Source organism: Pirellulaceae bacterium (assembly GCA_019636385.1).
Lineage (GTDB): Bacteria > Planctomycetota > Planctomycetia > Pirellulales > Pirellulaceae > Aureliella.
On sequence record JAHBXT010000001.1, the window covers coordinates 288,358 to 346,028 of the forward strand.

35 protein-coding genes (2 of these 35 only partly in view) are annotated in these 57,671 nt (G+C 55.1%); 19 read left to right on the forward strand and 16 right to left on the reverse strand.

Annotated elements, in window-relative coordinates:
- From KF752_01095 to KF752_01105, 3 genes are all read left to right on the forward strand, one after another.
- On the forward strand, positions 1-651 hold the 3' portion of the coding sequence (locus KF752_01095; protein MBX3420129.1) for a Tm-1-like ATP-binding domain-containing protein. The gene continues 573 nt to the left of window position 1, outside the view; 651 of the gene's 1,224 nt are visible here — the last part of the coding sequence; its start codon lies beyond the left edge, outside the window; it ends in the stop codon at positions 649-651.
- Between the two features lie 83 nt (positions 652-734).
- Entirely contained in the window at positions 735-1,568 is an 834-nt protein-coding gene (locus KF752_01100; protein MBX3420130.1) for a phosphoenolpyruvate hydrolase family protein, read from the forward strand.
- 119 nt (positions 1,569-1,687) lie between these two features.
- Positions 1,688-3,520, forward strand: coding sequence for a CehA/McbA family metallohydrolase (locus KF752_01105; protein ID MBX3420131.1), 1,833 nt, complete (start codon positions 1,688-1,690; stop codon positions 3,518-3,520).
- A 155-nt stretch (positions 3,521-3,675) separates the two neighbouring features.
- Here the strand turns inward: KF752_01105 and KF752_01110 are convergent, their stop codons facing one another.
- Both KF752_01110 and KF752_01115 read right to left on the reverse strand, forming a co-directional pair.
- Positions 3,676-5,124, reverse strand: coding sequence for a sulfatase (locus tag KF752_01110; GenBank protein MBX3420132.1), 1,449 nt, complete (start codon positions 5,122-5,124; stop codon positions 3,676-3,678).
- Between the two features lie 319 nt (positions 5,125-5,443).
- Positions 5,444-5,656, reverse strand: a complete 213-nt coding sequence (locus KF752_01115; GenBank protein ID MBX3420133.1) for a hypothetical protein — start codon at positions 5,654-5,656, stop codon at positions 5,444-5,446.
- Positions 5,657-6,004: 348 nt separating this feature from the next.
- Between KF752_01115 and KF752_01120 the strand changes: the two genes are divergently transcribed.
- Positions 6,005-9,478 carry a S1 RNA-binding domain-containing protein gene (locus KF752_01120; GenBank protein MBX3420134.1) on the forward strand — a complete coding sequence of 1,158 codons (3,474 nt, stop codon included), beginning with the start codon at positions 6,005-6,007 and terminating at the stop codon, positions 9,476-9,478.
- A gap of 33 nt (positions 9,479-9,511) precedes the next feature.
- Here KF752_01120 and KF752_01125 read toward each other — a convergent pair whose 3' ends face one another.
- Positions 9,512-10,540 (reverse strand): threonylcarbamoyl-AMP synthase, encoded by a 1,029-nt coding sequence (locus tag KF752_01125; GenBank protein MBX3420135.1) that lies wholly within the window; start codon positions 10,538-10,540, stop codon positions 9,512-9,514.
- 165 nt (positions 10,541-10,705) lie between these two features.
- Here KF752_01125 and coaE point away from each other — a divergent pair, with 165 nt between their 5' ends.
- The gene (coaE, locus tag KF752_01130; protein ID MBX3420136.1) at positions 10,706-11,353 is read left to right on the forward strand and encodes a dephospho-CoA kinase; all 648 of its coding nucleotides are present in this window, start codon (positions 10,706-10,708) and stop codon (positions 11,351-11,353) included.
- Positions 11,354-11,446: 93 nt separating this feature from the next.
- Here coaE and KF752_01135 read toward each other — a convergent pair whose 3' ends face one another.
- Positions 11,447-12,871 carry a class II fumarate hydratase gene (locus tag KF752_01135; protein ID MBX3420137.1) on the reverse strand — a complete coding sequence of 475 codons (1,425 nt, stop codon included), beginning with the start codon at positions 12,869-12,871 and terminating at the stop codon, positions 11,447-11,449.
- Positions 12,872-13,219: 348 nt separating this feature from the next.
- On the opposite strand from KF752_01135, the gene KF752_01140 reads away from it, so the two are divergent.
- Together KF752_01140 and KF752_01145 are read left to right on the forward strand one after the other, a co-directional pair.
- Positions 13,220-13,498, forward strand: coding sequence for a hypothetical protein (locus tag KF752_01140; GenBank protein MBX3420138.1), 279 nt, complete (start codon positions 13,220-13,222; stop codon positions 13,496-13,498).
- A gap of 458 nt (positions 13,499-13,956) precedes the next feature.
- Positions 13,957-14,289, forward strand: a complete 333-nt coding sequence (locus KF752_01145) for a hypothetical protein (protein ID MBX3420139.1) — start codon at positions 13,957-13,959, stop codon at positions 14,287-14,289.
- 632 nt (positions 14,290-14,921) lie between these two features.
- Here KF752_01145 and KF752_01150 read toward each other — a convergent pair.
- Entirely contained in the window at positions 14,922-16,394 is a 1,473-nt protein-coding gene (locus KF752_01150) for a hypothetical protein (GenBank protein MBX3420140.1), read from the reverse strand.
- A 767-nt stretch (positions 16,395-17,161) separates the two neighbouring features.
- Here KF752_01150 and ychF point away from each other — a divergent pair.
- The 4 genes from ychF to KF752_01170 all read left to right on the forward strand — a co-directional run bounded on the left by ychF (position 17,162) and on the right by KF752_01170 (position 22,553).
- Positions 17,162-18,253: a redox-regulated ATPase YchF gene (gene ychF, locus KF752_01155; protein ID MBX3420141.1), complete on the forward strand. Its 1,092-nt coding sequence runs from the start codon at positions 17,162-17,164 to the stop codon at positions 18,251-18,253.
- A gap of 159 nt (positions 18,254-18,412) precedes the next feature.
- Positions 18,413-19,252 (forward strand): metal-dependent hydrolase, encoded by an 840-nt coding sequence (locus tag KF752_01160; protein ID MBX3420142.1) that lies wholly within the window; start codon positions 18,413-18,415, stop codon positions 19,250-19,252.
- Between the two features lie 94 nt (positions 19,253-19,346).
- Entirely contained in the window at positions 19,347-21,329 is a 1,983-nt protein-coding gene (locus KF752_01165; protein ID MBX3420143.1) for a hypothetical protein, read from the forward strand.
- Between the two features lie 6 nt (positions 21,330-21,335).
- Positions 21,336-22,553: a 2-oxo acid dehydrogenase subunit E2 gene (locus tag KF752_01170; protein ID MBX3420144.1), complete on the forward strand. Its 1,218-nt coding sequence runs from the start codon at positions 21,336-21,338 to the stop codon at positions 22,551-22,553.
- A gap of 127 nt (positions 22,554-22,680) precedes the next feature.
- On the opposite strand, the gene KF752_01175 is transcribed toward KF752_01170, so the two are convergent.
- Positions 22,681-24,624 carry a hypothetical protein gene (locus tag KF752_01175; protein ID MBX3420145.1) on the reverse strand — a complete coding sequence of 648 codons (1,944 nt, stop codon included), beginning with the start codon at positions 24,622-24,624 and terminating at the stop codon, positions 22,681-22,683.
- A gap of 10 nt (positions 24,625-24,634) precedes the next feature.
- Complete coding sequence (locus KF752_01180; GenBank protein ID MBX3420146.1) at positions 24,635-26,098, reverse strand: SPASM domain-containing protein; 1,464 nt, start codon at positions 26,096-26,098, stop codon at positions 24,635-24,637.
- Positions 26,099-26,582: 484 nt separating this feature from the next.
- On the opposite strand from KF752_01180, the gene rpoB reads away from it, so the two are divergent.
- Together rpoB and rpoC are read left to right on the forward strand one after the other, a co-directional pair.
- The gene (gene rpoB / locus KF752_01185; GenBank protein MBX3420147.1) at positions 26,583-30,302 is read left to right on the forward strand and encodes a DNA-directed RNA polymerase subunit beta; all 3,720 of its coding nucleotides are present in this window, start codon (positions 26,583-26,585) and stop codon (positions 30,300-30,302) included.
- Positions 30,303-30,415: 113 nt separating this feature from the next.
- Positions 30,416-34,792 (forward strand): DNA-directed RNA polymerase subunit beta', encoded by a 4,377-nt coding sequence (rpoC, locus tag KF752_01190; GenBank protein MBX3420148.1) that lies wholly within the window; start codon positions 30,416-30,418, stop codon positions 34,790-34,792.
- Positions 34,793-34,890: 98 nt separating this feature from the next.
- Here the strand turns inward: rpoC and KF752_01195 are convergent, their stop codons facing one another.
- From KF752_01195 to KF752_01210, 4 genes are all read right to left on the reverse strand, one after another.
- Complete coding sequence (locus tag KF752_01195; GenBank protein ID MBX3420149.1) at positions 34,891-36,819, reverse strand: CocE/NonD family hydrolase; 1,929 nt, start codon at positions 36,817-36,819, stop codon at positions 34,891-34,893.
- Between the two features lies 1 nt (position 36,820).
- The gene (locus tag KF752_01200; protein ID MBX3420150.1) at positions 36,821-38,170 is read right to left on the reverse strand and encodes a TldD/PmbA family protein; all 1,350 of its coding nucleotides are present in this window, start codon (positions 38,168-38,170) and stop codon (positions 36,821-36,823) included.
- A gap of 11 nt (positions 38,171-38,181) precedes the next feature.
- A complete protein-coding gene (locus KF752_01205; GenBank protein MBX3420151.1) occupies positions 38,182-39,618 on the reverse strand; it encodes a hypothetical protein in 1,437 nt (478 codons plus the stop codon).
- Positions 39,619-39,917: 299 nt separating this feature from the next.
- The gene (locus KF752_01210; protein MBX3420152.1) at positions 39,918-41,933 is read right to left on the reverse strand and encodes a UvrD-helicase domain-containing protein; all 2,016 of its coding nucleotides are present in this window, start codon (positions 41,931-41,933) and stop codon (positions 39,918-39,920) included.
- A 200-nt stretch (positions 41,934-42,133) separates the two neighbouring features.
- Between KF752_01210 and ykgO the strand changes: the two genes are divergently transcribed.
- On the forward strand, positions 42,134-42,286 hold the full coding sequence (gene ykgO / locus KF752_01215) for a type B 50S ribosomal protein L36 (GenBank protein MBX3420153.1): 153 nt from the start codon (positions 42,134-42,136) through the stop codon (positions 42,284-42,286).
- Positions 42,287-42,518: 232 nt separating this feature from the next.
- Here the strand turns inward: ykgO and chrA are convergent, their stop codons facing one another.
- On the reverse strand, positions 42,519-43,835 hold the full coding sequence (gene chrA, locus KF752_01220) for a chromate efflux transporter (GenBank protein MBX3420154.1): 1,317 nt from the start codon (positions 43,833-43,835) through the stop codon (positions 42,519-42,521).
- A 393-nt stretch (positions 43,836-44,228) separates the two neighbouring features.
- On the opposite strand from chrA, the gene KF752_01225 reads away from it, so the two are divergent.
- Positions 44,229-46,223, forward strand: a complete 1,995-nt coding sequence (locus KF752_01225; GenBank protein ID MBX3420155.1) for a hypothetical protein — start codon at positions 44,229-44,231, stop codon at positions 46,221-46,223.
- A 26-nt stretch (positions 46,224-46,249) separates the two neighbouring features.
- On the opposite strand, the gene KF752_01230 is transcribed toward KF752_01225, so the two are convergent.
- Positions 46,250-46,627, reverse strand: a complete 378-nt coding sequence (locus tag KF752_01230) for a hypothetical protein (GenBank protein ID MBX3420156.1) — start codon at positions 46,625-46,627, stop codon at positions 46,250-46,252.
- Positions 46,628-46,738: 111 nt separating this feature from the next.
- Between KF752_01230 and KF752_01235 the strand changes: the two genes are divergently transcribed.
- The 3 genes from KF752_01235 to KF752_01245 all read left to right on the forward strand — a co-directional run bounded on the left by KF752_01235 (position 46,739) and on the right by KF752_01245 (position 51,957).
- The gene (locus tag KF752_01235; GenBank protein ID MBX3420157.1) at positions 46,739-47,263 is read left to right on the forward strand and encodes a GNAT family N-acetyltransferase; all 525 of its coding nucleotides are present in this window, start codon (positions 46,739-46,741) and stop codon (positions 47,261-47,263) included.
- 415 nt (positions 47,264-47,678) lie between these two features.
- Entirely contained in the window at positions 47,679-49,616 is a 1,938-nt protein-coding gene (locus KF752_01240) for a hypothetical protein (GenBank protein ID MBX3420158.1), read from the forward strand.
- A gap of 175 nt (positions 49,617-49,791) precedes the next feature.
- Positions 49,792-51,957, forward strand: a complete 2,166-nt coding sequence (locus KF752_01245; GenBank protein MBX3420159.1) for a S9 family peptidase — start codon at positions 49,792-49,794, stop codon at positions 51,955-51,957.
- A 96-nt stretch (positions 51,958-52,053) separates the two neighbouring features.
- On the opposite strand, the gene KF752_01250 is transcribed toward KF752_01245, so the two are convergent.
- The gene (locus KF752_01250) at positions 52,054-52,548 is read right to left on the reverse strand and encodes a peptidyl-prolyl cis-trans isomerase (protein ID MBX3420160.1); all 495 of its coding nucleotides are present in this window, start codon (positions 52,546-52,548) and stop codon (positions 52,054-52,056) included.
- 115 nt (positions 52,549-52,663) lie between these two features.
- Positions 52,664-53,314, reverse strand: a complete 651-nt coding sequence (locus tag KF752_01255) for a peptidylprolyl isomerase (protein MBX3420161.1) — start codon at positions 53,312-53,314, stop codon at positions 52,664-52,666.
- A gap of 236 nt (positions 53,315-53,550) precedes the next feature.
- Here KF752_01255 and KF752_01260 point away from each other — a divergent pair, with 236 nt between their 5' ends.
- Entirely contained in the window at positions 53,551-55,428 is a 1,878-nt protein-coding gene (locus tag KF752_01260; protein MBX3420162.1) for a sulfatase, read from the forward strand.
- 40 nt (positions 55,429-55,468) lie between these two features.
- Here KF752_01260 and KF752_01265 read toward each other — a convergent pair whose 3' ends face one another.
- Positions 55,469-57,671, reverse strand: the 3' portion of a protein-coding gene (locus KF752_01265; GenBank protein MBX3420163.1) for a DNA translocase FtsK. Its footprint extends 788 nt past the window's final position; the window shows 2,203 of its 2,991 coding nt (coding positions 789-2,991); the start codon falls outside the window, past its right edge; the stop codon is at positions 55,469-55,471.

A 57,671-nucleotide genomic window follows, 5' to 3' on the forward strand; every position in this document is an offset into this window, starting at 1 on the left:
ATGACCATGTTTGGGGTAACGACCCCTTGCGTCGATCAAGTGCGGCGACGGCTGGAAGTCGAGGGCTTCGATTGCTTGGTCTTCCATGCGACCGGTGCGGGAGGGCGAGCCATGGAGCAACTGGTTGCGTCGGGGCTGATCTCGGGTGTGCTGGACATTACCACCACCGAAGTAGCCGACGAAATCGTTGGTGGAGTCTTCGCCAGCGGACCGCATCGATTTGAGAAACTACTCGCAGCCGAGATTCCTCTGGTACTCAGCGTGGGAGCCGTGGATATGGTCAACTTTGGTGGGCTGGAAACCGTACCAGTGCCGTTTCGCAATAGGAATCTCCACGTGCATAACGCCCAGGTCACCTTGATGAGAACCTCTGTCGAGGAGAATCGGAAAATCGCGGCGTTCATCGCGGACAAGCTGAATCGAGCCGCAGGACCCTGGCGTCTCCTAATACCCGAAGGAGGCGTATCGCTGCTGGACGCTCCCGGTCAACCCTTCTTTGATCCCCAAGCCGACTCGGCCCTGTTTGAAGAACTCGAGCGGCAATTACGTTGCTCCAGTCAACGGCAACTCATTCGACTCCCCTTGCACATCAATGCCCCCGAGTTTTCACGAGCCTTGGCCGAACATTTTCTGGACCTCAGTAGTGGCTAAGCGCTCCGTCGGCAAAATTGAGAATTGAAAGAAAGCGGAACGGCGTAGCAATCCGCGGCACTTGCTAACTAGGAATTTTCAGTATGCGTCATTCTCGCGAATCTATCCTTAAGCACCTACGTTCGAAGATTGCTCGTCGAGAGCCAATTGTGGGTGGAGGAGCGGGAACCGGAATAAGTGCAAAATGCGAAGAGGCAGGTGGTATCGACCTGATCGTAATATACAACTCAGGTCGCTACCGCATGGCCGGACGGGGATCGCTGTCGGGTCTCCTGCCGTTTGGCAACGCTAACGAAATCGTCAAAGAGATGGCTCGCGAGGTCCTGACAACCGTGGCCCAAACACCAGTCATCGCTGGAGTCTGCGGAGTCGATCCGTTTATGCTCCGCGATTATTTCCTGAAAGAACTAATCGCATTGGGATTTTCCGGGATCCAGAATTTCCCGACCGTCGGGTTAATCGATGGCAAGTTTCGAGCCAATCTGGAAGAAACCGGTATGGGCTATGCACTGGAAGTAGAGTGTATTGCGGCCGCGCACCGCCTGGATCTGCTGACGACGCCCTATGTTTTTGACGAAAATCAAGCCGTGGCTATGACCCAAGCAGGCGCCGACATTTTGGTTGCCCACATGGGACTGACTACTGGCGGTGCCATCGGCGCAGAATCGGCGCTGAAGTTGGAGGACTGCGTCGAGCGGGTCAATGCAATTGCCACTGCCGGTCGCAGCGTTCGTTCTGATGTTCTAATACTGTGTCATGGTGGCCCGATCGCCATGCCGCCGGACGCTCAGTTCATCTTGGATCACTGTGACATCCACGGCTTTTATGGTGCTAGTTCTATGGAACGACTGCCGACGGAGCTGGCTATCAAGGGTCAGGTGGCTGATTTTATGAAGCTGAAGCTGTCGAAATCGTGACCCCGATGTCGGGGGCGGTGGCGACCGAGTGTCGCTGACAGCTCTGTCGGTCAAAAGAAATATTTACCAGTGGGCGAAGCGATTCGAGACAATCCCCACCATTCACTTAAGCTCGAGTCATGACAATCAAGTTTTCGACAACAATACTTCTCTTCGCCATCTTGGACTTAGCCGTCGCCTTGGTGGCTCGCGCGGAATCGCAGGTTGCACCCGTGCGACTGCACAGTCAGGTCCTGTTTGTTGGATCGATCGTAGATGCAGACACCAACCAACCAATCGCAGCCAGAGTCTATCTGCAGGACTCTCAAGGCAACTGGCTATTTGTTCGTCCCGCCAGCGAACAAGGCACCGCCTGGCCCTACTCGGAAGAGTGGGTGCCCATGCCCCAATCGGTAGAACGGCACACCAGCGTGTCGGCTCATCCCTTCCAGATCGAACTGGCACCCGGAGAGTACTTGATTCAAATAGAACGCGGCAAGGAGTATCTGCCGCTTAGCCACAAGCTGGTGGTCCCCTGCGTTGAAGCAGCGCAACACGATCATGAGCCGAGGCAACGAACGATCGAGGAGACGTTTTCCTTGCAACGCTGGAGCCGAATTGCAACTCAAGGCTGGTACTCTGGAGAGACGCACGTCCATCGCCGTATCGCAGAGTTGCCAATTGTCATGTCAGCCGAAGAGTTGAATGTGGCCTTCCCGGTGACCTTTTGGACAACCTCTGCGGACAAAGTCCCGGACCTGGAACCATCCAGCCTGCGTTCCCAAGGGCCTTCACCGTTTGGAGCCCGTGAAGATGTCGGCTACGACCCGATTTGGATCAATAATCATCAAGTGATCCTGCCTCGCAACACCGAGTATGAAATATTTTCGATTGGGCCACGACGACATACGCTCGGTGCATTATTCATTCTCAACCACCGCTCGCCTTTTGTACAGACCGCGCCGCCAGTGGCACCCATTGTCCAACAGGCGCGGCGCGAGGGCGCATTATTAGACTTAGACAAACACAATTGGCCGTGGTCGTTGATGCTCGTTCCGGTGGCCCAAGTCGATCTGTTTGAACTATCAAACAATAGTGTCTGGCGAACCAACTTTGGCTTCAAGCAGGCTGGTCAGGCATTGCCACCATGGCAGGAATTCGAGCAAGAGTCGCCTGGTGTTTTGACCGAGTGGGGCTGGCTGCAATTTGGCTTCGAGATGTACTATGCGCTGCTGAATTGCGGTTTTCGCATGAGCCCCTCGGCGGGTACGGCGTCGGGGGTGCATCCGGTGCCACTGGGGCACAGTCGCGTTTATGTACATACGGGCGAAGCGTTCAAGTTGGAGGCTTGGCTAGAAGGCCTGCGGTGTGGTCGCTCGTTTGTGACTACCGGACCGATGCTGACAGCTCGAATCGACGATGAGCTTCCAGGTCACGTATTTCAAGTCGGTGAAGATCAGTCCGGCGAGTTCGCCTGGGAGGCCGAGATAGCCAGCCCCGATCCGATCTCGCGCGTCCAGTGGATCGTCAATGGCCAAGTCGTGTCTACGATTATTCCCGAAGAGATGCCAACGGACCACGGAGCTTGGAAATGGTCCGGAAAGGGGATGTTGCCTATCCATAACTCCAGTAGTCGCCGCTGGCCCTCAGAACCGGATCGGGCTCGCGGAGCCCCCCTAGATCAGGGAGCAGTACACAGCCGTCGATCAGCTTGGGCTGCACTGCGCGCCTGGTCTGACCAGCCTGACGGCAGAAAACGATTTGCCCACACCGGAGTATGGTATTTTGATGTGGACCAACAACCGGTGCGTCCGCCTCAGCGGCAGATCGACTATCTGGTTGAGCAGCTGGAGAGTTCTCTAAAACAGCAACAGGGGATACTCTCGCCCGAAGCCTTCGCCGAATTTGAACAGGCTCGGGACACCTATCGTGAGATTCAGGCCAGGGGCATCGCGGATCCATCTTCTCAATGACGGCCTACTACTGCGGCCATCGACAGAGGCTTGTGTCTGGGGAAGCAAATGATTTTGGTTTCGGGGGACTGCTTACACCCCGCTTCCGGCAACCGCCAGGTTGCCGGGCAAGCACTACAAGACATCCAATTGAAAGTCATGCGCAATCTGTTCGACTACTTTCGACTCGCGGGCGGCGGCGTATTGGCTCGCGGCGATTGGTAGTTGTCGAAAATATTACCGCTGCCCAGGACCCGCGGATCGGACTGTCGCGTCAGTTCTGCAAACAGCTGTTCGCGCAGCGATGCGACTTGAGAGCTGTGCGCCGCGTCGGCTGCCAGATTGACGATGCAGTCAGGATCATGGGTCAGATGGTAGAGTTCCTCTTGCGGACGCTTGCCAAACGCCAGTTGCCAAAATTGATCGTGCTCGCCAAAGTCGCGAATGAGACGCTTAGTGGGACTATTGTCGGTGTCCAGCAAGCCTAGCTCGATGTCGCCGCAGGGCCAGCGATCAGGGGCAAAGTTGTGAATGTAAAACCAGTCGCCACTTCGCATCGCTCTTATCGGATATCCTAGCCCTGATGGCGTGCCGGGACGCGCCTGAACATCGTTTCGCTCCCGACCCAGAATTACGAAATCGCGAGTTGGATCGGCATGCCCCTGAAGCAGACTCACCAGGCTGCGACCGGTAATGGGGGACATGCCTGACTGCAGCCCGTCCACGCCCATCAGCTCAAGAAAAGTCGGAGCAAAATCGGTGAAGCTGACAAATTCGACCAAGCGACGGCCAGGGCGGACGATGCCCTCGGGCCAATACATTACCAAGGGCTCGCGGTTGGAAATATCATAGTTATGCCCTTTGGCACGAGGAAACGGCATGCCGTTATCGGAGGTAACAATCACGAGAGTGTTGTCGGCCCGATCGCTGGCCAGCAGCATGTCCAGCAGCTGGCCTACCTCGTCGTCAAAGGCTTCGACCTCCAAAGCATAATCCAGCATGTCGCCACGTACCGTTTGATTGTCAGGCCAGATGCGTGGAACACGGTCGATATCAGACAGTTGCTTACCGGCCGCCGTTCCAGAATCCTTGTCGTAAGGCCGATGTGGGTTCTTGCTGCCATACCAGTAAAAGAACGGTTTGTCGCTGGGCTGAGATTTGAGAAAGCTGGCAAAGTTCTCTTGTGGCTTGACATTAAATCCGAATGAACGCGGCTGGCCATCTGCAGTCAGCGCGGAACCAGGCCCCCAGATTTTCCCCTGCCCACCGACGCGGATACCGGCTGCACTCAGCGCCTCGCTAAAGGCTACGAATTTGACGGGGAACTGCGATTGGTGATTGGCCGCATCTTCTAACTGCCACGGATTGCGTCCGGTCAGGATGGCTGATCGCGACGGTGCGCATTTGGCGGTCGGAGTGTACGCGTTGTCGAATACTAGTCCATTGCGGGCTAGGCGGTCGATGTTAGGAGTTCTGACCCAATCGCAGTCATAGGCTTGCCCAAAATGAAGCGAAGCGTCGTCGGCGATTATGAACAAGATGTTGGTCTGCGCGGCAGAGAGTCCAGCCAGGGAAAGAACCCAGGCGATGACGAAAGCCGCTAGAACAAGTGAGGCACGATTCATGGTTCGGTGATCCGCTTGAGATGAGCACGGGCAGCGCTGTTGGTCCTACTGTCTATGCACAAGCATAACACATCCTGCAGCCTGAACAGACTAGAAGGCTGCGGTAGCAGCGTTGGTCCTGCGTGGAAGTCAAAAGTTATCCGAGAACTTCGGCAAACCAAGCAATCGCCGTTTTCAACGGTTCGAATGCTGAGGGCGGCAAGGCCACCACTGCCACCAAGAATTGACGGACCAAGTTTTGCACGGATTTAACGCGGATTCAGGCTGTGCATTACCTCAGCTCACCAAGTCATCAGGTCGGCCCAGGCACCCAACAGATTTAGGCTGCGCGATGGCTGACCAGCGATCGATAGGCGACCAGGACTTCATATAGGTCGCGAGGAATTTCAACCACATCGTCCGCGAAATCGCTGAGCCAGGCTTTGTTGGCATTAGCGGCGTGGACCAGCAACGGCGCCATCTCTGCCAAGCAGACGGAGATCGTATCAGAGACTGAAGGGGCAGCTTGCCATTGAGTTGGGGAGGCATTCATATTGGAGATTCCGTGAATTGCGATTCGATCACGAGACAGTTACCACTCAAGTCCCGACACGCAGGACTACTCCCCTGTCACTTGGTATCGGCAGTCGCGATTTTATCGTTTAGAGAAAGTGTGCAGTTTCCTTGTTTGCTAGCAATTAGGCTGTTGGCAACTTGACAATCCGTGAATGCTTTCTTAGATTCGCGGCTTTCAGCGCCTGCCATCGACTTGGATTCCAGGGATGGACGGTCGATTCCAAGGGAGGATGAGCCTTGCCCAGGCGCAAAGTAATAATGCTCGGCCAGTGGTGCCTCACGGTAGTGAACTGCTGGGCGAGCAAACGTGAAGAGCCCAATTCGCATGACTGACCTTAGCGGTATCGCCCGCCATCTTCGCCTGTCTGTTGATCAAATTCGTTTGGCAGTTGATCTGTTGGAGCAGGGGTATTCACCGGCCTTTATTCATCGCTACCGTGCCGACGAAACCGGCCAGCTAGCGCGCTCTGTTTTGTGGCGACTGAAATCAGAGGTCGATCGACAGCGGCGGTTGGATGCCATTCGTAGTCGAGCGCTGCAACACTTGCCTAAAGATGCAGTCCTGGATGCCGAAGCAGAAAAAGCCGTGCACGACGCTCGAACGGCTGCTGCGGTTGATGTAGCTCTGCGTTGCTTTCGCGCTCGCCGCAATTTGCTTCAGATCAGCGAGCCAACGAGTGTCGCGGGAAAATTGCTTGAATCGATGATCAAGTACAGTGGGCCTGCGATTGCAGATGTGACTGCGTGGGTAGCGGAAAGCCAATCGCTGGATAGCCAAGCCGCGCAACAATTGTTGAATCAGACCGAGCGATTGATCGGCTCATTGATAGGCGGCGATTCGCTGCTGCACGCCAGACTGCGTCAAGCAGTAATTCGCAAGGCACAAGTAACGGTGCAGTCGATCGAGGAATCCAACAGTGCTGCGCCCACCAGTTCCTCCGACCGATCGCAACCATCTTCCTCAACCGACAGCTCCAGCGACGCACACGATGATGGCCTGGAAGATCACCACCAGGGCGATCTGGCGGATGAACATGACGATGAAAGTGTTGGGGAACACGTCGATGATACTGCGCTGGCTACTGAGTCTGAACTGAGTAGCAAAGCTGACAGCCTTGTAGCCGACAATACGGATGCACCGCCTGCTGACGGTACTAGCACCGCGCAGACCGCAGTGGCAGCAACGGATCCTGCCGCTTCGAAGCCAGCATCAAGAGCGTCTGCCAAGCTGACTCCGCGCCAACGACGTCGCAAATGGCTGATCTCGGCCCTCAGTCCGTTGCGAACGCTAAACAAGCCACTCGGCAAGTTATCCGCGTATCAGCAATTGATTCTGGGACGCGGCATGCGCTCCCAGCTCGTAAGACTGGTATTGAACTATGAGCCTGCTGTATTAACGGAATTAGCTCGAGACTCATTTGTCAGCCACAAGCATCCGCTGGCCGGATGGTTCACTGGTGCGGTAGCCAATGCGCTAGATAGCGGGTTGCGATCCAGAATCGAAACCGACGCGCTGATGGAATTGGAAGAGCAGGCTGGAGAACAATTGCTGGAACATGCCACCGACGATTTGCGGCGACATTTGCTGCGTCGCCCCGTTCGCGGGCATACGATTGCAGTAATCGACACCGTCGGACCAAGGACGGTGGTAGTAGCCATTGTAGATTCAGCTGGACAAGTGCTGTGTTGTGACGAACTTCCGTGCTCTGTCCAACCGGATGTCGTATCGCAAAATGTTGTTCGGTTAGGAGAATTGATCCATCAATACCGGGTGACATTAGTCGGATTAACCAATGGTCCGGCGCGTCGGTTTATGGTGGTTACCGTGCGCGAGCTGATGCAACAGAGCAAAGATAGTGGCCTGCGATGGACGATGGTTGATCGTAGTGGCGCCGAGGCATACGCTGGTAGTCGCATCGGACTCAAAGAACTGGCTACGCATAACCGTCGCCAGCGAGCGGCAATTTGGGCGGCGCGCAGTCTGCAAGACCCGCTATTCGAGCTACTAAAAGTCGATGTGGGCCGATTGCGACTGGGTAGCTATCAACGCGAGTTGCAGCAAGATTCGTTGCGACAATTGGTGCTGGATACCATCTCTGAGTGCGTCTGCTTGCGCGGTTTGGATACGCAGCATGCTAATCTTCGCGAACTGCAGTACATCCCCGGAGTGGGTCCCGATCAGGCCCAACAAATACATCAACTTGCCAGCAGCGGTCAATTGGTTAGCCGTCAGCAATTGCAATCGCAAATTACAGGTTGGTCAGACGTGGACAAGCGTCAAGCCATTGGATGGCTGCGCGTTTTTGGAAGTACGTGTACTTTGGACGCGACGCTGATTCATCCCGACGATTACCGACTGGCAGAGCGACTGATTGAAAACAGCGAATTATCCGCGCCCCCCGCAGCACCTGCCGGCTGGAAAAAGCGAACCGTCGAACTGGCAGCTTCAGCGATTTTGGCAGATTCCACCAGCTCAGCCGACAGCGGCGCAGTAGTCAGCGGTACTGCGGCTGAGGCTGGCGATAATTTGTCCGCTCCTATCACCGATGCTCACGGCACCAACTCTGATTCAGAGCCGATTGCCAGCGCAGATTTGGATGCAGAATCTCCTGACGGCGGCCAGCATAGCAATTCAGCAGCCATCATTGAAGTTTCCTCCGATAGCAATGAAAACGCAAGCGTTTCGGCAAGTACTGAGGATCAGTTGAGCCGTTCGGAGTCAGCTCAACCCGCCTCCCCGCCAGCAATGGTGCCCGAGTATCCCGAACAATTGCCGCCTGCAAGTACTTCCCCCGAACCGACTGTCGATATTGAGAAGCTGGCCAAGCAATGGCAGGTGGGACGAGCCAAATTGAAGTCGATTGCTCAAGCACTGCTGGACCCGCTGGGAGATGCGCGCTTGCAGGGTACTCCGGTACCCCTGCTGAGCGACATGCCAACTCAAGACAGCCTGCAGCCCGATACGTGCCTGTGGGCAGTGGTCGTTGGAGTCGCCGAGTTTGGTGCGTTCGTCGAGATTGGTCCGAATTGCAATGGACTAGTACATATCAGCCGCTTGTCGCCCCATTTTGTTGAGGACCCGCATCAATGGGTTCAAGTCGGCGATCTGCTGCTGACTTGGGTGGTAAATGTCGATCAAAAACGCAATCGTGTCGCATTGACTTGCCTGTCACCCGCTCAGCGCGCTGCAGCGCAGGCTGAAGCTCAGCAGCGCGAAGCCGATGAGCGGTCTAGTCATGCGCGTGGCCGTCACCCGCAGTCTGGCGAGGGCAGACCCGAACGTGGTCCACGTCACGGTGTTGCACCGCGTGGCCAAACTAGCGGAGGACAGCCACCTGGTGCTGGGCAGCGGACAGGTGGTGGTGCACCTCACTCGGCCGTCCAAGGTGATACCACACACTTAGCTTCAAACGATCGGCGGCCTCGCAGTGACCAAGGTTACCGAGGTCGCGGCCAACAGGGCTCCGGTGGCGGGCGTGGCGCTGGAGGGCAGCGAGGCGGCCCGCGCGGTCGCGGGCGCGGACATGATGATTCCCGTCCTGCCAAGTCGGTGGTGGTGACTAGCAAACAACCCAAGGCACCGATAACACAAGCCATGAAGCAGGGTGATGAACCGCTGCGATCTTTTTCTGACTTGATGCAGTTCTACCAAGCTCAACCACACGTTGAAGCCAGCGACGTCCCTGCGCCTGAAGCACCTCAAACTTCGACGGTACAGAATGTGCCCGAAACAGCTCCGGTAACAGCCAGCGGTTCTGCCGAGGCTTCAAGCAACCAGCAAGTTGATGGCCAGACCTAGCGAGCAAATGTAATCGTTTGCTCTCCAGCTCAATTACTCTCGATATCCTGCGGCCCGTTTTTGCCGATCGCGGAGCGCCGCACTTTTGTCATTGTGTGGCGGAACATGCACGTAGATCAGCGCGGCTCCCAAGCGGTCTGATTCGCGTAAGAATTCATAAAATCCCTGCATATACTCGCTGATACTGGCGAACCTCCGATGCAACAAAAAACACTTGTCGCCAACTACGCCAAGCGTCTGGTCACCTGCCTGTGCTGGCCATCTCGATTTGACGCTTGCACTATCTATCAACTCGGCCAGAGTACAATCTCGCAGCGCGGCCGGTGGCAACTCACACAACTCTGACATGCTTTCTAATAGTTTGACTGGCGCAGACGGTTGATAGTGCGCGTGTCGTCTACCAGGACTAGTGGGGGGCTGGTCGCTGGTTTGTGGCTGGCAGGCTCGAAGATTCGCTACCACACCGCGCAGTTGATCAAACGTAATTGCGCCGCTACGCAGTTCCCTGGGCACTGGACCAGTACAATCCACAACCGTGGATTCAATCCCAATCGCGCAGTCCGGTCCCTTCAAAATGTAGTCCACGCGGCCATCCAGGTCTTCCAGGACAGATTGCCACGTTGTGCAGCTTGGTCGCCCGGACCGATTTGCTGACGGAGCTGCGATGGGGTGACCGGCGAGCCGCAACAGTTGTATCGCTTGGGAATGATTGGGGATTCTGAGCCCAACGGTGTTTAAGCCCGCAGTCACCGCATCGACGATTGCCGGCTGTTTGCGAACAACGACCGTCAGAGGCCCTGGAGCAAACGCCGTCAACAGCCGCTGAGCAACTTCGTTGAGTTCTGCCGCTGCCAGCGACCACTGATCCAGCCCTCCCAGATGCACGATCAGCGGGTTATCTGTGGGTCGTCCTTTGGCCTCGAACAGTCGCCGCACTGCTTGAGCATTGGTGGCATCGACGCCTAGTCCGTAGACCGTCTCGGTAGCAAACGCTACCAGCCCACCGTCGCGCAGCGCCCTTGCGGCCAAGCCGATGTCGTCAGTTACATGTGTGATTGTCAATCTTGGTAGCTCGCTGCGGGATGCGAATGGGTCTTGAAAAATTGGGTACACTATTGTGATTGGAGCGCCGCCAGCTTGGCAGGCCAAACATGGTCTGCATTGGAACTAGCGACATATAAAGTTTACAGCCGGGCTCGAATTCACTGGACTTCAAACGATCACCCCATGGCAGATATTCCACCAGTCGCGTCTATGCGTCGAGTGCCCGTAATCGGGCTTATCGGCGGCATCGCTTCGGGCAAGAGTTTTGTCGGCCGCACTTTGCAGGAACTGGGAGCGGTGCGAATCGATGCCGATCGCCTTGGCCACGAGCTATTGGACAATATTCTGATCAGACAGCAGTTGGTACGCGAACTGGGCCCGGAGATTTTGACCACAGACGGACACATTGACCGCGCCCGCGTCTCTGCCTTGGTATTTGGCAACGATGAGCAATCACTCCGGCGGCGACGACGCTTGGAAAGCGTTCTCCACCCAGCAATTCACGAGGCCGCTATCCAACAAGTTCAAACTCTCTCGCACTCATCGCCGCCACCTACCGCCGTTGTTATCGACGCTCCACTGCTGGTCGAGGCCGGTTGGGATCGCATGTGTGACTGGGTCTTCTTCGTCGACACGCCGGAGTACGTTCGTCGCCAACGCGCAAGCCAGCGCGGCTGGTCGGAAAGTCATTGGCGGGATCGCGAACATACCCAGCTCGACCTAAACCGTAAACGCCAAGCCGCCACCCACTTGATTCCCGGTGATCTACCAGCACCGGAACTCAAACAGCGACTGGTGCAACTCCTGAATGAGATGCACGCCGGTGAATGAAGCCTCTTGCAACGGCTCAATATGCGTGCGTACTAACGCGACATGGGAGCATGTGGTCCATGGATTATTCGCGACGGTCAAATGCAACCTCACTTAGGCTTGCGGTTCGGTCATGCGGTACGGGTCCAAAGCTTCTCGGAGCGTGGCTTCGGGCAGCAGTTTTTGTTCTTCACACAATTGGCGAATGGTCTTGCCGGTCGCAAAGGCCTCTTTAGTCAACTTGGCAGCTTTTTCGTATCCGATCAGCGGATTCAAACTAGTGGACATTGACAGACTCTGTTCGACGGCGGCTTCGCAAGTCTGAGGATTGGCCTCCAACCCCTGTAAGCAGAATTCCAGAAACGCCTTCACTCCGCAGCTCATGAGAGCGATGCTCTCGAGTACGCAGTGTCCCATAACGGGCATCATGATGTTGAGCTGAAAATTGCCGCCAGTGGCACCGCAGATGGTGATGGTTTGGTCGTTGCCCATGACGCGCGCGGCCACTTGCATCAAGCTCTCACACATCACTGGATTTACTTTACCAGGCATAATTGAACTGCCGGGGGCGCGTTCGGGCAGGATGACTTCGAAGAATCCGCAGCGTGGCCCACTACCTAGCCAACGTATGTTATTGGCGACGTTAAACAAAGTATTGGCAATGGTCTTCAACTCCGCATGACACTGCACCAATCCGTCGCGCTGTGCGTTCGCTTCGAAGTGATTGACGGCTTCAACGAACGATATTCCGGTGTCTTCCGCCAGCGCAGCCGCCACGCGACTGCCAAATTCTGGGTGAGTATTGATACCACTGCCAACGGCCGTTCCGCCGACAGGCAATTCCTGCACCGCTTGTAGTGCGAGTTCGGCCCGGGCCACCGACAGCTCGAGCTGTCGAGCAAACCCCCCGAACTCTTGTCCCAATCGCAGTGGAGTTGCATCCATCAAGTGCGTGCGACCAATCTTGATGATGGAGTCCCAGGCGCTGGCCTTGTCGGCCAACATGCACTGGAACTCTTGCAAGGCAGGCAGCAAACGTTGGCGAATTTCAATCGCTACCGCCACGTGAATTGCCGTGGGAAACGTGTCGTTGGTACTCTGGCCCATGTTCACGTGATCGTTGGGATGTATCACCTTCTCCTTGGCAAACCGATCACCGCCGGTTAATTCGATAGCACGATTGGCAATCACTTCGTTGACATTCATGTTGCTAGAAGTCCCGGAGCCAGTCTGATAGATGTCGATGGGGAATTGATCAGACAACTGGCCATTAGCTACTTCTCGCGCAGCTTGTAAGAGCGCAGTAACCTGAGTATCGTTCAGCGTGTTCTTTCCACTGCCAGTCAGCTTGCCAAGGTCGCGATTGGCAATGGCGCAGGCGTATTTGACAAGCGCCATGGCTTTTAGCAACGCAGGCGGCAATGGCATACCGGAGACAGGAAAATTCTCTACGGCGCGTTGGGTCTGAGCTGAATAATAGGCGTTGGCGGGCACTTGCACGTCGCCCATCGAGTCGCGTTCGATGCGGTACTGAGTCATGCTGGTGGTTTTCTTTTGGATGCGGGAAAGCCGAAGGAAGGTGAACGAGCGTTCATCCTAACTTGACATCCCGAAATGCCAACCGCACCTAACGCACTAGCTGAAGAAGTGGCAGCTTGAAAGCTTGCTCATACTGCTGGAAATGGAACTATCCACGGGAAGAACTGGCAGCATAGAATCCGGCTGACCTGCCCACGCCTTACACCACAGCCACCAGGCACTGCTAACCTTAAGTTCTAGCTGTTTGAGAATGTAACTTTTACAATCCTGGGAAGGTATGTTAATTGCCGCTCAGCTTCTCCGGAAGACATACAGGTAAGATGCTTTTTTCAACAGTAGCAGTCAGCCATGTCCGATCAGGCACCTCGCGATTGTACCGTTTTTAGGTTGAATCCTCTGGTTCCTTCGGATGCTCACGCCCAGACCGGCCCAGTTCAGAAACAGTCGCCAGGTGGGGTAGGCGAACTCCCCACAGCAAAACTGGCCAACGGTCGATTCGAGATTCAACAGACCTTAAGTCGCGGTGGCTTTGCGGCTGTGTACCGGGCCTATGACCTTCAATTGAAGCGCGTGGCAGCATTGACGCTCCCGCATGGCAATATGCTGGGCAATCGATTACGCCTATGAAGGAGACGTTATCGGCTACCAGCCAGCACTTGGTGGGCTCCATTCACAATTTGGCATCTGAGGTTATCAACAGTAGCTGCCAAGAATCCCAGGTTGGCTCTGGCGTCGGGATTGCCAAGGATAACCGCCAGGGGCAATGTGCAGCCGGTATTTATTTGAACCATGGCAGTTTGTCTGATGACACTCCATCTTGCAGCGCTATTAATCCGGCTAGGCGTTGGCCCAGCATCGAGATGTGGAATGGGGCTTGTTGAATCGACAGATTTGCAAGCAATCCGATGTCTTATGGAAATCCCCAGCTGCACGGCACGTTGGTCGGTAGAGTTTTAGCGGTAGGTGGCTGGTAGTCGGTGGTGTAGATGGGCTGATTACGATTCTGGATGGTCAAACTGGCGACATGATCCGACAGTGGGACTCGCAGCAGCTTGAAGTCAATGCAGCGGTGCTTAGTCTCGACGATGCCATCGCGTGTACCACCGGTGAAGATGGCAGTGTGGCGGACTGGCAACGGCCAACTGCTGTGGCGCTGCCAGCGGTACGAGATCTCCAATCGCTCATACGATCAAGTCCATCTACCACGGCTCAATCACCTAATCGTCCGTGGTAATCACAGTCAGTTGGCAGCGATCGACAGTCCAGTGGGAGCACATCTGGATGATTTGCCCAATCGAGTGGTAGGACATTGGATGTTGAAATCCGCTGGAAATGGCCAACAGTTATTGACCGAAGATCAAGCTCCAGAACTATACATCCTAGACGGCGGTGCGCTGCAGGTGAACGTTCGCGTGTAACTGCGATCACGGCGTTTGACCGCCTTGGGGGTCGTGGAGCGAACTGCGGTCAGCCCCAACGGCGCTGGGCGGCTGTGGATACCAATGGTCCAGAATTAATCCTACGTGATTTGCGTCGCCAGGAAGTGGTGGATCGGATTGTGCTAACTGACGCCCCACAAAATATCGCCTGGTTACCGTATGCCGGCGACCGGACCCAAGGAGAGCTGCCGTTCTATTTGCTGATTGCCGAACGCCATGGTAGTTTTTTGACGTGCATTTGAATGCTGGCGGCAAGCTGGAGACACGTAAGAGCTGGTTCACCACTGGGCGTGAACGGTTACGAGGCGATTAACCGTCGCCACAAGGATGAATGGCGTTATTGAAGCGGGGACGAAGCAAAAGCGAAGACTTTTCTGGGACAGTCATCGGAACGCTCCAATCCGCCCCGGCGCCTATCGACCCGTAGGGAGGTAATATTGGTAGCACGCGATCCGCCCACGCCGTCGCGTTCCGTAGGAACGCAATATTGGCAGAACGAATCCACTACGGCGCTTTCGTCCCTAAGAGGGCTGATTGGACGATGGCCAGCAGATATGGCCATCGTACGCCATAGGCCGAGGGAGGTCGCTGGAAGCCAAACAGACCAAAGATCAAGGATCTTTCGCAGAAGGGCTCAACAGCAACTCTTGGCCGCTCGGAGCTTGGTCTGCAGGCGGCTGAGCGGTGTCGGCCGGTTGCGGCTCAACCTGCTCGGCTGCTTCAGGCTTCTTGAGTGATCTCAGCTGGTCGCTGGGGCTGCCCGAGGAGCCATCGGTAGACTGAGGTTCAACCATCGGCTTGGCAGCACCGTAAGTCGTTTTTTCCTCAACTGCCGGAGTGGCTGCGACGCTCTCTGTAACTACTGTACTGCTGGGCGCGCCGGCTGACCACAAACTGGTTGCCGAGTAGGGATCGGAGTAACTAAGAGCTACCGGTGAATGTACAACTCGCGGTGTTCGCACTCGCACCTCATACGGCTCGTAGCGCATAACGCGACGAGGCGTAGTAACTTTGACTTGGAATGCTTCGTTCTCGTAGTACTTGACGGTCACTGGCTGTTCGACCGTTTCTAATTTGTACGAGGTTCTCTCGACAGTCTTGGGTCGCACCATGACCTGCTCGACCCACTCGGTCTTTTCAATCGGCACCTTGCGAACCATCGTTTGCGTTACCGGTTTTTGAACCGAATAAGGAATTTTACGGGATTCGTAAACCGGCTCCATGCGCGTTATGTTGTAGGGAACTTGCGTCTGCACGACTTCGCTTTGCAGCCGCGTAACTTGCACGGGCACCTGGGCTGTTTGCACTTGCGGCATAAGGCTGGTGTGCGGCACAGTGACCTGGACCGGATTGGGTTGATACATGACTTGCGCTTGCATCGTGCCTTGAGACGTATACGGTACCCAGCCCAGACCGCCGCGACGAAAACCGGCTTGGCCAAATTGGTCCGTGTAGTTACCAGCCCCCATCCAACGCAGTCCGTAGCGTGTGTCACCAGGCTGATAGTATGGCTGGGCAACGTATTGGCCTTGGTCCACAACCGATGTCTGATAGGTAGTCACCGGTTGGTAGGTCGTGTACTGCTGAGTTTGATATTGTGTCTCGGTGACCGGGCGCTGCACAACCTGGCTTTGCGTCTGATAGTGAGTTTCCTGAACCGGACGGTAGCTTACATGGGTCTCTTCGCGCTCGGCGGTTTCGGTTACGAAGCTGGTCTCTTGATAGGTTTGATCAAGCCACTCCTGCTTCTTGACAGGGGTGCGTACGGTATATCGCTCTTCGACCGTGCTCGTCTCGACAACTGGTCGGCGCACTGTAGTCCGTCGAGTCTCGGTGCGTTCTTTCATGACCGGGCGATATTGAGTTACCAACTGCTCAACGTACTCGGTGTCCCATACGGCTCGCATGCGTTGTTCTACATGCTCTTCCATAATCGTCTGCGGGATTACACTGTAGGTAGGCGCGCAAGCGCATTGCTGACCGAAGCTACTGGGCAGGGTGGCAACCATTGCCAATCCAGCGACTAGAAACGTCGACAATTGATACTGCCAGACAGGCTGCGAACGGCTAGTACACATGTTCATAGTGGCGTTGTTCCGCGAACGTTGGCTAGGAAATGTATCGCTCCACAATCGGAGTCGAAATGGGCTAATGAGGCTAAACGTAATCGGCGACCTATTTGCTATCTTAATTCCCCTAAGCAATCTCTGCACCGACAGTAAATGCAGTCAACAAGCGACTAGTTTTCGGTGCGCCGTTGCTGTATTTTTTAGCCGGTGCTGTTCGGGTCAAAAGCGCGGCGACCATCAGCCATCCGCAGCGCTTCTCAAGTCTAGTCTGCACATGGATTTACAGCCGAGCAATTTTCGTTCAAGTTCGGTGGACAGCCCGGTGGGCAGACCTCAAGCTGGCTTAGCCCGTTTATTTGGACCTACAACCGCTACAATCCGCCACTGGACTGTCCAACCAATTGTGCTCAATTGTTTAGCGACGCGCGGCCTCTAGACGGCAAAAATTTAGTCGATTCCGGCTCCAATAGAAGCGCTTATTGAGCGTTATCGCCTACTTTGATGCACTTCAAGCCTGAGGCGTGCCGATTGTGACGACTTGGCAAAGCGGGCTGGCTGCCGCCGGTGCCCAAGGGCATGCCGTAGGAGGTCGTTTAGCTCCTAAATCCGTTGTTTTGCCACTCGATAGGATCCTTCCTGACGACCCGCCAGCAGACGGTAAGGGGGTTTGGCTCGATGCAGGCCGTATCGAGCTGCGTTTACCCCCCTTTCCGCCAGGCAGCCCGAAAAAGTACCATACTCGCCTTTACTGCCGCTGCCCACCCTTTAGAAATCTGGTACTCATGGAAGCTGGGATCGTTGGACTGCCGAACGTTGGCAAGAGCACTCTGTTCAATGCGCTGACCAGTACGCAAGGCGCTCAGGCTGCGAACTATCCGTTCTGTACCATCGAACCCAACGAGGGCATTGTACCGGTTCCCGACCAGCGACTGCAGCGCATTTCCCAGTTCATTCATCCGCAACGCATCGTCCCGGCTATTCTCAAGCTGGTAGACATCGCCGGCATCGTCAAAGGCGCTAGCGAGGGCCAAGGACTAGGCAACAAATTCCTGAGTCACATCCGGGAAGTAGACACCATCCTGCAAGTGGTGCGGTGCTTTGAAGACAATGACGTTATTCACGTGTCCGGCCAAGTCGATCCGGTCAGCGACGTGGAGATCATCGAGACTGAGTTGATGCTGGCTGACATTCAGACTTTGGACAATGCGTTGCCCAAGGCCGAGAGGTCGGCCAAGAGCGGTGATAAAGATGCTAAACTCCGCGTGGCCGCCATCAAGCGCTGCCAAGAACACTTGGCCACCGACCAGCCGCTGCGCAAATTGGAATTGCCTGAACTGGAAGCCAAAGAAATAGCCAGTTACGGACTAATGACCGCCAAGCCGGTGCTGTATATTGCCAACGTCAACGAAGATGATCTGCACGGTCAAGGACCGTTGCCAACGGCGCTGCGGAAATTCGCTGAAGGCGTTGGCGCAATTGTTGTGCCGGTCTGTGCCAAGCTGGAGGCGGAGCTAGCCGAGCTTGACGAGACGGATCAGGCCGAGATGCTGCAATCGCTGGGCCTGACCGAACCTGCGCTGGCTACCGTCGCTCGAGAAACCTATCGCACGCTGAACTTGCAAAGCTACTTTACGGCTGGCGAAAAGGAAGTGCGCGCCTGGACCATACCCGTCGGCGCAACCGCACCGCAGGGGGCAGGTGTGATTCACTCGGACTTCGAGCGCGGATTCATACGCTGTGAAGTCTACAGACTGGACGATCTTGAGAAACACGGTAGCGAAAAGGAGATTCGCAACGCTGGCAAACTTCGCACCGAGGGCAAAACGTACGTCCTGCAAGACGGCGACATCTGCCATTTTTTATTCAATGTATGAGAATGCAGCGCGCTACGCTCGCCAAAGTACGGGAACCTACGGCTGCAATTGCGTAGAATTTCTGGTCTGCCGATCCATGGGTGGTTCTGCGCCCGTCGGCTGGCCAGTATCATTCAGGCCCGATCTTAACAGGTAGGCTCATCAACCGCATTGAGGCACATGCTAGACAACGCTCCATTTCTTTCGCACACGCATCGCAAGCTGACGATTGAAGGCTATTCGCGAGCCGCCGTTCAGAGTTATTGGCGACTGCCCGAACTGCGTATTGGCTTCGACTTGGGCGCACAGCCGTGGGATTTTATGGGTACCGCCATGTGGGCCATCACCCATACGCACTTGGATCATGTCGCCGCCCTGCCAGTCTATCTAGCCCGACGACGCATGATGAAGATGGAGCCACCCACGATCTACCTGCCTAAACATTCGATACCGGCGACTGAAGCCATGTTACGATCGTTTCAGCGACTGGACCGTGGACGGCTACCTGGCGAGCTAGTGCCGGTCGAGCCGGGGGACGAAATCGAGCTGTCGCGAGAATTGGTAATGACTGTTCACGCCACCACGCACACGGTGCCGAGCGTCGCCTACCTGGTCTGGGAGCGACGCAATAAACTCAAGCCCGAATACCTGCACCTGAGTGGTCCCGAGATTCGCGACCTGCGCTTGAGCGGCGTCGAAATCAGTACCGAAGTACGCCTGCCTATCGTTGGCTACACGGGCGATACCAGTCCTGCGGGTCTCGATAACAATCCCGACCTGCTGCGCGCCCAAGTGTTAATCACCGAGATGACGTTTGTGGCGCCGCGGCATCGAAAGGAAAAAATTCACAAACATGGGCACATGCATTTGGATGACTTTGTTCAGCGGCAAGCCAGTTTTCAAAACGAACTGATCATTGCCGGGCATTTCAGCGTCCGTTACAGCAGTGCTCAGGTCCAGCGCATGGTGCAGAAGAAACTGCCGGACTTGATGGGCGGTCGATTGAAACTGTGGATATAATTGTTGTGGTAGCTTGCACGACACATGTCCATTTTGGCGGCTCCGGGGTCCACGGTGAGGGCGATCGGCGTTCGGCTCTGGAGGGAACTAGCACATGGCAATGCCTGCGGCTGGAAACAGCTACGATCGGATCAAGCTGCTGAGGCTGATGTTCCTCAGCCGTGAGGGTGATCGCCGCGAGGGGCTGCTGCTCCGGCAAGGTAAAGGCTGGTTCCATGTGTCGGGTGCCGGACACGAAGCTATGGCGGCGATCGCCCACTGTCTGGAACCAACCGATTATCTGTTTCCCTACTATCGCGATCGCGCATTGATGTTGGCACGCGGCCTGACCAACGCTCAATTGGCTAGTGCATTCTATGCCAAACGCGGCTCGTCGAGCACCGGTCGACAGATGCCAGCTCATTACAGTGATCGCGACTTGAACATTTGGAGCGTCCCGACACCTACAGGCTCACAATGCTTGCCAGCCTGCGGAGTGGGCTGGGCTATGCAGTTGCAGGCACATCCCGGAGTTGTATTGACCACGCTGGGCGATGCAGCCGCTCGCCAAGGTGAATTTGCCGAAGCGGTGGCTTTTGCGTTGGAGCGACAATTGCCGGTTGTGTTCGTCGTCGAGGACAATCACTACGGCATCAGCACCAACACGCAGCGACAGAATCCATTCAGACTGGGCCTGTTCGGCCAGCAGTTTGTTGAGCACGTCGACGCACGACATCCCGATCGAGTTTTGGCGACGGTGGCTGGTGCTGTTCAGCAAGCTCGGCGCGGCGGTGGTCCCAGCGTGATCTGGGCCGAGGTCGATCGGCTGAGTCCGCATACCAGCAGCGATGATCACCGCATCTATCGTACGCCTGAGGATATTCAGGCCATGAACTCGCGCGATCCTATCGAACGACTGGCAGATGAACTGATTCTGGCTGGTCAACTGACAGTCACTCAATGGAAGTCGATGCAGAATGAAATCTGCCAACAAGTGGACCGCGAGTACGCCGAGGCCGAAGCAGAACCGGATCCAGATCCGCGTGAACTTTTGCATGAGCTGGTAGCAAGTGCTCCGAACTTCACTCCGCCGTTGCCTCAAGCCATTGAGGATTCTGAACCGCAGCGCATTGTAGATGCGTTGCAACAGACATTCCGCGCGGCTCTGCAAGCGGACCGGCGGGTAGTCATGTTTGGCGAAGACATCCAAGCGCCTAAAGGCGGCGTGTTCGGAATGACGGCGGGATTATCCGACGATTTTCCAGATCGCGTTTTTAATTCGCCGCTGGCCGAGGCGACCATTGCTGGAGTGGCTGTGGGCATGGCCTGTTATGGAATGAAACCCGTTTTTGAATTTCAGTTCATCGACTTTGTTGGACCAGCACTGAACCAGATTTGCAATAATTTGGCCACGCTTCGATGGCGAAGCGGTGGCCAATGGACTTGCCCGGCGGTGTTGTATGCCCCGTATGGGGCCTACCTGCCTGGCGGCTCGTTGTGGCATTCGCAGGCCAACGAGTCGTTATTCGCGCACCTACCTGGCATCCGCATCGCTGTCCCCAGCACGCCAGAAGACACCGCTGGTCTACTTTGGTCGGCCATCAACAGCCACGATCCGACACTGCTGCTGATTCCCAAACACTTGCTGCGCCATGTTCAACCTGCACCCAATCCATTGTCCGTCGTCGAGTTTGGCCGGGCACGCGTCCGACGAGCAGGACAGGATGTCACGCTGATCGCTTGGGGAAATTGTATGGAGCTGGCCGAAGCCGCTGCACAGCTGCTTGACGGGCAGATTGATGTGGAAGTCATCGACCTGCGAAGCATTCAGCCCTGGGATCAAGCAACCATTGCTGCATCGGTTGCCAAAACAGGACATCTGGTTGTTGTGCAAGAGGATGGTCAGTCATGCAGTGTCGGTCAAATGATCATTAGCCACATCGCCAGCGATCCAACCAGTTTCTATTGGTTGCTCGGCCCGCCGCAACTGGTCTCCAAGATCGATGTGCCTATCGGCTACAATCCAGTTTACGAGTTTTCCGCGCTGCCCGATGTGTCGCGCATCGTAGCCGCAATTCGCTTGACTCGGGAGGCTTAGGTTGCCATGCCTGTTGTTGCACTGCGCGTTCCACAATTGGGAGAGGGGCTCCGCGAGGCGTTGTTGATTGAATTCCTCAAACAACCCGGCCAGCGCATTGAGCGCGACGAGCCAATCTACATCATGGAGACTGACAAGGCTACCAGCGAAGTAGAGTCTCCGTGCGGTGGCCAGTTGCTGAAATGGCTAGTTCAACCCGGAACGGTTGTCGCAATCGGCACAGAGATTGCGCAACTCGAGGTCACGGCCGATGACGAACTGGCTGCTGACGTCCAACCAGCAGGGGACTCACCTGGTGTCGAACTGCGTGGCCAGCCGGCTGTGCTATCCGATCCATCTTCGCCACAGACTCCGACATCGCCTATACCTGGGCAGCCAGCGCCCGATGCCAGAACTCGTATTCCACCGCGCACCCGGAAGATGCTGCGCGATACCGGGTTGTCAGCCCAGGTGGACCAAATTCCTGTAAGTGGCAGCAAGATGTTGCCGACAGATGTGGACGCTTATCTGGCTGCATCCAGTGACCAGACGGTGTCTAATCAAGCTTTTGATGTGCTGCCTTTGGCGAAATCACAGATTTCACTCAATTACCGATTATCGCGCAGCGCGGCAGCCTGCATCCCTGTAACCGTCGTTGTCGATCTGGACTGGACGGCTATTCAGGCCACTCATCGCCAGCTGGCAAGCGCTGATGGTCCTACGGAGTTTGCGCTGGCCTGCTGGTCAATTGTGCAGACGATGAAAGCACATTCCAAATTCCGCAGCGCGTTGTCCAACGATGGTCGATCGCTAAAGACGTATCGCAACGTTCACTTGGGCGTAGCGGTGGCGCTGCCCGACGATCAACTGGTGACTGCCACCATTCATTGTGCGGACAGCCTGACACCGGGCGAGTTCTTCAACGCCTATCGCAACCAGGTACAACTGGCCCGACAAGGCGTCGATCAGGCCGACGAGTCGATAACCGTGTCGGTGTCAAATATCGGCAAAGTGGGTATTCGGCTGGGTATTCCGGTGATCGTTGCCCCGGCAGTGGCCACGTTGGTATTGGGCGAGCTGTTTCAGCGGGCCGTGCCCGACGGCCAATCCTATCGCTTTTGTCCGACGACAACTGCCGCACTCTGTTTTGATCATCGAGTCATCAACGGAGCCGGAGCGGCCAGCTTTATCGGCGACTTTCGTCATCACGTAGAAACGTTGCAACTATCGCAGCGCGACTTGTAGCAGGCCATATTCGCGTGCCCGGTGGGTCGTGGACCTTTCCTGGAAACACTGCCGAGCAAAGCACCGACCGATGACCGCCTCGATATTAGCAAGGGTTTTCAAGATTGCAGCTGAACCTGGAGCACCGCTATCGCCCGCCACCGGCACAGGCACAGGCACAGGCACAGCCGGCGCAGGCACAGGCACACCCCCCACCACCTCCTCGGCGACCGCCTCCGCTACTGGCTGAGTGTTCGGCCAGCGCCTTGAAGACATCGGCGGTAACGCGATCGACGCCACTCAAGTCCACGACGCCGCCGCTGGGCACATTCAATCCCATCTTGACGGGTTCGACCGCGGACGCCAATCCCGCCATCGTGTTTTCAGCCCAGCCGGCAAACGATGAAGCAACTTCGCCCAGCGAGGTTCGCGACGTGTCGGGAGTGCCCAGGCTGGGCGCTCCTCCGCCGGGGATTCCGCTGCCAGTTGAAGGTATCCCGCCAGCAGGACCTCTCCATGCTCCTCCATCCATAATGATGATCGGTCCCGTTCGACGGCGCTCCCAAGGTGGCCGGTATCGATAGCCGCGTCTTGCCCAACGCTCGAACACGTCGATCCAATTGTCGTCCAGCAGAATCCATTCGTGATTCCGATCGAGTACTTCGTCGCGCAATTCGGCTTGCCCCACCGACTCGGCTTCTTTTGATGCGCGCTCGATGATGGCTCGGTAATAAGCTTGCGTTTCCTGCAAATCGAAGCCGGCCATGCGGCTTGCAACCGACTTAAACAGCCCCCCCATGGCTTCGTTGAGATCACACTTTTTCACAGGCCCTTGGTGAGCTTGCAGTTGGTCTAGAAAAGCATGCTCGTAGTCGTGCAACACGATTCCGCGCTGACCCGCCACTTGCAACCGTCGCTTACGATCGACGCGAAATGCAACGTCTACATCAACTTGCAATGGATCGTCGCTTGTTTTTTGTAGTACTTCCTTACGTATCAGACCGAACAATACGAGTGTCAAGACCTTACCCAAAGGCAGCTCCAGCAGCACAGCCGCTTGAGGGGCCGTCAGACCGCGTTTGATACCGCCGCCCTCAACTGTGGCCATGGCCGGCAAGTAATCCATCTTCTTGCGGCGCTTCTTCAGTAACCGTTCATTTAGCCAGTAGGCCAAGCCCAAAAACGGCCAAGCAGCGAGATTCAGCGCCGGGGAGATGGAGGCTGCCAGTCCCAGCATGCCCACCAACATGAAGAACAGCACAAAGCCCGTACCGTGTGAAAATCGAAAAAAAATAATGGCCAACAAAATGGCCGAGCCAATGAACGATGTCCACTGGGCGCTGGGATGCTCGCGAAACCATTTCATCATCAATCCAAATGGACCGATGGCCACAACACGCTGCATGCCAATCTGAGGGAACGATACCGAGCACTTGGGATTCTTCGGGGACAGCTGTATCGAGTCATATTGCCAGACCGCCACCGGATGTTTTTCGTTCCCTTCGCCAAACAGTACCAGGTCGGTGTATTTGTAGTTCTCAGCTTGGTATTTGACTTCTTCCGCTTTTACACCGGGTAGCATGTGAATGGCGACTTGCAGGCGTGTTCGTCCCTGCTGCGAATTGGGGTCAAACCAGGTGGGGATGATCTGCAAGCTGGCATAGCTCTTGTCGGTGCTATCGCGATAGACCATGTTGGGCATCGTGCACTGGAACTCGAAAACGCCGCTACCACCAGGCGGAATGGCAGAGGCACCCAAGTGCACTTCAACGCCGATGGGAATATATGTCGAGCGGCCTATGCTCTTAAGCTGCACGCCATCAACGGATGCCAACATATTGCTCAATTTATAGTCGGCATGAGGCAGGCCAATATCCACGACGTCGACGGCGTGTCCACCGCGACTATTTTCAAACAAGATTTTGTATTTCAGAAGAATTGACGCATCCGGTTGAACGAAGGCCTGCACATCCATCTGCGGGACGGAGAATAGGTAGTTTTGTGCGAGCACCTCTGGTGACACACTCGCACTGAACACTGCGACAATAACCAGTGACAGCCTTAGAATTCTCGTTCCTCCAGTTAACCGCATGACCACCTCGTTAATTTTCAATGGCCCAGCCGGCCGGGTCCGCTGGGCAATGCGCTGCACAGACGGTCATGAACGTACACTTCTGACAATGCTCGTTGCGATCAACCATTTCACGAAACCGCTGAAAGCTGGGATGATTCCAGATTTGCTGCCAGGGTTGTAAATGAATCTGCCCCACCGCGACTCTCTCTCCGCGCGGCGGATAAACTTGACCGGCAGCAGCAACGCGAATGCTGATATCGGCACCTGCGCGTGGTCCTGCACGAAGCAATCGACCGATACGGTCGGCGGTAAGCGGACTGCGGCTGCTGTGTGGCGGTAGCCAAATGATATTCACCTGGCGACTGTCGGCAACGTCTTCGATCCATCCGGCCAGTTGTCGCATAGCTTGAGCTTGGAAGGCTGTGGGCGGTTGGCTGCTGTCGGATGAATCGGCAACGACTGCCGTGGCTGGCGATGGCGCCAGTGGCTGGGCGATGGCGAAGACCTCGACATACTCGATTCCTCGCTGGGTGACTCGGTCTAATTCAACTTCAAAAACGTCTACCGATTCAGGTGTCAAACCGGCCTCGAGTACCGTCGATATTTCCCAACGATCGGCACAGGTTATCACTTCGTTCAAGCAATCGTAGTCGGCTGGCCCCATGAGTCGCTCGTGCAATTGCCGGCTGACACCCCACGGTACAACGACATAATCCAAACCCACTGCTGACAGTCGATCTAATAGTGTCGACTCGATGAGTTGCGTAGGTGCGACTAAGTGCTGGGCGGACAATCGAACGCCGGTAATCATTCCCATATCACCGGCCATTTGCACCGCTTCGGGCAACCAGCGCTCAAGTCGCTGATGCTCTGGCCGCTGCTGATCATCATTATCCAGCGACGGCACGAAGCGCACATGAGGAATGCCTGCGTCCCACAAAGCCTGCAGATAGCGGCGCAGATCAACCACGTTGGACGACTCGACATCGGCTTGAAAAGGAGCGATCAACCCTTGGGGGTACTCCTGAACCATTGGGTCGGTTAGATTGAAAATCGGATATCGTTTGCTGGGCGATCCCAACTCGGCCAGCATTTTCCGAACGTCATTGACGATGCCTTGTGGATTGGGAGCCCCAGCTAGCGATTGTAGAATTTGCTGTTGGCTATGTCCCTCGAGCAATCCGTAAGCTACCAGGGTGCCCGAGCGAGTCAAGCGAACCGCCTCAATGGCAGCCACTAACAGTAACGACTGTCCGCTGTTTTCGATGCGCAGGTGATATCGCACCAACTCACCGTCGCGCTGGCGGCGATAATGAAACAGGCCAGGACGAAGGGCTGCGGAGCCCTGTGGTTGCTTGGCAGAGGGCAGTAGCCAAGGCCTTATTTTGCTCCAGTCCATGGCGATATCGTCCCAGGTTGCGGCGCGGCAGGTAAAGCGGTTGGTGGCAAAAGCAAAGTCCATTCTGTCGCGATAGGTCGTCAGCGCATGCACCGTCTAGGGTTGGCATCCAGCAGACCGCGAAAAGCAAAGCCAATCTATCGCGTTCGGGCCGGAATACAATGCTTGGCCGCCAAGCCTTGGTCAGCTTGCCGATTGTTCAACTGGAAGCAAAATTCGGACCAATTAAGCTGTTGAGCGACGCAATGACCACCCCTACCGGGGGGCTCGCCATGAATTAACCCGAAAAAGCCAAGCAAATAAATTTCCCCTGTGGTGTCTAATCGGCTTTGCTGATGCGACGATCGTCGGTATATTACTCGGTCACGTTCGGCCGGCTCGCCTCCACCACTCTCGACCGCTGTTAGATGCACATATCGCGTCAGGATGCAGACCGATTAGATGCATGCTCCGCACGGGTATCTTCGTAGATTCTCCCGTCTAAGGGTCTTGGTACGCACGGTAGAAGCCGCAACGCAAGAACTAGCCTGCCCGACATTACCTACCGCGATTCTTAATCAGGAGAATGATTCGTCCTATGGCCACTCCTTCTCAGCGACGACTCCAACCTACCCGTGTTCGAAGATTCGGTTCTGGCGTGGATGCTCTCGAGTTGCCCTCGTTGACCGATTTGCAGACCAAGAGCTACGAGCTGTTCTTGCAAGAGGACATAGCGCCCGACAAGCGCAAGAACATTGGCTTGGAAGCGGTGCTGCGTGAAATTTTCCCGATCGAGAGCTACGACAAGCAGGTATCGCTGGAGTTCTTGCGCTACGAGTTAGGCAAGCCTCGCTATACGCCGATGGAGTGTCGTCAACTGCGCTTAACGTACGGACGACCGATGAAAGTCTGGCTGCGTCTTAATCGCGAACAGCCACTGGAAGAAGAAGTGTATCTGGGTGACATTCCCATCATGCTCGGTGGAGGCGAATTCATCATCAATGGCGCGCAGCGCGTTGTGGTCAGTCAGTTGCACCGCAGTCCGGGCGTCGATTTTGTGGAAGAATTAGAAGCGACTTCCGATCGCAAGCTGCCGAGTTGCCGAGTTATTCCGGAGCGCGGAAGCTGGATCGAAATCAATGTTACCAAGAAGGACAGCCTCAGTGTCCGCATTGACCAGAGCGGAAAATTTTCGGTGATGACTCTGTTGCGAGCTATGTCGCCAGCCTTTAGCTCGGACAGCGATTTAATCAAAACATTCTATCCGACCGTTGTCGAAAAAATCACCGACGGTCGCAGTGTCGTCAAGATCGAAGGCAAGATTGCGGTTGACGATGTGGTGTACCCCAGCAAGTCGGAGCGAGCCGGGGAGATCATAATCGAAGCCGGTCAGAAGATCTCGAAGAATATTGCCGAAGTCATCTGTACGTCAGGCATTAAGAAACTGGAAGTCATGGAGTCGCCCAAGACTCCACACATCCTGTATTCGCTGGCCGAAGACAATACCAGCAGTCACGAAGAGGCACTGCTGCGGATCTTCCAACGGTTGCGCCCCGGTAATCCGCCTCAACTGGAAAAAGCTAAGACCTTATTCCACGAAAAGTTTTTCGACGTCAATCGTTATCGGCTCGGTCGCGTCGGTCGTTTTCGCCTCAATCGTAAGTTGAACTTGAATGTCTCTGAAGACGAGATGACCTTACGACCCGAAGACCTGGTGGCTTCGATTCGCTACCTGATCGACCTGTTCGATGCCGAGTCTGGAGCGCAGTTCGATGATATCGACCACTTGGGCAATCGTCGCCTGCGAACGATCGATGAACTGGCCTCCGATGAACTCCGCAAGGGGTTCCTCAAACTCAGCCGGACTGTCAAGGAGCGAATGAATGCCAAAGAAGTCGAAGAGATGTCGCCGCGCAGCTTGGTAAATCCCAAGAGCATCAGCGCTGCCATCGACTACTTCTTCGGGCGCGGCGAGCTTTCGCAGGTCGTCGACCAAACCAATCCGCTCAGTCAGTTGACTCATGAACGCCGCCTGAGCGCACTGGGCCCTGGCGGCTTGAACCGCAAGCGTGCCGGCTTTGAGGTTCGCGATGTGCACATTTCTCACTACGGCCGTATTTGCCCGATTGAAACGCCCGAAGGTACCAACATCGGTTTGATCAGTTCGTTGGCTATTTATGCTCGCGTGGATGAGTACGGATTTTTGGTAACGCCGTATCGAATAATCAACAAAGGCAAGGTTACCGATGAAGTGGTGTGGCTGCGGGCTGACCAGGAGTCCGACGCGTATATTTGCCCGGCAGATACTGAGACTCAAGGCGGTGCGCTGGTGGCAGGCCCGAATTTGATCGCTCGTTATCAGGCCGACTTTCAAATCGTGCTTCCCGAAGAAGTGAACTACATGGATATTGCTCCGGGGCAAATGGTCGGCGTGTCGGCCGGCCTGATTCCGTTTTTGGAGCACGACGACGCCAACCGCGCATTGATGGGTTCCAACATGCAGCGGCAAGCGGTTCCACTGCTCGTGGCTGAGCCACCGATCGTGGCGACAGGTATGGAGCGATCGATCGCGATCAATAGTGCCATGTTGGTTCGGGCCAAGCGGGCTGGCAAGGTGAGCTATGTTGATGCCAATCGCATCGAAGTCGGTTCAGATGTCTATGAACTGGAAAAGTATCAAGGACTCAATGAGCGAACCTGTTTGAATCAGAAGCCGGTCGTCAAATTGGGCGACAAGGTGGAGAAAGGGCAAGTCATCGCTGACGGAGCTGCAACGCACAACGGCGAACTGGCGCTGGGTCGCAATGTATTGGTGGGCTTCATGTCGTTTGACGGCTATAACTATGAAGATGCAATCATTATCAGCGAAGAGCTAGTGCGGTCTGACACGTACACGTCGCTGCACATTGAGGATTTCGATGTCGAAATCCGCGAAACCAAGCTGGGCCGCGAAGAGTTCACGCGCGATATTCCCAATGTTTCGGAAAAGGCCCTTCGAAATCTGGACGAAAGTGGCATCGTCCAGGTGGGTACTTATGTCCGCCCCGGCGATGTACTGGTGGGCAAGGTTTCACCCAAGAGCAAAACCGAACTGACTCCTGAAGAAAAGTTGCTGCACGCCATCTTTGGTCGAGCCGGTGAAGACGTCAAGAACGATTCTCTGGAAGTGCCCTCAGGCATTGAAGGCATTGTGATCGATACCCAAAAATTCAGTCGCCGCATGAGCTTGTCCGACGAAGAGCGTAAGGCTTTTGAAAAGGAGCTCAAGGAAGTCGAAACTGCCGGCAATGCCTTGGTTTCGGAGGCTTTCCATACGTTCATTGGGGAGCTGGAAGCGGTGGCAGGTTCCAAGCTGGTGGATGACGACGGCACACCGTTGGCCGGCAATCAAGACCCCAAGTTCATCGCAGAGAATGCTCAGACGTTTAACTTGTCGCGCGTCCTAAACAAGTTGGATGAAAAGCATCACGCTGAACTGCGCAAGGCGTACAACCGGTCGTGGTCTAAGGTGGAAGAAGCCCTGGACGCTCGCGATCGACGACTCAACAGCATGAAGCGCGGCGACGAACTCCGTAGCGGCGTGTTGCAGATGGTCAAGGTCTACATCGCCACCAAGCGGACGATCAGCGTCGGTGACAAGATGGCTGGTCGCCACGGAAACAAGGGGGTGATTTCCAAGGTATTGCCGATTGCCGATATGCCGTATCTACCTGATGGCACTCCGCTACAGATTCTCCTCAATCCGCTGGGCGTACCCAGTCGTATGAACGTCGGACAAATTCTGGAAACGCACTTGGGATGGGCTGGTGCCACCATGGGCTTCCAGTCGATTACTCCGGTGTTTGATGGCGCCAGCGAAGAGGAAATCAATCAATGTTTGGCTGATGCGGGGCTGCCGCGGCACGGCAAGATTCGATTGATCGATGGTCGAACCGGTGAACCGATGTCTCAGGAAACCACGGTCGGTTACATCTACATGCTCAAGCTGCACCATTTGGTGGACGACAAGGTCCACGCGCGCAGCACCGGTCCGTATTCGCTGATTACGCAGCAGCCGTTGGGCGGCAAGGCGCGTTTCGGTGGCCAGCGTTTCGGAGAAATGGAAGTCTGGGCGCTGGAGGCCTACGGAGCCGCTTACATCCTGCAAGAATTGCTGACGGTCAAGAGCGACGATGTCGAAGGCCGCACGAAAATTTACGAGTCGATGGTCAAGGGCGAAAACTCGCTTGAGGCTGGCACTCCCGCCAGCTTCGACGTATTGACCAACGAAATTCGCGGACTGGGTCTCAATATGCGTTTAGAAAAACGCAAGATTTAGACTCCGCCCTCAAGATTTATTTCCCCACACCTGTGCGCAACGCATTTTGCACTTAACGTAACTTTCAATCAACGCAGTGCAAACAAGTTTCTAACTGTCAGGAGCCGCTGGATATGTCGACAGCCGAAATCAGTTATGATCGCGTCAATGACTTCACTTCAGTCAAGATCAGCCTTGCGCGACCGCAAGATATCCGAAGCTGGTCATTCGGCGAAGTCAAGAAGCCTGAGACGATCAATTACCGCACCTATCGCCCTGAAAAGGACGGATTGTTCTGCGAACGGATTTTTGGCCCAGAGAAGGACTGGGAGTGCGCCTGCGGTAAGTACCGGGGTATGAAGTACAAGGGAATGATCTGCGATCGCTGCGGCGTGAAAGTGACTCACTCGCGCGTCCGTCGCAAGCGCATGGGGCACATCGAATTGGCTGCACCCATCGTGCACATTTGGTTCTTCAAGGCGATGCCGAGCCGCCTGGGGGCGCTGCTGGGCATGAAGACTTCCAGTCTGGAAAAAGTGATCTATTTCCAAGACTATGTGGTCATCGACCCCAAGGATACCCCGCTTGAGCCACTGCAATTGCTCAACGACGCCGAGTACCGTGAAGCTCGCAGCCAATACGGCGAAGGTTCTTTCGAAGCCGGTATGGGCGCAGAAGCCGTGCGCACGCTGCTGACAAAGCTGGACTTGACCAGTTTGAGCGAACGACTGCGCAAGGAAATGAATGAGACCAACAGCAAGCAGAAAAAGAAGGACATCAGCTCGCGGCTCAAGCTGGTAGAAGCCATCCGCGACAGCGACAATCGCCCCGAGTGGATGGTGCTGGATGTGATACCGGTTATCCCGCCCGACTTGCGACCGCTCGTTTTGCTGGACAGTGGCAATTTTGCTACCAGCGATTTGAATGATCTCTATCGCCGAATTATCAACCGCAATAACCGCTTGCGCAAGTTGGTGGACTTAAACGCACCGGACGTGATCATCAAGAATGAAAAGCGGATGCTACAGCAATCCGTCGATGCCTTATTTGACAACAACCGTTGCAAACGGCCTGTCCTGGGCAGTAGCAATCGTCCGCTCAAGTCGTTGACCGACATGATCAAGGGTAAGCAAGGCCGATTCCGTGAGAATCTGTTGGGTAAGCGAGTTGACTATTCGGCGCGCAGCGTGATCGTGGTTGGGCCGCAGTTGAAACTGCACCAGTGCGGTTTGCCCAAGAAGATTGCGCTTGAGCTGTATCAGCCGTTCATCATTCGTCGCCTGAAAGACATGGGTCACGCCGATACCATCAAGTCAGCCAAGAAGATGTTGGAGCGCAAAGACGAAGAGGTCTGGGATATCCTCGAGCAGGTGATCAAGAACCATCCCGTACTGCTCAATCGCGCGCCGACCTTGCACCGCATGGGTATTCAAGCGTTCGAGCCGATTCTGGTCGAAGGCAACGCGATTCACCTGCATCCGCTGGTGTGCAAAGGCTTCAACGCGGACTTCGACGGCGACCAGATGGCGGTGCACTTGCCGCTATCACTGGAAGCCCAGGTCGAAGCGCATACGTTGATGATGAGTACCCACAACATTTTCGCGCCTAGCAACGGTCGGCCGATCATGAGTCCTTCACAGGATACGGTGATGGGCTGCTATTACATTTCAATTGAAAAGCCGGACATGAAGGGCGAGGGCATGGTGTTCGCCTCGATGGCCGAAGCCGATCTGGCCTACCATCAAGGCGTGATCGACCTGCATGCGCGAATTCGGGTGCGTTTGCCCAAGCATCGCCGGTTGAAGACTGAAGAAGGCACGGGCAAGTTTGGTGATGTGATCGATACCACCTATGGTCGCATCCTATTCAACATGATGCTGCCCAACGGTCTGGATTTCTACAATTCGCCGCTCAAAGGCAGCGACTTGGCGGGCGTGATCAGCGACTGCTATTCGCGGCTGGGACGTCGAGCAACTATTGACTTGTTGGACAACATGAACCAGCTCGGCTTCCGCGAGTCGACCAAGAGTGGTTTATCGTTCGGTACCGACGACCTGGTCACTCCAGACTCCAAGCACAAGTTCATCGCCGAAACCGAGAAAGAGGTCATGAAGCTCAAGAAGAGTCACGATCGCGGCATGATGACGGCTCAGGAGCGTTATCGTTCGGTACTTGATCTATGGACGCACGCTCGCGAAAACATCACCAAGGACATGATGGCGGCGATGGAGAACGACGATCACTTGGGTGCTTGGTACGTCAACCCCGTGTTTTTGATGTCGCGTTCCGGTGCTCGCGGTGGTATCGAGCAGATTCGGCAGTTGGCCGGTATGCGCGGTTTGATGGCTAAGCCAACTGGTGAAATCATCGAAACGCCGATCAAAGCAAACTTCCGTGAAGGCCTGTCTGTGCTGGAGTACTTCTCCAGTACTCACGGTGCTCGCAAGGGGCTAGCCGATACCGCTTTAAAGACGGCGGATTCTGGTTACTTGACTCGCAAACTGGCCGACGTTGCTCAAAACGTGGTGGTGACTTTGGACGATTGCGGAACCACCCAAGGCATTACCAAGGGGGTGGTCTATCGCGGTGAAAAGGTGGAAGTTCGTCTTCTCGAAGCCATTACCGGTCGCGTGTCGCGCAATAACATCGTCAACCCAGTGACCGACGAAGTCATCGTGCAAGAGAACGAGATGATCACCCGTGAGATTGCACGCAAGATCGAGGAAATGGGCTTGGAGAAAATTCAGGTTCGTAGTCCGATGACTTGCGACGCTCCGTTGGGCGTTTGCCGACGATGCTATGGCATGGATTTGTCTACCGGCGCGATGGTCGAAGAAGGCATGGCCGTCGGCATCATCGCCGCTCAGTCAATCGGCGAACCCGGTACACAGCTGACCATGCGCACCTTCCACATCGGTGGTGCGGTAAACACGTCCGTTGAAGATAGTGAAATCCGCGCTAAGAAGTCGGGCTTGGTCAAGTTTGCCAAGATGCGCACCGTGACCAATCCGCAGGGTGCCGAAATCGTGCTGACTCGTAACAGCGAACTCGTATTGCTGGATAAGAAGGGCCGCGAATTGGAGAAGTATGATGTGCCAACCGCCGCTGTCCTGCGTGTTAAGGAAAATGAAGAAGTGACCGCAGGTCAGGTTCTGTGTCAGTGGAATCCGCACAAGATTCCGATTATCTCCGAAGTCTCCGGCAAGGTTCGACTGGACGATGTGGTGGAAGGTCAGACCATGCGTCTGGAACGCAATCCCGGCGGTACCATTCAGATGATCATCATTGACCATAAAGGTGACTTGCACCCGCAAATCGTCATTGAGAACCAGGAAGGCAAGACGCTGGACGTCTACTACTTGCCTGAGCGCGCCGTAGTGACAGTAGCCGAAGGAGCTACGATCGCCGCCGGTTCAGAACTGGCTGAAATGAATCGTGAGTCCAAGGGCGTCGCGGACATCACCGGTGGCCTGCCGCGCGTGACCGAGATTTTTGAGGCTCGTAAGCCGCGAGATCCAGCCGTGATTGCCGAGGTGGACGGCGTGGTCGAGTTACAACAGACCAAGCGCCGCGGCAAACGCACGATCATCATTCGCACCGAAAGCGGAGTCGAGCACGAGCACCTCGTGCCACACGGCAAGCGGTTCTTGGTGCATACCGGCGATCAAGTTAAAGCTGGTCAAGCGTTGGTCGATGGACCTCTGGTACCTCACGATATTCTGCGGGTCAGTGGTGAAGAGGCTGTTCAGGAGTATCTGACGCACGAAATTCAACAGGTCTATCGCAGCCAACGTGTGGAGATCAACGACAAGCACGTCGAGGTCATCATCGCCCGCATGTTGCGGAAAGTCAAAATCGATGGGCCCGGCGACACCAACCTACTGCCAGGGTTGGTTATGGACAAATTTGAATTCCGTCGAGTCAACGAGGAAATTTCTGGTTGTCTGAAAATTAGCGATCCAGGTGATACCGACTACGCTGAAGGCGCATTGGTGCCTCGGGAAGATTTGGAGAAGACCAATGCGCAAGTTGAGTCGATGGGCGGCACACCGGCCAAAGGCAAGAAACCCAAGCTATCTGCGGCCAGTACACAGTTATTGGGGATCACCAAAGCTGCCGTACAATCCAGTAGCTTTATTTCGGCAGCCAGCTTCCAAGAAACCACCAAGGTGTTGACTGAGGCGGCACTGGCCGGCAAGACGGACCGTTTGGTGGGTTTGAAGGAGAATGTGATTCTTGGCCACTTGATTCCGGCGGGCACTGGATTCCGCAGCTTCCAAGAGTCGGAGATATCTTATCGCCGTGAAGCTTTGGAAGACGTACTCAATCGCGGTCAAGCCGCTCTCGATGAGTCGTTCCCACTTTTGGAGCAGAGTCCACGCAACGAGCCAAGCCCGGTGGACTACCCAGCCAGTCCGCTGGCCAGTCTTGGACAACCAGAACCCTCTGGCGATAGCATCCAATTGGCCGACCCCCCTGCCGACGCGCCTTCGGCCGGCAGCGAACAATGACCATCCTGGCGGCCGCCTGACAGACCAACAAGCTGCATCGAGCACGACCATCGCCATCACAAGCGTGCCCGGTGCCGCTCGGTCAGGTGTACTGCGGCTCAGGGCAGTACGCTCAGACGCAGATGCGAAGGATGTTCTGCAGAGCGCAACAAGCGATGCGTGGCTGTTTGAAAGTCGTCAGCCTCAGCGAAGAAAATGTTGGGGATATACTTCTGCGGATTGCGATCGACAAGCGGAAACCAACTGCTCTGCACCTGAACCATGATCTGGTGCCCGACCTGAAAACGATGTAGTACATCTTGAAGTTGAAAGGCGATCCGCGTTGGTTGGCCAGGCTGCAACGGTTGCGGGTGCTCGAACGATTCACGAAAGCGGGCTCGAAATACTTCACTGCGAACCAGCATGTGATAGTTGGGTTGTTGAGCTACCTGCGTACCATCGGGGAAGACGTCGATTAGCTTGACGATGAAATCAGCGTCGGTACCGGTGGTCGTGACCCACAATTGGACATCGATCGGGCCCGCGACCGTAACATCTTGTTGGAGCACAGGAGTCTGATAGGCCAACACGTCTGGGCGACGCGCGGCAAAACGCTGATCTTCGACCATGTATTCGTTGGTCATTCGCGGCGTGATCGCGGCGGTGTAGGGAACGGGCCTGGACGGATCGCTGACGTATTGGTCATAGGCAGCCGCCCTTGCAGGTGCGTCAGTTTGGTAGTCGTGAGGATAGTCAGCAGGTTGCGTAGGCGGGGCATCATCCAACAGCCCGGCCTGCTGAAAGAAAAGCTTGCGATCCTTGGCTTCAGCAGGCGGCCACGTGTCGAAGACGCGCCAACGATTCGAACCGGTTTCGAAAACGGTGGCTTCGGCTGGTGGGGGAAAGTCGGCATCCTTGAGATACATTTCAAAGAATGGAAACTCAATTTCAGCACGGTAGAAGGCGGCGGTCTTTGACCCGAAGTGTGCATCACCTAGGCGATCTCCCTCTTCGCTGGCCCAGCCTCCGTGCCGCCAGGGACCGACGACCAGCACGTTGTTGACAGAAGGATTGTGACGTTCGATCGCTTGATAGGTCGCAAACGAACCGTACAAATCTTCAGCGTCGAACCAACCTGTCACTAGCAACACCGCCGGGGCAACATTCTTTAGATGAGGCACAATATCGCGCTGCTTCCAAAACTGATCTCGATTGGGATGCTGCATCATCTGGTCCCAAAACGGGATGCTACCTTTGAGAAAGCGACGATTGATTTCCTGGATCGTACCGGCTTGCAGGAACAGATTGTAGCCGTCCAGCGATGGCAGCGGTTGTTCGCTGGGACGTTGACTGGTCGGACCGGTGCGCGGCTGAGCGTTATAGCCTAGCCAGCGATAGGCGTGCGCCAGAAAAAATGCTCCGTTGTGCAGAAAATCATCAAAGTACCAGTCGGCCACCGGTGCCTGGGGCGATACGGCTCGCAGCGCCGGATGCGCGTCGATCATTCCGGCTGAGCAGTAGAATCCTGGATAGGAAATGCCGTACATGCCCACACGCCCGTTGTGATTCTGGACGTTCTGCAACAACCATTGAATGGTGTCAAACGTATCGGAACTTTCGTCGATTTGTTGCGGCGAGCGTTTATCGGCAATGTGTGGAGTAACCTGAACGAATGTGCCTTCGGACATGTACTGTCCGCGTACATCCTGCACCACGAAAATGTAGCCGGCATCGGTAAAATGCCGACTGGGACCAAGCTGGCTGGGATAGGCATGAGCCCCATATGGATCGCAAGAGTAGGGCGTCCGTTTGAGCAACAATGGATAGGTCTGGGTGGTGTCGCGAGGACTATAGATTGCCGTATGCAACCGAACTCCATCGCGCATGGCGATCATGACTTCCTGTTTGACATACCGCAAGCGTATCGAACTTTCAGGACTTACCAACTCCTGAGCAACGACCGCTGGGCCTGAGACGTTCAACCAGCAAATCACACAAAAGAGCCAGATTGTGCAGACCGGCCTGCGCACTAACAATGAACCGCTCACATTATTCTCCACCGACCGTCATTTCGTTGATCAGCAAGGTCGGTGCAGCCGTACTACCGCGTTTAAATGACAGGTCATTGCCGATGGCCTGGACGCCACTCAACACCTTCAGGACATTGCCAGCGATGGTGATCTCTTGAACCGGATAGGCAATTTTGCCTTTTTCGATCCAGAATCCGCTGGCACCTTGCGAGAAGTCCCCCGTGACTGCGTTAACGCCCGAGCCGAACATTTCGGTCAAGTACAGTCCGTGGTCGACCGCTTGGATTATTTCGTGCGGTTCGACCGTGCCATTTTGCAGAAACAGATTACTGGATGAAACGCTGGGGCTGGACGAATAGCCACGGCCGGCATTGCCAGTGACAGGGGCCTGAAGCCGCCTCGCGGAATAGGCATCGCACACATAGGTTTGCAACACGCCATTTTCGATCACCGTCACTCGCGAAGAGCGCACGCCCTCACCATCAAACGGTCGCGAAGCCAACCCGTCTGCCAAGGTTGCATCGTCGACGATGGTAATGCTGGGGGCGACTATTTGCTGGCCCACCTTGTCGATCAAATACGATGCGCGGCGATAGACGCTGTCACCCGAGGCAGCTCCAAAAATCATTCCCAGCAGCGTGCTGGAGACATCTGGGTCCAACACCACAGGCACCGACTGTGATTTGGCTTTCTTGCCACCCAATCGGGCAACGGTGCGCCGCGCAGCTTCGACTCCAACGGATGATGGCGAATCTAGTTTGTCAAAGTAGCGATGGAAGGTATACCAATAGTCGCGCTGCTTAACGCCGTCTTGCTCAGCCAACAGGGCCACCGACAGGCTGGCGATAGTCGTCTGATACTGTCCGACAAAACCGTCAGAATTGGCCAGCGTGATTTGGCTGATTGAATTGGACCAACTGGCACCGTTCGAATTAGTGATGCGCGGATCGTACGCGCGACCGGCCTCTTCCATCTCGCGGACCATGGCGATTTTTTGCTCAGGAGTCACGTTGGCTAGGTGTGGATCAAACAACCTCAGCTCACCTGAGTACAGCCCCAGCAATTCACTGGGTGCCAGGCCATTGAATTCATCCGCGCTGGAAACTTTGACGATCTGCAGTGTCTCATCCACCAATTGTTGCAGGGTTTTATCCTGGAAGTCGGTGGTGTAGGTCATGGCCATGGCCTGATTTTTAAACACGCGCATCCCGAGGCCGGTGGAATTAGACTGTTGTAGTTTCTCGATGTTTCCCAAGCGAATCGTAGTGTTGAATCCGTCCGACGAAGCAACGTAAACATCGCAGGCATCGGCACCTTGCTTCTTCAGGGCAGCGACCAGATCGGCGGCTAAATTGCGATAATCTTTCATGGCTTGCTGACTCAACTCTTAAGTTTCGTTCCACCGACGGTGATTTCGGAGACTTTGACAGTCGGCGTCCCCATGCCGACAGGCACCATTTGGCCACCTTTGCCGCAAGTCCAGCCACCATCGGTAAACTTGAGGTCGTTACCCACCATGGCTACACGTGTCATTACCTCTGGGCCATTGCCAACCAGCGTGGCTCCTTTAATGGGACGAGTCACTTGGCCATCTTCGATCAAATAGGCTTCCGAGCAACTGAAGGTGAAGTCCCCTTTGGTAATGTCTACATTGCCGCCGGTAAAGCTCTTGGCAAAAATGCCTTTTTTCACCGACGCCAAGATTTCTTGGGGATCATAGTTGCCGGCTTTCAAATAGGTGTTGGTCATCCGCGGAATGGGCGGATGGTTGTAGGCCTGACGACGCCCATTGCCGCTGGGAGCCACCCCGAGCTTCTTGGCTGAGATGCGATCGTTCATATAACCGCGCAGGATACCGTTTTCGATCAGTACGGTGCTTTGCGGCGCGTGACCTTCATCGTCCACGTTGATCGTGCCGCGCATGTTTTCGAACAACCCTTCATCGATCACCGTACACTGCGGCGAAGCAACTTGCTGACCGATGCGATCCGAGAAATTGGAGAGCTTCTTATAGTTGAAATCAGCTTCCAGCCCATGCCCAACCGCTTCATGCAGTAAAACGGCGCTGTCGGAGTTACCCAACACCACGGGCTGCAAGCCGGCTTCGACCTCGACGGCCGACAGGTTCAGGATTGCCAGTCGAGCCGCTTCGGCAGCGATCTCATCTGGCCGGCGTTGCTGTTGAAAGTACTCCAGGCCAATCCGCCCACCGCCACTGGTGCGACCGGTTTCGCGACGGCCACCATCTTCGGCAATACAACTGGTGCGGAAGACGAACATCGGCTGCGAGTCCTCCCAGTAAACGCCGTCACTGTTGACATAGACGACATGCTTCATTTCGTCGTTGAAACCAATTGAGACTCGAGCGATACGCGAATCGTGCGCTTGAGCCGCTTGATTGGCTTGCTGAATCAACTCCAGTTTCTTACTGAGGTCGGCCGATGTGGCCAGCTCTTGGATAGGGTAAAGATTCTTCGGCTTGAGCGAACTCATGGCTTGAACGCGGACTTTAGCCGTCTGGTCTGAAGCTATGTTGGCAGCGGCGGCAGCCACTTGCAACATTTTTTCGAGCGTAATGTCTTCAGAAAAAGCAAAGCCAATCTGATCGCCGATGATAGCGCGGATGCCAACTCCACGCACGATACCGCGCCTGGCCGCTTTGACGATGTTTTCTTCAAACGTCAGGTCCGACGTAATGCGGTATTCGAAAAACAGATCGGCAAACTCTGCCCCCCGATCCAGCGCTGCGGCAAGCACTTGCTGGAGCTGCAGACGGTCCAAATGAAAGTAGTCTTCCAAGAGAGAGTTACTACTCACGTCGCGTTCTCCTGCCACGAGTCTACTGAGCCAGCGATCACTGGTTGCCATCGCTCCCATCGCGGCGCTGGAAGCCAAAAAATTCCGTCGCTGCATGATTCAAGCTCCGACGATAGATGTGGAATAGTGTGTGGGCTGTTGACACTAGTTATAGCATAAACCAGCGGCGACAGCCTATACAAGCTTCGCCAAAGCAAGGCGTGAAGCCATTCTTGCAAGAGTCTTTCGCCGGTGGGCAGAATGCGACACCCTTTTGTCATGTGACAAAGGTCGCTGGGAAGATCGATGCTACTGGCTGGTCAGTGGCTGCGGGCAGCCTCTTTGCGAGCACCCTGGATGGCACGCAGGCGGTTAGGATTGTCGGCTTGCCCTGTCAATTCGTACAGGAAGCGGCTGGCAAAGGTCTCCCGTTGCTTGCCCCATTTCTTGCGAGTCAAGGCCAGCGATAGCGTGAGCTCATCTTGCGCGCGAGTAATGCCGACATAGCACAATCGCCGTTCTTCTTCGACATCTTCAGCATTGTCGGCCAGCGAACGGCGGTGAGGCAGAATTCCCTCTTCCATACCCACCATATAAACGAGCGGGAATTCCAGTCCCTTGGCGCTGTGGTAGGTCATTAGCGCGACCGAATTGCTGGGCTGTTGTTTGTCCTTGGAGCCGCCAAACTCTTTGCCAGCCAATGCAACTTCGTCTAAGAAACCCGACAACGTCGATCGCGAGCGGTGTTCAGATTCGTATTCAGCGACTGCGTTGACCAGCTCTTCTACACCGTCCTTGCGAGCCGATGCCTCTTGCGGATCGGTGTAAGTTCGGTCCAGGAATCCCAGATAGTCAATGTTGTTGATCAACTCGCGCAACACATCGGCCATCATTGAGGATCGAGTCGAAAACTGATTCTGAAAGTTGGCCACGAGTCCCCGAATACGCTCTAGGCCCTGCTGGGCAGGAATCGGAAGTTCATCGCACATGCTGCTGGTCTGAAGATAACGCCACATCGGCTGGCCTTCACCGACTGCGCCAGCCAACAGCGCTTCGACCGTCTTAGTGCCGATCCCGCGCTGCGGGGTGTTAATGATTCGCAGCAGCGATATTTCGTCTTCAGGATTATCGACGACTCGCAGGTAGGCCAACAAATCGCGAATTTCGCGCCGATCGAAGAATGACTGACTGCCGACCAGCGAATAGGGCACTTTGGCTTTGCGAAGTTCCGTTTCGAATACGCGCGGCTGCTCGTTAGTACGGAACAAGATGGCGAAGTCGCCCGGCTGGCGTTGGCGCGTATCCAAGATACCAGCAATCTCAGCAGCCACGCGCTGAGCCTCTTCCAGTTCATTGTTGAATTGCATCACGCGCGGTGGTCTACCGGCGCCGCGAAAGGCGCGGAGGATTTTGTTGTGACGCTGTTTATTGAAGGCTATCAAGCGATTGGCCGCGTCTAAGATAGCCCCGCTACTGCGATAGTTGGCTTCCAAGCGAATGACCTTGGCGTCTGGCCAGTCATTGGCGAAATTGAGAATGTGGCGCACTTCGGCACCGCGCCAGCCGTAGATTGACTGGTCGTCGTCACCCACCACACACAGATTGCGATGCTGGCCAGCCAGATGTTTGATGATTGCGTATTGCGACTGGTTCGTGTCTTGATACTCGTCTACCAGAACATGGTCGTACCGCCCGGCTTCCAGCTTGCGGATATCATCGTGTTGTTGGAACAGCTCTTCGGTCAGCAGCAACAGGTCATCGAAATCGACTGCACCAGCCAGTTTGATAGCTTGTTGGTAGCGTCGATAGCCGCTGGCAGCCACATGCTCGTGGTCAGTGCTAGCCGCCTGTGTGGCCTGTGGCCAACGAATTCCTGCGTTCTTCCAGCGACTGATGATAGACAAAAACTCAGCGGGCTTCATCATGCCGCTGTGAACGCGAAGCTGCCGCAACACGTCGCGCGCCAACGTCTCTTGATCGTTGCGATCATAGATTGCAAAACGGTCGGGGTATCCCAGCGTTTTAGCGTGGCGGCGCAGGATTTGTACGCAGTTTGCGTGAAAAGTGCCCACTACCGGTGTTGCAGGCGGCTGGGGCGACTTGGGGCTGCGGGTCGGACCAGACAACTGCGATACCCGATGCCGCATCTCTTTAGCGGCCTTGTTGGTAAAAGTAACCGCCAAAATCCGCTCTGGCCGAATGCCGCTACGGATCAGATTGGCGATGCGGAAGGTGACGACTCGCGTCTTGCCCGAGCCAGCCCCCGCCAAAACAAGCATCGGCCCACTGAGCGTTTGTACAGCTTGTTGTTGTTCGCGGTTCAGATTGTTGGACATTCACGAATCGTACCTGAGGAAGCTAGACTGGCAAGACCGCCAGTGATGGCTTGTCAAGCAAGCCGATTCCTGCCGAAGAATGCTGGATTTCCCTGGGGAGTTTTAGCTAAATTCAGAAGCCGATTTGCTGTTGCAAAATTGGTGGCCAACCCTACAATTCCAGCCTCCATAGGATACACGATTGCAAGGGGCTACAGGCCATGAAAGTCGTTTCGTCGATCGGTTCGCTGAAATTCCGTCACCCAGACTGCCAAGTGGTACGTCGCCGGGGTCGCATCTACGTGATTTGCAAGAGCAATCCTCGATACAAGGTCCGCCAAGGCGGAGCTAAAAGTAAGCGTACCAAGCGCTAGCACAGTGCTTCCCTCACTATAGAACGCTTCCGTAGCTATAGAACAAAGTGTAGTAACACACTGTTTTTCTCTCCAGACGCTTTCTCGCCAGACGTAGGTGTGCAGTCCAGTATCTGCTGTCGACAGAGGGCGGTGGCACGCCGTAGCCTTCACACCTCTGGTGGAATTGCGGATGAAACTGTAGTTTGCCAGTCTGATGTTCTGGCGCGCAGAGCTACGCGGAATTGCTCTGTTAGACGCCAGCCATCCAAGCGATCCAGCCGATTGTCCCACAGCTGACGATTACCGGGATCACCCCCACCTGGAATCTTTTGAGCGCAACAAAAGCGCCCATGGCAATCAGGGCGACTGGCCAGTCGAACTGCTGATTGTCGGGCCACAGCGCGTGCTCGGTGAAATGCAAGCCAAGGTTCATGATCACACCCACCACAGCGGCTGTGATGGTGGTCAGTGCGGCTTGTGCGCGCGGCAGACGTCCAATCGACTGAACCAACGGCCCGCCCAGAAAAATAAACAGAAAACAGGGAGCGAATGTGACCCAAGTGGTAATCGCCGCCCCAATCGTGGCTCCCCAAGCTGGGCTAAAACCATCCGGATGCTGCCATCCGCCCACAAAGCCCACAAACTGCAAGACCATGATCAGTGGACCGGGCGTGGTTTCTGCCAGCGCCAGACCCGACATCATTTGCTGATGGCTTAGCCAATGATGATTCTCAACCGCTTGTTGCGCGACGTACGGCAACACGGCATACGCACCTCCGAAAGTCACCAGCGCAGCACGACTGAAGAATAAGGCTTGTTGCACCGGTGTGCTGTGCCAACCCAGGCTGATGGTCAGTAAAAATACCGGCCCCCACCAAGCAGTTAAACCTACGCCAAGTACTCGGGCCGTTCGCCGCCATGACATTCTGGGCGAGTCAAGGAGAGAAACTGCCTGGGACTCGTCGGTAGCATTCCTCTTCGAGCCTCCAGTCGGGAATTGACTTGGAGCCATCCCGCGCCCAATCCAGCCAATCGCAGCTGCGGCCAAGATGATCAACACAAATGACGCGTTCAGAACATAGATGGCGATGAACGAAAACACGGCCATGAGCCACAGCGTTGGCGACTTGAGTGAACGTCCTCCGATGCGCAATACAGCTTCTAAAACAACCGCCATGACTGCCGCCATCAGTCCCCGAAAGATCGCTGCCAACCAAGGCATGTGACCTCCGGCCATGTACAGCCAGCTCAGCGCATACAAGATCAGTGCAGACGGTGCGACGAACAAGATGCCAGCGGCCAGCCCACCTTTGGCACCGTGTAAGCGCCAACCAAGATAGGTCGCCAATTGTTGCGCTTCAGGCCCGGGTAGCAACATGCAGAAGTTCAAGCTATCCAAGAAATGACGTTCGCTGAACCATCGCCGCCGCTCGACTAACTCGCGATGCATAATCGCCACTTGGCCAGCCGGACCACCGAAACTTATCAGCCCCAGCGTCAGCCAAAATTTTAGAGCCTCACGAAACGTTGGAAAACCGGGCGGGATCAAGTTAGCGTTGGCTGTCATTGAGAATTCCTGTCGCCACTAATTAAGTTCCAAAAGGTTGCTTGGCAAAGCGTATCATACGCCGACATTCTTCTGTGCGTCGACAGCGTGTATTGAAGCAACGCAATACGAATATCACCGACCAATGGCACATCGAATTAGTGTAGGATTATGGCCGCTGTAGGAGTGTAGCAGACGCAATCTCGTTGGTCCGATGCCTATTTGCAGTTCTTGGTTGGCAACTACTGAACTTCGATATGATCATTCGATTCAATGCTGCTGCGTTTTTTCCGTTGGCTACCGTCGCGAGTCGGTGCAGGATTGTAGTCAGTATCGCGTGACAGTGGATTGTTGTTCAGTAATCAATAGGCAACAGTGGCTTTCATTCAAAGCATTCATAAGGTTGAGGTCAACGTGCAAACTATACGAGCAGCACTTTTGGTGGGCTTGTCGTTATCGATCGGCTGGGGAGTGCGCGGTAATTTTGGGCATGAATACGGCGCAATGCTGCCCGGTGCACTGGCGGCACTGGCAGGTGTGCTCGTTCTAGGCAGGCGCGAGTGGTTGCCGCGAATGGCTTATTTCGGCTTCTGCGGCGCGCTCGGGTGGGCCTTTGGCGGGTCGATCTCCTACATGCAGGTCATCAGTTACACGCATTCGGGGCATCTGCCGAGCGTGATCTACGGCTATGGTGGACTGCTGGTGATCGGCTTCCTGTGGGCGGCCATGGGTGGCTTGGCAGTCACATTAACGGCCGAGGCATCAGGCCGAAGACTTTCGACTCTGTTTCGTCCACTGATGTGGATAGTGACGGTTTGGATCGGTTTGCATTTTGTGTTGATCTGGCTGGCGCAATTTGAAGCCCGTTACATAGACGATCGAACTTGGCAGCGTCAGGCCAGCGGGCTGTATTGGATGGACAGCGATTGGATTCAGGTGCTGACGGCTGGTCTAGCTTTGGTGGCCTTCGAGCTATACGACAGTCGCTTTCGACACTGGTCGAAGTGGTTGCTACTTGCCGGCGGCGGGGCCCTGGCGGGATGGCTCGTGCAGATGTTGCTGACGGCAACCGGAGTGCTGCCACGTTTACTGGTTTGGCCACTAGTGCAGTATCAGGCAGACGCTGCACTGATCGCGCGATTGGCTGAAGAGCGCGGACAAGCGATCGAGCAGATACATGCGGACCTGCTGACCAACTGGCCGAATTGGTTTAGCCTGTTTCCACAGCATGTCGGTTGGGTGATCGGCCTCTTGATTGGAGTGGTGATTTATTGCCTCCGCTTTGGGCGCTTTCGTAGCGGTTCAGGGCTGCTGATGAGCATGGTGGTTGGTTGGTATATCGGCTTCGTGCTCATGCCAGTACTGCTCGGATTTGGTGGAGCCGGCTTGAGAATGACTCCGCCTCGCGGCGATAACTGGGCGGGTATTGTTGGAGTTGTCGTGGCAACAGTCTGGTGGATGCTGCGGCATGGCTACTCTCGGGCCGCCTACGCGGGGTTGCTGTGTGGATTGGTGGGAGGGTTAGGATTTGCCGGTGCGACGCTACTCAAGCTGCTGATGCTCGCACTGGGAAATCCCAACCTGACCAGCGATCCGACGGTCATCGAGCGGTGGCGATTCTGGCAGCACAGCAACTGGCACAGTTTTCTCGAGCAGTCTTACGGGTTAATCAATGGCTTGGGACTGTTTCTGGCTCTCTATTGGCTAAGGAATCGTCCACCGAGATTTGCGCGGGACAGCCGAACTGAGCCTTCGCTGTGGCGGCACATCATAGCTATCGCGGGTCTGTTGTTTGGAGTGATTTTCCTAAACATGCAGAAGAATGTGCAGACCTGGGTCGAACTCAAAGCTGTGCCCGAGTCGCTGCGCCTGCCTGGTTTCGAAAACATCAACCTGTCGGCCTACAGTTGGTTTTGCCTGGGATTTTTGGCACTTACATGCTGCGGCATAGGTCTGCTGCGAAGCCATCTGCGGCGACCGCTGGATTGGATGCCCACCCACTGGCTGGGTCGCGGTCAGTTGTTGTACTTGGTGTTCTTGTGGATCGTAGTTGTTATGAACTTTGAGCGCGCCTTGGTACGATTTTCCGAAGGCCGCTTGCTGACCGAAGGTACGATTTTTTTGAACGCGATTCTGGTCACTTGGATGGTCAGCCGCTGGCCACCCGCTGCCAACGATCCCAGTCGAGCACGGAATATCGCCGCACTGCACCCGAATCAGTCTGTGAACTGGCTGAAAATGACAGGGCTGGCGACAGCTGTCTTAGCCATGTGTTTGTTGGTCATGCCAGCCATTACCCGTCAGGTCTACGGCGCTACCTTTGCCGGTCATGCCAATCAACAAAAGCGATTTGGCAGCGATGCACTGTGGAGGACAACCCCCATCTTCAAGAGCAAGCGGCACAGTTGATTTGCATAGATGCATCAAACATGTGATTACGAGCCTTTGGCAGTTGATTGCAGTTTATTCGACAAGGCAATCAACAGAAACAGAAAGCCCGGTAGGCTCCACAGTAAGAAGGCCGGTCCGAGCCAGCGGCCATGGAAGCTGTATTCGACCAGATACATGCAGGCAAGCGCCGACAGTACCAGCACGCCACCCGCCACTCGAAATCGCCAACCGACAACATAACCTAGGAAGATGATCGCCCAACCCGCGAAGAGGAGCTGGACGCTCAGCGGTTCTTGCATTAACTTCGGCAGAGGCTCGTCTCCCAATAGAAACGATAAGAATAGTCCTAGCAACACGATGGAAGATGCTCGGGCCGTCCAGGATAGGAAGCCGCTGAAGTAGTTCACCTGTTGTGGAATCATTTTTTGTGCTCCTGACGCTTTATTCGCTCGGAAATCGCAAATCTTGTCATGCCAACATCCAGAATCGCTGACAGGCAACGACGGACAACCCTATCAGACGGAGAATCAAAGGTGAATGCTGAGATAGTTCGCGCCGGTATCCATGACGCTGCTTTGTTGGCGAGCCTTGGTGCACGATGGTTCACCGAAACGTTTCAAGGGACATGTACCGACGAAGATATGCGCGAGTACGTCAGCGACTGTTACAGTGTCGCCAGAGTCTCCCAGGAGTTGGCAGACGCCGATGACCTGTATCATTTGATGCGATTAAATCAGCACGTTGTCGGGTACTCCAGAATGAAAGCCTCGTCGCCGCCCCAGCGAATCCAAAGCGATACGCGTTCGATCGAACTAAAGCGACTGTACTTTGATCGTCAGTGGCAAGGACTAGGACTAGCCCAGCAAATGATGCAGCACCATTTTCAGTTAGTAGCTTCCATGGGCTTCCGACGAATCTTCCTGAGCGTTTGGGAACATAACCAACGCGCACGGGCTTTTTACCAGAAACTAGGCTTCCGCAACACCGGAATTGCCAATTCATTTCCCATTGGTCAGACCCCGCAAACCGATTACTGGTATGTGCTGGACGTTCAATAACGCAAATGTGCCATGCCAATATGCGAGGCGTGCTTGTAACAGGGACGCTGTAAGACCTTCCAGCCCTTAGCAGATTGGTCATCTGAGGCATGTCGGTATCCTCGGCTACCTCGGCAGCCTCGAAATTGGCGGCGATTGTATCCCGGCTGCCATGGACTTACGGCTATTCAAGGCCAGATTCAAGGGCTTGCCGGGAGTTGCTCACGGACTCGGTTCTATGAATGACCCGCACACCCCAATACTGTTCTTTTGTACACATGCCAGCAATCGGCTGAAGCAGCAACGAGAATAGTATGATTTCTCGGCTTATCGTACCTCCCGATTCCTGTTAATCTGGGTGATTGCCAGCGAGTATACCGCCTTTGGAAGGGCATTTCGGCGGCGCAGGCTGATTTTGAGAAGTAGGAGATTATTTATGTTTTGGGCTCGTCTGGCAGTTTTGTTTGGCAGCACCGTACCTTGTGCGGCTTTGGTTTGGTCGCAAGATGCCACCGGCGGTGTAGAGCTGGCCAGTCCTGAGGGCGGCTCCGTCGTTCAAGCCAGTCATACCAACGCCAGCCCATCGCCTACCCCGTCCACGGTAGTAGCTGCGGGAATGTCGACATCCGGACGCTTGCACCAGGCACTGCTGCGTGCAAAGCACCAACTCGATCAACAGCGACTGCCGGAGCTTGAGGGAGCGCGAAGTGAATTTCGCAGGGCGATCGAGTCACTGGAGCGATTCATTCAGCCGGGTACGACCAATGGGGACAGGTGGGGCAAGTTTCTGCGACTAAGCGAATTACGCGAGCAAATGGACAGTCAGCGCCCTGCCTACCAACGCTTGTTAGATCTCGAAATGAATATGCGCCAGAATTACGTTGGATTGGAGTATCGACAATTTGTTGATCTTCGCGACGCCCTTGCCGCGTATGGCCGCGCCGCCAAGTTCTACAAGCAAGAAGACAGTTTTATGAAGTTCATGAACCAGTCACTCGATGATGCCATAAAGGAACTGGAGGAAGGCAGGCTGGTGGATAGTCGGCTGAGCCTTCAGATCAGTTCGTTACTGGACAATTTGTATCTGGCCAACCAAGGGGCTGACATTGTGCACGAGCTACGCAGCTTGTGGGCCCAGCCTAACATTCGTGTGCAAATCGACCAGAGTTTCGTCAATCGCCTGGTTGGGCGCCGCGTCGCTCAACCGCAAGATGTGGACGAATGCATTTTGGGTACTCGAGTGCTTGGTCAGGCCTTTATGGATGGACAGGTAAGTGCGAATCTCTTGCCCATGACTAGTGGAGTCGGCATTCAATTAAATCTGTCGGCCTGTATGAGCAGCCACAGCCAAGGCTTTAATCGTGGCGTCGTGCTGAATACCACCAGCGTCTCGCCAGTGCTGGCCAGCAAGCAGATCTACGTCACTAGCAATGGTATCTCAACGACAGTGCCTCAAGTGTCGACACAGCTGGAATCGACGATTCATAGCATCCAGCATCGCTCGCGAATTGTACTTAGAATCGCAAGCCGTCGCGCCGCCAAGCAAAAGCCCCTGGCCGACGCAGAAGCCGAGCGTCGACTGCAGAATCGCGTCGGAACCGAGTTTGAACAGCAGGTTAGCCAACAGCTGGCAGACGTTCGGCAGCAGCTATCGCAACTCCAACAGTCTCCGCGCCCTGAACTTCAGCGAATTGGCATACAGCGGCCCGAATTAGTCTACTACTCGACCAGTTCTGAGATTCACGCTCGAACAGCGTTTGCGGCGGATCATCAGTTGTCTGCCCCAAGTGTCTGCCCATTGCCTCATCCGACCTCGGCCAGCGTATTAGGGCAAATTCATCAATCGGCAATCAATAACGCCCTGGAAACACTGATGGCCGGACGCACGCTGCGCAGCAGCGAACTGGGAGACTTTGCCAAACAGATCACCGGCGATATCCCGGAAGAACTCAAGGAAGAAATCGAGGGTGAGCCCTGGTCGATCACCTTCAATACGCATCAGCCGATTCGTATCGAGTTTGACGGAGGATTGATCAAAGTGACCCTGCGGCTGGTCAGAATGACTCGTGACCGCAAAACCGAAAATGAAGCCGTCAGTATCTCTACCGCGTATCGACCGAGCTTCGACGGACAAATCATCACGCTCTCACGCAGTGGCGAAGTCAGCGTAACTTCTGACAAAGACACATCGGGCGTCCGAGCCACGGCGATGCGTTCTTTCCTGAAGTCAAAATTCGATAAGACATTTCGGGAAAGCATTGCCACTCAGCCACTGGATCTAGCCAAATTTCCGAGGGCCGCCAATTTGAATCTTGATTTGCGACAAATTGCCTTTGACGTTGATAAGGAATGGCTCCAGGTTTGGCTGCCCTGAGGAGTCTGTCCGAACCTCAAGTAGATCGCGCCGCCTATCTAGCCGCAGCATTTCGTAGGCCTCAGCTTCAGCCAGAGGTTGATCGAGTCCCTCACTGACTCAGCTCAGCGGGTTGTGATAGAATCATGTCAGCAGTTGAAGGCTTGTAATTTCTCTATTGCGGGTGCGGTTGATGATGTCGCTTCGATGCTTACGCTCGTTAACGATCAGTGCTGGCTACATTATCATCCTGTGGCAGCAAAATTTAGCAACGGCACAGCAGCCAGCTCCAAGGAACATTAGCGACAGTCAAGCGTTGCGCAAGGTATCCGATGTGACCGATCAAGAAGATCCGTATTTGTGGTTGGAGGAGGTGACGGGGCAAGCGGCACTGGATTGGGTGCGCCAGCGCAATTCGGTAACACAACAAAAATACGAAACTGACCATTTCCATCAACTCCGCGACGACCTGTTGGCCATTCTAGACTCGGATCAGCGCATCCCGCAGGTTACCAAGCATGGTACTTACCTTTATAACTTCTGGCGCGACAACCAGCACGAGCGCGGTATCTGGCGGCGCACTACGCTGGAAGAATACCGCCAATCGCAACCGAAGTGGGAGCTGCTGCTGGACCTGGACCAACTGGCCGGTAGCGAGAACGAGAACTGGGTGTGGCACAGTGCAACACTACTGCGCCCCAATTACGACCGAGCAATCATCAACCTGTCACGCGGAGGGGCCGATGCAACGGTCAGTCGCGAATTTGATTTGCCATCCAAATCTTTCGTACCCGACGGATTTTATCGGCCTGAGGCGAAAGGTGGCCTGGACTGGATCAATCGGGATAGCGTTTTCGTTTACACAGACTTCGGCGCTGGTTCATTAACTAGCTCAGGGTATCCTCGACAGGCAAAGCTGTGGCGGCGGGACCAACCACTGGCAGAAGCGGAATTGGTCTACGAAGGCTTAGATGGAGACATGTATATCTCTGCCGTGCACGATGACACTCCGGGATACGAGCGGGACTTTGTCAGCCGTACGCTCGCGTTCTACAACAACGAACTTTATTTGCGAACGGACGATCGGCAGCTCGTTAAGATTGAGGTTCCCAATTCGGTCATCAAAACAGTATTTCGCGACTTTCTGTTGTTGGAGCTGCGCGAGCCATGGACCGTGGAAGGCCAGAATTTTCAGGCCGGATCGTTGCTGGTTGCTGACTTGAATGAGTTCCTATCCGGCAAGCGAAAGTTTTCTATCCTCTTTCAGCCGACTGACAATAGTTCGCTGGCCAGTTTCGCGTGTACGCGCGACTACATTCTGCTGAACATACTCGAGGACGTGAAGAATCGCATCTATGTATTGAAACCCTCTGGCAATCAGTGGCAGTCGTCGCCACTGCAGGGTGCCCCACCAATGGGCACGCTTGAAATCAGCCCGGTAGATCCTGTCGAATCCAACGCATACTGGATGACCGCTAGCGATTTTGTTACCCCCAACACACTGTACTATGGCGACGTTGACGGATTACCGGAGCAGCTCAAGCAGCTGCCGGCGCAATTCGACGCAGCCAACTTGCAGGTGACTCAACATTTCGTCACTAGTCGCGACGGTACCCGTGTACCGTATTTCATGGTAGCGGACAAGCAGCTCGCTTTAGATGGTGCGCATCCGACGTTGTTGTACGGCTATGGTGGATTCGAAATATCTTTGACACCACTCTACAACCCGGCGGTAGGCAAAGCGTGGTGCAGTGGCGGTGGCGTGTTCGTTGTGGCCAACATTCGCGGCGGTGGCGAGTATGGTCCACGTTGGCACCAGGCCGCACTCAAACAGAATCGGCTGCGGGCCTACGAAGATTTTGCTGCGGTCGCTCAGGACTTAATTCAGCGGGGCGTAACCAGTTCGCAGCGATTGGGAATTCAAGGCGGCTCGAACGGCGGGTTGTTGATGGGAAATATGTTGGCCAACTACCCCCAGTTGTTTTCCGCCGTAGTTTGCCAAGTGCCACTGCTTGACATGCGGCGTTATCATTTGCTCTTGGCCGGGGCCAGTTGGATGGCTGAATACGGCAATCCCGATTCACCTGGCGAGTGGGAGTTTATTCGCACCTATTCGCCGTACCAACAAATTCGGTCCGACCAAAATTATCCCACAGTGCTGTTCACAACTTCAACGCGTGACGATCGTGTCCATCCCGGGCACGCGCGCAAGATGATGGCACTTATGGAAACGCAGGGGCACAAAGTATGGTACTATGAGAACATCGAAGGAGGGCACGGTGGGGCGGCCAACAACAAGCAACGCGCCTACATGCAAGCGTTGGCCTACATGTTTCTCCGCGATCAACTCTTTCCCAAGTAGCAACAACTCCAGAGGAGCGCACTGTGGATGGGCGGTCACGTGCGTACGGGATGGGGTACGAAGCTATCGACTTGCAACTACGTAGGACAGATGGCGTTAGTCTGCTTGGACTTGGACGCTTTCAATAATTACAGCTTTTACGGGTACATCACTCATACCGGCTGATCGGCCGGTCTTGACCTGGCTGATGGCATCCACCACCGCTTGGCCTTTTACCACATGGCCAAATACGGCGTACCCCACTCGATCCTGAGCGCGAGCCTTATCTAAAAAATCGTTGTCAGCTGTATTGATAAAAAACTGACTGGACGCGCTGTCAGGTACGCTGGTCCGAGCCATTGCCAGGGTGTACTTCTTGTTTTGCAACCCGTTGGAAGATTCATTCTTGATCGGCGGCCGTGTCTCTTTTTGCTGCATATCTTCGGTGAAGCCGCCACCTTGAATCATGAACCCGTCAATGACGCGATGAAAAATGGTGCTGTCGTAAAAACCAGATTGGGCGTATTCCAGAAAATTCTGGGCCGAAATGGGAGCATCCTTCTCGAACAACTCGATTTCAATATCGCCATGATTCGTCTTCATTACGAGCACAGTGAGGCACCTTTTTCAAATTGTGTTCTGTTGGATGTAAATATATGAGAGACTGAGCCGTGACCTTGCCCCAGTGTGTAGCAACACGTCGCTCTCCACGGTCTGTCGCCTACAGCTACTTTTTGCTTTGGTCGAGTACCTTATTCCACTCGGCCAGGCGTTCTTTCTGCGATTCGAACAACAGCTCGACATCACCATTAATGGCGATCGAATGGATTCTATCGTTCTGCTTAACGGCGTTGACTACCTCTTGTCCCTTGGTGACTCGGCCAAACACTGTATGCATGCCGTCCAGCCAATCGGTCTTGACGTGCGTGATGAAGAATTGCGAGCCATTGGTCTTGCCAGTATTCGAGTAGGCCTGTTTACCGCGATCACTATTGGCCATGGATAGTACGCCTGGACCGTCATGCAACAAGTCGCGACGAGTTTCATCAGCGAAACTATAGCCGGGGCCGCCGGTTCCATTACCCTGCGGGTCCCCTCCCTGAATCATAAAATCCGGAATGACGCGATGGAATTTGAGGCCATCGTAATAGCCACGTTTGGCTAAGTTCAAGAAATTGGCAGCGGTGACCGGAGTCTTGGAGGCAAATACCACGCACTCAATGTCACCACGAGATGTCTTGATAACAATGGGGATATCATTGATCTTAGCCGATGCTCCTTCGGCTGGCTTGGCCTGCCCCTGAGCCAACGCGGTCAGACTGGGGACCGCTGCAGTGCAAGTTGCGAGCAACAAAACAGTCAAGATGGTCTTCAACATCGAACGTACCTCTGCAATTTAGACTTTCATTGGCGACTTGCTTCCGCAAAGCCTGCCTAACTTATCACGATTTTACCAGATGCCTCGTAACGCCGGTTCGAGCGAATCTCGTCGATCGAGCCATCGGGCGATATCATCAAGGGAAAGTATTGTATCCAACAAACTGACTTAGAAAACCTCTGCTTGGAGACAGCCCTGTGCGTTGTTCGATTTTCCTAAGCGGCGTCTGGTTTTGCCTGCTATTGTTGTGCGATCATGCGACTCAAGCGGCGGAGCCTCCCGTCGGCGCGAGCAGGCAGTTCCTGCCCAATATCTTGTGGATAACTTCGGAAGACAATGGGCCACATTTGGGGTGCTATGGCGATCTGTATGCAGACACACCACATTTAGACGCACTGGCTGCCCGCAGTATGAAATATGACCATGCATGGTCTTGTGCTCCGGTGTGCGCTCCGGCTCGAACAACCATTATCACCGGCATGTATCCTACCAGCCTTGGGGCTCAGCACATGCGTAGTGAAGTTGCATTGCCAACCGACTTCAAATTGTTGCCACAGCGGCTGCGCGAGTTGGGATACTACTGTACGAACAATAGTAAGACCGACTACAATTTGACTGTAGACTCTAAGGAAATTTGGAATCAGTCGAGCGCCCAAGCGCATTGGCGCGGGCGTCCTGCTGGACGGCCATTCTTCGCCGTATTCAATTTCACCATCAGCCATGAAAGCCAGCTCCGCACACGACCTCATAACGCGATCCACGATCCTCAACGCGTCCCGTTGCCCAGCTTTCATCCCGATACACCGGAGGTCCGTCAGGATTGGGCTCAATACTACGATCGAGTTACCGAAATGGATCGCGAAGTCGGCTCGATCCTGCTGCAATTAGATAACGATGGTTTGACCGACAACACGATTGTGTTTTACTTCAGCGATCATGGCAGCGGTATGCCGCGATGCAAACGCTGGTTGTACGAATGCGGATTGCGCGTGCCGCTCATTGTTCATATTCCTGAGCGTTTGAGAGCGTTGGTGCCTGGTGAATACCAACCTGGTGGAACCAGCCAACGACTGGTCAGCTTCGTCGATCTGGTGCCGACATTATTGAGCATAGCGGGACAGAAGCCACCCGCGGAATTTCCTGGAGGTGCCTTCTTAGGTAAGTACTCTGGAGCTGCCCCCCAGTACTTGTATGGATTTCGCGATCGCATGGACGAGCGTTACGACATGTCGCGCGCGGTTCGCGATGCCAATTTCAGTTATATCCGCAACTTTCAACCTCATCGACCGCAAGGCGCTTACCTGGAATACATGTTTCAAACGCCGACGACGCGCGTATGGCAGCAATACTTTGACGAAGGACGGCTGAACGAGGCTCAGCGCCAATTCTGGCTGACTAAACCAGCCGAGGAACTGTATGACCTGCGAAATGACCCTGACCAGATTCACAACTTGATCGCTCAGCCCGAGCATGCAGAAACTGCCAAGCGGCTCAGGGACGAATTGATGGCCTGGATGATTCGTTCTGGCGATCTAGGGCTGTTACCCGAAGGCGAGGTTTTAGCCAAGTCTGGCGGAAAGTCGCCGCGAGAATTGGGCTTAGACCATCAGCGATTCCCAATCGAGGAAATCTTGAGGGTTGCTGATCAGGCAACGCGACCAGAGCCGGGCGACATGGCAAGGCTATTACAGCATCGCCTGTCGCCGCACAGTGCTTGTCGTTACTGGTTGGCTCATGGATTGCTGCTGCGCACGATACTCGCGCAAGATCGGGCAGAGGCTCTCCAGGCTGCCAGCAGTATGGCGCACGACGAGTCGCCTCATGTGCGGTCTATTGCCAATGAAACACTGGCTCGATTTGGCACGGCTGACGATCGACGGCTTGCGATCGTTAGTCTCCTGAGAATGGCTGACGCGCGCAATACCAATGCTATGGCAGCCGTGGAAGCGCTGGGCAGCTTGGATTGGTGCCGCCCGACCAAAGATGAAGTTGGACATGGGCTGAAGGGACTGCCGACCTCTGTTTGGGGACTACCCAAGCGCTATGAATCCTATATTACCAGACTAGTTCAGCGCATCGACGCAGCCAGTCAATTTGAAAGAAGCCCGAAGTGACTCGAACTGGATGTCGGGTCGCACTGGCCACATGACCGAACTAGTCTTCATCGTCCACATCTTCGTATTCATAGCCGTCGTCACCATCTTCGGCTTGATCGTCGTCGGCTAGTTGGCCTGTGGCGGGGTCTTCCCAGGGAGCATCATCGGTGGCTTCAAACTCGTCGGCTTCTGCGTCATCCTTGACAGCCAAGCGAATCGCGGGACGCGATGGAGTTTGCTCACAGCGATTGACGGAACCTGCGGTCGCCGACGAATCGGACGGTGGAGTCAGGCTAGGCTCCTGAGGGCGAATCTTGTTACTGCGAGCGCTGGCCGGTGGCTTGGGAGCTCTAGCCCCTGAACTTCCGCTGTCTGCGGCTTGCATAGCTTCCCAGTCGGACAGGCTGATAATAACATCGCGAGCTTGTGAGCCGGCATATTGGCCAACAATGCCATCTTCGGCCATGTAGTCGATCAATCTTGCGGCCCGTCCGTAACCAATCCCCAAAGCCCGCTGCAACAGTGAGCAACTTCCGCGCCCTTCGCGTACCACTACATCAACGGCAGCTGCGTACAGTTCGTCGCGCTTCTTGAGTACCATCGGCTGCGGTTCTTCGTCGGTCTCTTCCTTAATCTTCAGGTTGACCAGTTCGCTAACAAAATTCTGTTCACCTGTCGAGCAATGATCAACCACCCGATTGATCTCTTCGTCCGAGAGGTACGTTCCCTGACCGCGCAGCAGCATACTGGTTCCGGGCCACAGAAAGAGCATATCGCCATTGCCCAGCAGTTTGTCGGCACCCATTTCGTCTAGCACCACCCGACTATCGGTGCGGCTGGCAACTTGGAAACTGATGCGGGCTGGCAAGTTGCTCTTGATCAATCCGGTAATAACATCCACCGTGGGTTTTTGCGTTGCTAGAATCAAGTGGATTCCTACGGCACGGCTCTTTTGTGCCAGTCGGATAATATGCTGTTCGACATCCTTGCCGGCCGTCATCATCAAGTCTGCCATTTCATCAGCAACGATGACGATGAAGGGCAGGTGATCAGGGATGGCGTCAGCCTCTTCGGAGGTTTCCGGCTTGATTCGATCCAACAGTTCTGCACGGTCTAATTCGTTGTAGCTAGTCAGGTGCCGGACACCGGCGCGGGCCAATAAAGAGTAGCGCTCTTCCATTTTGTCCACTGCCCAAGCCAGTATCGCTTCGGCCTTGCGCATGTCAGTTACAACCGGGTGCATCAAATGCGGCAGTCGGCCGTAGCCGATCATTTCCACCATTTTGGGATCGATCATCAGCATTCGCACTTCGTCCGGGCGACGCGTCATCAGAATCGAAGCGATGATCGCGTTCAAACACACGGACTTACCAGTACCCGTGCGCCCGGCGATCAGCAAGTGCGGTAATGTCGCTAGGTCAGCAATCAGCGGATTTCCAGAAACGTCCTTGCCTAAGAACAGCGGAATCTTAGCTTTGCGCCCCTTGGGCCCCATCTCCTCGATCACTTCACGCAGACGCACAACCTGTCGCGTCTCGTTGGGGACTTCAATGCCTACTGTATTCTTGCCTGGAATGGGAGCGACGATGCGGACACTGGGCACGCGCAGCGCAATTGCCAGGTCATCGGCCAAGCTAGTGATCTTGGCCAGTCTCAAGCCAGCTTCCAATTCAATTTCATATTGAGCAATGACCGGACCGGTCTCGATCTCGACAACGCGAACGTTAAAACCGAAATTCTTAAAGGTAGCTTCGAGGATCTTGGCCTTGCGGCGGACTTCGACCGTCTGAGCCTCAAAATCCACATCCTCTGATGGGCTCAGCAATTCAATTTCGGGTAGGATATATTCATCAGCGCCGGGAGGCAGCTTGGTGTCGTCCATGCCAGCCAGCGATGCAGCATGATCCTCGTTCTTCCCCTTGCGAGATTTAGGTGGGCTGACTTGCGGTTCCAATGCATCTGGTTCTGGCGTCGGATGAGCTGCATCAACACGCAGATTCAATGTCTCGCCAGAAGTTGTCGTCAACTCCACGCGCAACGGTTCGGTGATTTGATCGACCTCGTCGGCCTCCTCATCGATCGCGTCAGTCTGCTCAATCTCGCTGGTTTCTTCCGCCGACGAGACAGCTGATGGCTCAACTGCCAGTTGCGGATAATTACTCGATGTGTCAGATGGCGAACTGCCAGTCATCCAACCGGTTAGCAGCCCCTTGGCCGCCGAGTTGGCCGCCGAGGCTAGCTTCTGACCTGACGCCAGAGCC

Coding starts and splice junctions, on each gene's coding strand:
- KF752_01100 (MBX3420130.1), top strand. CDS start 735: ATGCGTCATTCTCGCGAATCTATCCTTAAGCACCTACGTTCGAAGATT.
- KF752_01105 (MBX3420131.1), top strand. CDS start 1,688: ATGACAATCAAGTTTTCGACAACAATACTTCTCTTCGCCATCTTGGAC.
- KF752_01110 (MBX3420132.1), bottom strand. CDS start 5,124: ATGAATCGTGCCTCACTTGTTCTAGCGGCTTTCGTCATCGCCTGGGTT.
- KF752_01115 (MBX3420133.1), bottom strand. CDS start 5,656: ATGAATGCCTCCCCAACTCAATGGCAAGCTGCCCCTTCAGTCTCTGAT.
- KF752_01120 (MBX3420134.1), top strand. CDS start 6,005: ATGACTGACCTTAGCGGTATCGCCCGCCATCTTCGCCTGTCTGTTGAT.
- coaE (MBX3420136.1), top strand. CDS start 10,706: ATGGCAGATATTCCACCAGTCGCGTCTATGCGTCGAGTGCCCGTAATC.
- KF752_01135 (MBX3420137.1), bottom strand. CDS start 12,871: ATGACTCAGTACCGCATCGAACGCGACTCGATGGGCGACGTGCAAGTG.
- KF752_01140 (MBX3420138.1), top strand. CDS start 13,220: ATGTCCGATCAGGCACCTCGCGATTGTACCGTTTTTAGGTTGAATCCT.
- KF752_01145 (MBX3420139.1), top strand. CDS start 13,957: ATGCCATCGCGTGTACCACCGGTGAAGATGGCAGTGTGGCGGACTGGC.
- KF752_01150 (MBX3420140.1), bottom strand. CDS start 16,394: ATGAACATGTGTACTAGCCGTTCGCAGCCTGTCTGGCAGTATCAATTG.
- ychF (MBX3420141.1), top strand. CDS start 17,162: ATGGAAGCTGGGATCGTTGGACTGCCGAACGTTGGCAAGAGCACTCTG.
- KF752_01160 (MBX3420142.1), top strand. CDS start 18,413: ATGCTAGACAACGCTCCATTTCTTTCGCACACGCATCGCAAGCTGACG.
- KF752_01165 (MBX3420143.1), top strand. CDS start 19,347: ATGGCAATGCCTGCGGCTGGAAACAGCTACGATCGGATCAAGCTGCTG.
- KF752_01170 (MBX3420144.1), top strand. CDS start 21,336: ATGCCTGTTGTTGCACTGCGCGTTCCACAATTGGGAGAGGGGCTCCGC.
- KF752_01175 (MBX3420145.1), bottom strand. CDS start 24,624: ATGCGGTTAACTGGAGGAACGAGAATTCTAAGGCTGTCACTGGTTATT.
- rpoB (MBX3420147.1), top strand. CDS start 26,583: ATGGCCACTCCTTCTCAGCGACGACTCCAACCTACCCGTGTTCGAAGA.
- rpoC (MBX3420148.1), top strand. CDS start 30,416: ATGTCGACAGCCGAAATCAGTTATGATCGCGTCAATGACTTCACTTCA.
- KF752_01200 (MBX3420150.1), bottom strand. CDS start 38,170: ATGAAAGATTATCGCAATTTAGCCGCCGATCTGGTCGCTGCCCTGAAG.
- KF752_01210 (MBX3420152.1), bottom strand. CDS start 41,933: ATGTCCAACAATCTGAACCGCGAACAACAACAAGCTGTACAAACGCTC.
- ykgO (MBX3420153.1), top strand. CDS start 42,134: ATGAAAGTCGTTTCGTCGATCGGTTCGCTGAAATTCCGTCACCCAGAC.
- chrA (MBX3420154.1), bottom strand. CDS start 43,835: ATGACAGCCAACGCTAACTTGATCCCGCCCGGTTTTCCAACGTTTCGT.
- KF752_01230 (MBX3420156.1), bottom strand. CDS start 46,627: ATGATTCCACAACAGGTGAACTACTTCAGCGGCTTCCTATCCTGGACG.
- KF752_01240 (MBX3420158.1), top strand. CDS start 47,679: ATGTTTTGGGCTCGTCTGGCAGTTTTGTTTGGCAGCACCGTACCTTGT.
- KF752_01245 (MBX3420159.1), top strand. CDS start 49,792: ATGTCGCTTCGATGCTTACGCTCGTTAACGATCAGTGCTGGCTACATT.
- KF752_01255 (MBX3420161.1), bottom strand. CDS start 53,314: ATGTTGAAGACCATCTTGACTGTTTTGTTGCTCGCAACTTGCACTGCA.